This window comes from Mesorhizobium sp. M0772 (assembly GCF_040320135.1).
GTDB lineage: Bacteria > Pseudomonadota > Alphaproteobacteria > Rhizobiales > Rhizobiaceae > Mesorhizobium.
Genome location: NZ_JAMYPB010000045.1, coordinates 1 through 53,682, shown reverse-complemented (window position 1 = coordinate 53,682; position 53,682 = coordinate 1). Strand labels below are relative to the sequence as shown.

Genomic DNA, 53,682 nt, shown 5'->3' with positions numbered 1-53,682 from the left:
CCCCTCCTGTGGGGGGGGGGCGTGTCGCCCGCCGGCGGGGGGGGGGGGGCCTCGGTTGGGGCGGCCCCCCGCCCCGGCGCGGCGCGCCGACCCTCCCCATCGAGGGGAGGGTATGGGGCTCAAGCCAGCAGATGCGCCAGCAACGCCCTTAGTTGCGCTGGTTTCAGCGGCTTGCGCATCAGCTCGATGCCGGCGGCGCGGGCTGCTTTGGCGACGGCCTCCGATCCGTCGGCGGTGACAATCAACGCCGGCACGGCGCGGCCGAGATAATCGCGGACTTCGGCGATGGTGGCGGTGCCGAGGTCGCCGTCATCGAGATGCTGGTCGGCAATGACGATGTCGGGCACCCAGTCGGTGTCGCCAAGCAGGCTGACCGCAGCCTCGGTCGAGGTCGCGGCGCGCACCAGGCACTGCCAGCGCTCGAGCAGGAAGGTCATCGCCTGCAACACGTCGGCGTCGTTTTCGACCAGCAGCACCTTGGTGCCGAACAGACCGTAGCCGCGCGGACGCTCCATCTCGGCAAGGCTGGCGATGGCGTCGGCGCTGGCGCCGATGCCGACCGGCACGTCGATGTGGAAGATGGTGCCGCGCCCTACCTTCGAGGAGAACGTCACGGGATGGCCGAGCGCGGCGGCCATGCGCCGCACGATGGCAAGGCCCAGCCCCAGCCCGCCGCCGGAAATTCCGGTATCGGCCGGAATGGCGGAGCCGCGATGGAATTCCTCGAACACCGCCTCGCGCTGGTCGTCGGGAATGCCGCAGCCGGTGTCGGCGACATCGATGCGGATGGTGTCGCCGCGATGCCTGGTGCCGACCAGCACGCCGCCCGAGCGGGTATAGCGCAGCGCATTGGACAGGATGTTCTGCAGGATGCGGCGCAAAAGCGTGCGGTCCGAACGCACCACGGCGCTGACCGGGCGGAATTTCAGTGTCAGCCCCTTCAGCTTGGCAACCGGCTTGAAATCCGAGCGCAGCGACGAAAACAGCGTCTCCAGATTGACGTCGCCAATGTCGGGCTGGACCACGCCGGCGTCGAGCTTGGAAATGTCGAGCAGCGTGCGCAACAGGTCTTCCATCGTCTCCAGCGAGCGCTCGACCTGACGGACGAGTTTCTTGCCCTCGTCGCTGGTCTGCACTTCGGCCAGTGCCGAGACCGAGAGGTGGGCGGCGTTCAGCGGCTGCAGCACGTCATGGCTGGCGGCGGCCAGGAACCTGGTCTTGGACAGGTTTGCCAGCTCGGCGTTTTCCTTGGCGGCGCTGAGGTCGATGTTCGACTGTTCGAGCCGGCGCAAGGTCGAGTGCAGTTCCTCGGTGCGGATGCGCACCCGGTTTTCAAGTGAAATCGCGGTCTGGAACAGCGAGAAGGCATTGCCTTGCTGGTCCATCGAGCGCTCGACGCGGCTGACCAGAGCGGCGTTGATCTTCTTCAGCCTGTCGACGTCGTCGATGTCCCTGAGCGGCATGGGCTATTCCGCCGCCTGGCGTTCGCCGAAGGCGATGCCGGTGAAGGTTTGGTTCAGATGCATCGAGCGGTACTGTTCGCCATAGGTGCCGAAGCCGATGACATTGTTGACCCGGTAGAGCTCCGAAATGTCGCGGAACACCTGGCGGTTGCGCGCATCGAGCCGGCGCAGCACGCAATCGAAGCCGAGGATCATGTCGATGCCGCCGAGCCGTTGCTCGACGTCGCGCAGTGCGGCGCGCGTGGATTCCACCATGTCCTTGGGCTGGGCGATGGACAGCACGACGCCGTCGTCTATGGCGCAGAAGAATGACAGCGAGCCGTCGGGATGCATCTTCTGGATCGAGCGGCAGTAAAATTCGCCACCCACTTTCACCACCACCGGGTGCGAAGCGAAGCTCATCGGCGTCAGGTTCTGCGCAACGATGCCGACCGAGGCTGCATATTCCTCAGCCGCGTTGGTGGCGTTGAATTCGCGCACGGTGCGGTGGTCCGGATCGGATGACGTCACCACCAGCTTCTCGTCGGTTGGGATGAAATTGTCGGTCTTGAAGACATGGAACGGGATCTCGGTTGATATCAGCACAATGATGGCGCTGTCGGACGCAACCTTGCCGTTCGAAATCAGCCTGGTGGTTTCGAATTTCAAATCGTCGCCCGCCGAACCGCCGATCAGCGGGATGTCGTCCAGCCCCCAATGGATGGCCGAGGTTACAGCTTCCTCGGCAAAGGACAGGCCGTCGATGAAGCAGAGCGCGAAGGTGCTTTTGGCATGGCAACTGCCGGTGCGTCCGCGCAGCAACCGCCGCAAGCCCTCGACTTCATCAGTGATCCTGTCCATTCCCGACGAGGAGAGATTGTCGACCATGGTGCTGACCGCCGAAAACGACGCGGAGGGAAAGAGCAGCGCCAGCACATGGCCTTCCTCCAGGCCCTGGGGGGTGATCTCGCCGGCGGTCGAGCAAGCGGCGTAGGCCAGCGTCGGCGCGTGGGTCTTCAGCCCTTGCGAAAGGACGCTCGCGTCAAACAAGCTCTGGGAGAAGAACAGCAGGGCAAAGCCGGCATCGATGGCTGCGGCCTCGACGGCGACCGCCAGGGCGAATGCATCGGCGTCGGGCTCGTCGGTGGTGAGCGCCGACAAACCGGATGCATAGCTCGTCCGTGAACTGGCCAGAGGCTTCCTCCCGATATCCTCCGACGCTTCCTGCGCGCGCCCGTTTTATGTCTCTCGGCGCGCTGGCGTCGAGGGCATTGTTGCCCCCTATTCGCTCTTTGGCAATGGGGCGGACAGGCCCGTGATTTTCGTTTCTCCATGACCGAAAGTACAATGAGCGCCGTGTGTTTTTTGCGCTTTGTGCAGTGTACCAATAGCGCATGGCCGAGCGCCAAAGCCGCATCGGCAGCATGACTACCAAGGTCATACCCAGGGAGGATGCATGTCGGACGTTTCGTTTGTCGTGAACGGAAAACGGATCAGCGGCGCTGCCGAGGACCGAACGCTTCTGGTTCATTTCCTGCGCGAAAATCTTGGTCTCACCGGAACGCATGTCGGTTGTGACACCTCTCAATGCGGCGCCTGCGTCGTGCATGTCGACGGCAGGGCAGTGAAGTCCTGTTCGATGCTGGCCGTGCAGGCCTCCGGGTCGACCGTGGTGACGATCGAGGGGCTTGCCAATGGCGGCGACCTGCATCCGATGCAGGCCGCGTTCAAGGAACATCATGGGCTGCAATGCGGCTTCTGCACGCCGGGCATGATCATGACCGCGACCGACATGGTCGCGCGCCATCCCGAAGGCCTCGACGAGGCGACGGTGCGCGCCGAGCTCGAAGGCAACATCTGCCGCTGCACCGGCTACCACAACATCGTCAAGGCGATCCTCGCCGCATCGCAGACGATGGCGAAGGTGCCGAAGGGCAGGGCGAAACAGGCAGCTTAGGGGATAGGTGGTAGGTAATAGGGAGTAGGGCAAAACGGCGATACGACACCGCGTGCTCTTTCCCTACTGCCTAACTCCCTACTGCTATTCCCTTAAATTCCGGAGGAATTCCTATGGGCATTGAAGGTATCGGCGCTCGGGTCGTGCGCAAGGAAGACAAACGCTTCATCACCGGCGCCGGCCGCTTTGTCGAGGACATGGTGGTTCCCGGCATGAAGCATGCCGCTTTCGTGCGCAGCCCGCACGCGCATGCTCAGATCAAGAAGATCGACGTCAGACGAGCGCAGGCGATGCCCGGCGTCATCGGCGTCTTGACCGGCAAGGAGCTCAAGGCCGACGGCATCGGCAACCTGATCTGCGGCTGGATGATCCATTCCAAGGACGGCTCGCCGATGAAGATGGGCGCGTGGTCGCCGCTGGCGGTCGACAAGGTGCGCTATGTCGGCGATGCGGTCGTCATCGTGGTGGCGGAAACCAAGGGCCAGGCCCGCGACGCGGCCGAAGCGGTCGAGATCACCTACAAGGAATTGAAGGCGGTGGTCGATGCCACCAAGGCGCTGCAAAAAGGTGCGCCGCAGGTCCATGCCGAAGCCGAGGACAATCTTATCTTCGACTGGGAGATCGGCGATGCCAAGGCGACCGACGCGGCGATCCAGGCGGCGGCCCATGTCACCCGCATGAAGATCGTCAACAACCGGCTGGTTCCCAACGCCATGGAGCCGCGCGCGGCCCTTGGCCATTACGACAAGGCCGAGGACCATTTTACCTGCTGGACGACGTCGCAGAACCCGCATGTCGCGCGGCTGGTGATGAGCGCCTTCTACAATGTCGCACCGGAAAACAAACTGCGCGTCATTGCGCCCGATGTCGGCGGCGGCTTCGGCTCGAAGATCTACATCTATCCCGAAGAGATCGTCTGCCTTTGGGCGTCGAAGAAGACCGGCGTGCCGGTCAAATGGGTCGCCGACCGCACCGAAAGCTTCCTCACCGACGCACATGGCCGCGACCATGTCTCGACGGTCGAAATGGCGTTCGACAAGAACAACAAGATCACCGGCTTCAAAGTCGACACCATCGCCAATCTCGGCGCCTACATGTCGCTGTTCTCGTCTTGCGTGCCGACCTATCTCTACGCGACGCTGCTGTCGGGCCAGTACAACATCCCGACGATCCACGCCAATGTGCGCACCGTCTACACCAACACGGCACCCGTCGATGCCTATCGCGGGGCAGGGCGGCCGGAAGCCACGTATCTGCTCGAACGGACAATGGAGACCGCCGCGCGTGAACTTGGGGTCTCTCCGGCGGAGTTGCGGCGCATCAATTTCATCACCGAGTTTCCGCACCAGACGCCGGTCATCATGAACTATGACGCCGGCGACTATGGAGCTTCACTCGATGCGGCGACACAGGCGTCCGACTATGCCGGCTTTGCCAAGCGCAAAGCGGCGGCCGCCAGCCAGGGCAGACTGCGCGGCATCGGCATGAGCTGCTATATCGAGGCCTGCGGCATCGCGCCGTCGGCGGCGGTCGGTTCGCTCGGCGCCGGCGTCGGTCTGTGGGAATCGGCCGAGGTGCGGGTCAATGCCGTCGGCACGATCGAGGTGCTGACCGGCTCGCACAGCCATGGCCAGGGCCATGAGACGACCTTCGCGCAACTCGTCAACCAGCGTTTTGGCGTGCCACTGGACTCGGTCTCGATCGTCCATGGAGATACCGACAAGGTGCAGATGGGTATGGGCACCTACGGCTCGCGCTCGGGCGCGGTCGGCATGTCGGCAATTGCCAAGGCGCTCGACAAGGTCGAGGCCAAGGCCAAGAAAATCGCCGCCCATCTGCTCGAGGCCGACGAGGGCGACATCGTCATCGAGAATGGCGAGGTCAAGGTTGCCGGCACCGACAAGAGCCTGCCCTGGTTCCAGGTGGCGCTTGCCGCCTACACCGCTCACAATCTGCCGGCAGGCATGGAGCCGGGACTGAAGGAAACCGCCTTCTACGATCCGGCGAACTTTACTTTCCCGGCGGGCTGCTACATCTGCGAGGTCGAGATCGATCCGGAAACCGGCACGACCGAGATCGTCCAGTTCGTTGCGGCGGACGATTTCGGCAACATCATCAACCCGATGATCGTCGAGGGCCAGGTGCATGGCGGCATCGCCCAGGGCATCGGCCAGGCGCTGCTGGAAGGCGCTCACTATGACGATAGCGGGCAGCTTTTGACGGCGAGCTACATGGACTACACCATGCCCCGCGCGGACGACCTGCCGTCATTCAAGGTGTCGACCTCGAACACGCCGTGTCCGAGCAATCCGCTTGGCATCAAGGGCTGTGGCGAGGCCGGCGCCATCGGCTCGCCGCCGGCGGTCATCAACGCCATCACCGACGCTTTGGGGATTGTGGACATCGCCATGCCGGCCTCGCCGTCGACGGTGTGGGCGGCGATTAGGGCGAAGAAATGAGTGAGTAGGGAGTAGTGAGTAGGGAATGGGCATTACCGGAGATGACAGCGTCCCTATTCCCTACTCCCTACTCACTACTGCCTAACCACTTCAGGGGAGGATCCCATGTACGCAGTCAACTACCACCGCGCCGCCTCGGTCGCCGACGCCGCCAAGCTGGTGAAGAGCGGCGACGCCAGGCTTTTGTCAGGCGGCATGACGCTGATCCCGGCGATGAAGACGCGGCTCGCCGCACCCTCCGACCTGATCGACCTGTCGCGGATCAAGGAACTGCAAGGCGTCAAGGTGTCGGGCAAGACCGTCACCATCGGCGCCGCCACAACCCATTACGACGTCGCCAATGACGAGAAGCTGCGGAAGGCCTGTCCGGCGCTTGCGCACCTTGCGTCGCTGATTGGCGATCCGGCGGTGCGCCACAAGGGCACGATCGGCGGCTCGGTCGCCAACAACGACCCAGCCGCCGATTATCCGGCGGCGCTCTTGGCGCTGGGCGCCACCATCGTCACCAACAAGCGCGAGATTTCAGCCGCGAAATTCTTCACCGGCCTGTTCGAAACGGCGCTGAAAGAAGGCGAGATCATCACCGCGGTGAGTTTTACCGCGCCGGCCAAGGCTGCTTACGAAAAATTCCGCAACCCGGCCTCGCGCTATGCGATCGTCGGCGTGTTCGTGGCCAAGGGCAAGGACGGGGTCAGCGTTGCCGTTACCGGTGCCGGCGATGACGGCGTGTTCCGCTCGAAGGAGATCGAAGCCGCACTGGCGAAAAATTTTGCCGCATCGGCGCTCGACGGCGTGAAAGTGCCGGCGAAGAATTTGATGACCGACCTCCACGCTTCGGCCGAATACCGTGCCAATTTGATCGCCGTGATGGCCAAGCGCGCGGTGGCGGCAGCCAACGCCTGACATCATAAAGCTACTGACAAGGAAAGGGGCCATCGCGGCCCCTTTGTTCGTCTGCGGCGGGCTGTAACTGCCCAGTCCTTGCGGGTTCGCTGCCACGCGCAAATCCGTTGTTTCAGGTAATTCCCGTGCAAGAACAGGCGCATACTTCCCAAGGGACTGCCCAGCCCCATTCTCGCACTTGCACAATCTGATATTGCACTGCAATATGTATAGCTTGGCGGAACACGGGGTGGATTCTGCGCGCGGCGGTGTGAGCTGCGCCAAGATCTTGCGTCGTAGAGGATCGGCATGGCCGACATCTCCGCAGCGTCTGTTGCCCTGCCGCGGGCCACAGCCGACAAAGCAGCCAGAGCAAGACTGGCCTATCTCGATGGCTGGCGCGGGCTTTCGATCGCACTGGTGCTGATCGGCCATTTCTTCCCCGTTCCCGGGATCAATCTCGGCGTGCTCGGCGTCGAGTTCTTCTTCGTGCTCTCAGGCCGGCTGATGGGCGAGATACTGTTCATCGAACGCTTTCCGCTGAAAAAATTCTTCAAGCGCCGCTTTTCGCGCATCTATCCCGCGCTGCTGGTGTTCGTGACATCAGCCATGATCGGGCTCTCCGGCACCTTTATCGGCTTCAAATGGAAGGCGGCGCTGACGGCGCTGACATTCACCTACAACTATGCCGGAATTCTCATCACCCGCGCCGGCGCGCTCGACCACATCTGGTCGCTATGCGTGGAAGAGCATGCCTACATCATCCTGGCGCTGATCAGCGTGGTGGTGACCGGGCGGGGTAATGTCGTTCGGCTGCTGGTGACGCTGTCGCTGCTGGCGATGGCCAATGGCGCCATTTCGTACTGGGCACTCGGCATGGATTACGAGCACAGCTATTGGCGCACCGATGTGCATATCGCCTCGATCCTGCTGTCGGCATCGATCTGCCTGCTCAAGCACGATGACCGGCTGCCGGCATTCCTGAAGAGCCCCTATGTCAGCCTCGTGTCGGCGGCGGCGGCTATATTGCTGTTCCTCGATCCGGTCCCGACGCCGATCCATTACCTACTGGCGGTGCCGTTGCTGGCGCTTGCCGTCAATACGCTGGACACCAGCAGCCGGCACCTGACCGGCCTGCTATCGTCCAGGCCGATGGTGATGATCGGGCTGTGGTCATACTCGCTCTATCTCTGGCAACAGCCCTTCTACAAATTCGTCGCCGAGCAGGGCAGTGCGCCGATCCCGATGCTGGCGGCTGTCTTCGCCTGTGCACTATGCAGCTACTATCTGGTCGAGAAGCCCGCGCGGGCCTGGCTGAACCGGAATTGGTGAGGGCTACGGACTCCTAATCTTATGCCGCCGTGGCGATCTGCTTGCCGATCATCAGCCAGCGACCCATCAGCCGGCGATCTCCTTGAGGTAGTAGCGCACCGCCTTCTTGCCGCCATGGATCACCGCGTCACCGACCTCGGCAAAGCCAAGCGCCGCATGGAAGGCGTCCGAAGCGGGATTGGGCGGTTCGGCATTCACCTCGCAGGTGACGATGCTGTGGCCCGCGCGGGCGACTTCCCCGAACAGATCCTCGTAGAGCCGGCGGGCATGGCCGCGGCCGCGTGCTTGCGCCGCGACGACGACACGGTCGACATAGACGAAACGTGGATAGCGCTCGCGGAACCAGAGGAAATTCGGGCTGTCGTAGGCCGCATTCTGGTCGAAGGTCATGATGAAGGCTTCGAGCGCGCCGATGCGCCTGACGTAAAACGCTTCGCCAAGCAGGAAAGACAGCCGTTCGGGCTCGAGCCATGACAGTTCGGCGGCGTGCTCATTGTTGAGTGCGAGGATGGCCGCTTCGTCCTGAGGCGAGACACGGCTGATCGGCGACGGCCCAGTCACGGCTTCGCTCATCATGCTCTGGCCGCCGCAATCGTCGCGGCAACCAGCGCCCCATCGGTGACTGTGGTGCGGTATTCGCGGTCCAGATCGCCGCCGCCCATGCCGACTTGCGGGTTGCGGTAGGCCATGGCGCTCGGTACGTCCTTGAGCGCGGCGAAATGCAGTTCCGTCAGCCCGGTTGATGCCAGCACCCCGGCGATGTTTTCGGGGTCCAGCGCGCCGCAGCCGAGGATGATGATGCGGCCGTCGGCCTGGCGGACGAGATCCGCCAACAGGCCGGCGCCTTCCACCGCGGTTTCCCTCTGGCCGCTGGTCAGCACGCGGCCGACCTTGCAGCGGATCAGCGCTTCCAGCGCCTCGGCCGGGTCGCGCGTCATGTCGAAGGCGCGGTGGCAGGTGACGGCGAGCGGACCGGCGGCATCGACCAGTGCGCCCATGCGGGTTTCATCGATGGTGCCGTCGGCATTGAGGCAACCGACGACGACACCGGCGACGCCGAGGTCACGAAGCGCTGCGACATCGGCGAGCATCGAGCTGTATTCGGCCTCGCTGTAGAGGAAATCGCCGCCGCGCGGCCGCACGATGACATGGAAGGGAATTGTCGCGCTCTCGAGTGCGGCGCGCACCGTGCCGAGGCTGGGCGTGATGCCGCCTTCGACCAGGCTGGCGCAGAGCTCGACCCGGTCGGCGCCGGCGGCCTGCGCAGCCAGCAGTCCATCGATGCCTTCGACGCAGATTTCGATCAGAGGGCGAGCATTTCCGGCCAAGGGGCGATCCTTCATGATTGCATGACGGCCAGCCCTAGCATCGGCTCGGTTGGTGGGGAAGCCGGAACAGCCAGTCGCTGCTTGGGCCAGCCCGGCAACCCGGCCGATCCGCAATTACTGGCGCAGCACCGTGTTCTTGGCGCCTTGTTCGACCTGGTCGATGACCAGCAGCTTGACCGGGCCGTCGCCGATGTTGGTGGCCTGGTGCCACTGGCCGATCATCTCGATGATGAAATCGCCCGTCTTGTAGGTGTTGCTGTTGCCGGTCTCGACATTCGTCACTTTGAGTGTCCCGGCCTCGACATAGGCGTAGCGGGCAAACGGGTGCTTGTGCACCGGCAGAGTGGCACCGACCGCAATGTCATAGGTTGAAACCAGGACCTGGACATTTTTCTGCGGCAGCACGATCGGCTGGCCGGACGCCGTCTGGCTGCGATCGGCAAGCGGTGTGACGACAACCGGCGGGATGGTACTGTCCAGCGCCCGAGCGGGGTTTGCAGATAGCGCTGCCGCGAACAGCAGCATCGATGCCAGGATCTTTCGCATGGTTCCTCCAGGTTTTACCGCCACCGCGCGGCGCGACGCCAAAGTTCTAACTCTCGTCAGTTACTGGAGACACAACGTCATCCGCCGGTGCCGTCGTCCATCATCGTATTCGTGAGCGCTTCATAGATGTTGCTGCATACCTGAGACCGCGGACAGTGTTTTACGATGAATGCCGGCACGACAGTCAGTGCGGCGGCGATCAGGATTTGCAGGAAGAGAGGAGCAGGCTCGAAGCGTTTGCCAAGCAAGGCTCGGCAAGCGAAGTAGAGACTTTGAGCCAGGCACGCCCAGACAAGGACATGCAACAGCGTGCTCGTTGCTCTCGCATAGGGCGTTATGTATCCGTCGGGAAAGCCGACCATGCCAAGGTCGACGAGCCACTGCAGAGCCAGCAGGCAGGACAGGCATGCCCACAGAAAGGGCGCTACGCGGGTAACTAAAATTCTGCTGCGGTCAACGCTCATGTGCAATCGAAGCACAACAGCGCTCGGCCTTCCAGAGCGGCTGCTGCGTGGCTTGGAGTATCGCCTATTTAAGAGTGCGCAGCGTGATGGAATAGCGGTGACCGGCGACCGGCGGAATGCTGTGCTCCCACTCGTGGCGCGCCGGACCGTCCATGAGATAGAGGGACCTCGGTTCGACCTCGATCGTCTCGCGATCCCATTTCGAGCCGTTTTTGCGGCGCAGCCGAAAGCTGCAGGGCGCCAGCAGCGAGACGCCGGCGACGAGATCGAAATGCGGCTTGTCGCGATGCCAACCTATGCCCGCGCCCGGCGGATACTCGTTGATCAGCACCTGCGCGAACTCTGTGGCGGACCGGCCGGCAAAGTCCGCGACCTTGTCGCGGAGCGGCAGCAGGAATTGAGGTATGGGCGGCGCTTCGACGACCTGGCGCCGGTCGTAGTCGTAGCGCAGGCCGAAACCGGCCACTTGCCGGTTGGCAAGATGGCCGTGGAAATCGAAGGGCTTGAAGGACAGTTCATTGAGGTGACGGACCAGTTCCGCCTCTTCATCCGTTGTGATCAGGCCCGGCCGGTAGGAAAATCCTTCCGGCAGCGTGTCGGCCGCGCCGAAGAGATCGCCCTGGCTGGCATACGCTGTTGTGCTGGATTTCGTCTGTGACATCTGACGGAGAGATAGGAAGCCTCGCCGCCCGGGCAAGATTTCGGTGGTGTGGTGCGCCTCCCTCTCGGAACCTCCGCATCGTTGCGGCATTACGCATGTTCGAAGCAGGATTTGGGGCGAAAGATTTGGGGACGAAGCAGGATTTCGACATGCCGTCCACCGCCATCCGCAACACCCATTACGACCCGTCGACGAAAATCCTCTCGGTCTGGTTCGTCCCGAGCGGAGCCCGCTACGACTATGAAGAGGTCGAGCCCGAGACCTATGCGGCGTTCCGGGCCGCCTTCTCGAAAGGGCAATTTTTCAACGAGTTCGTGCGCGACCGCTACCGGTTTCACCTGGTTGAAGAAGGGCGTCCGCGAGCAACCGGGTTCTGAAGGTGCGGTGATCCGTATAAGGTCGCGAACTCCAATTGCTTTTCGAATTGACTTGTTTCAACCTGCTTTGTGGGGACGGACAATGCCGTGGTCGAGATGGCCATAACATTGGGGGAGGCAGCTTTTGAAATGCATATTGATTATACTCGGCGTGGTAGGTGTCCTGTCTTCCGCTGCGTCTGCAAAAGATAATCGACGACACATCGACCCTGCCTATCAAAAAAACATCAACTATCTGGCCGGGCTGTCCGACGCCCAGTTGAAATTGGTCGTAACATGGTCAGCTAACGTCATCGCCGTTACGACGCGATGCCCGGCGCTGCAGCTGACTCCAGACGGAAAATCCAAAATAACGGCGATATACATCTTGTACGATGTGCAAGATAAACACCCGATGCCCAATCCCCCCAAATTCAAGAGAGCCATCAGGTTTTATGAAGGCGCTTTCCGCACGGCGGCGCAACGCACGGACAGCTGTCGGGCGGAGAAAGCCAAGGACCCGGGAAGCTACAAATAATTGTCGGCATGATCGACTAGAAGTGATTTGGCTCGCCGGAACCCCGGCGAAGCGCTCTCTATAGCCCTTCGCCAAATCGCCGCGAGAACTCACGGCCCGAAAACGCGACCGGACCGCGCGGACGCGCTTCGCCTTGCTGGTGGCCCCCCACCGTCACCTCGCGACCGAGCCCCCGCAAAAATGGACCTGGAGGCTTCTAACGCGGGCATCGAACGTCTGGAAAGGCAACGGCGCTCTGGCTTGGTTGAATTCTCGACCGCCACCGCGGAAATCGTGCGGACGGAATCCAAACGGGCGCCCGTATAGCCGCTCATCAAAGCCCTGTTCAACTCCTCAATTCGTGGTAAGGTGATTATACCAGTTAATAACATGACGATCGGCGCGGCCGTCGTTTAATGCGGGAGTAGGGATAGATGACGACGATTGCGCTGTTCGGTGCCGGCGGCAAAATGGGTTACCGCCTGTCGACCAATTTTCGCGGATCGCCCTACACGGTACGCCATGTCGAGGTCAGCGAGGCCGGCCGCGAGCGGCTGAAGACCGGACTGGGCTTCGACGCGGTCAGTGCCGATGCGGCGCTCGACGGGGCGGATATCGTCATCCTGGCCGTTCCCGACACGCATATCGGCAAGGTGGCGGCTGATATCGAGAGCAAGCTCGCGCCTGGCACGATGGTGATAGTGCTCGACGCGGCCGCACCCTTCGCCGGCCATCTGCCCAACCGGCCGGACCTGACCTATTTCGTCACCCATCCCTGTCATCCGCCGATCTTCAACGACGAGACCGACATGGCGGCCAAGAAGGATTATTTTGGCGGCGTCAAGGCCAAGCAGCATATGGTCAGCGCGCTGATGCAGGGGCCGGAAGCGGACTACGCCAAGGGCGAGGCGGTCGCGAAAATCATCTGGGCGCCGGTCATGCGCTCGCACCGTGTCACCGTCGAGCAGATGGCGCTGCTGGAGCCCGGTTTATCGGAGACGGTGTGCGCGTCACTGCTTGTCGTCATGAAGGAAGCCGTCGACGAGGTCGTCGCGCGTGGCGTCGACCAACAGGCGGCGCTCGACTTCCTGCTCGGCCACATGAACGTGCTCGGCGCCGTGATTTTCGGCGAGACCAAGGGCGTATTCTCGGATGCCTGCAACAAGGCGATCGAATTCGGCAAGCCGGTGCTGATGCGCGACGACTGGAAGCGGGTGTTCGAGCCGGAAGAGATCGCCGCGAGCATTCGGCGCATTACCTGAGACAGGCCGAGTCGGGCGCTGGCCGGAGTGCCTCGATGGGGGATGTCACCTCAATTAGTGATTGACTCATCATACCAGTTGGCTTAGCTGTTGTTGACTCGGATTCACAAGGTTTCGCTGGAAGTTCGAGCCTGGACGGGTGGAGGGGCGGGGAGCAACGAAAGTTTGGGAAGCCGGCAACGGCATTCAGCCTGAACCGATCGGCGGCCCGCGTTGCGCGACGAATTCGAATGCAGAGGCCTTGATTGATCAAGGCAATTTTTCAAACGGGAGGACATCATGAAACTCACACGCAGAATGACACTTGCGGCGTTCGCCGGCATGCTGGCGCTTGGCACGGCGGTACCCGCCTATGCAGCCGACCTCATTGCCATCATCACGCCGTCGCACGACAATCCGTTCTTCAAGGCGGAAGCCGTCGGCGCCGAAGCCAAGGCCAAGGAACTCGGCTACGAAGCGCTTGTGCTCGTCCATGACGACGATGCCAACAAGCAGTCCGAATTGATCGACACCGCGATCGGCCGTGGCGCCAAGGCGATCATCCTCGACAATGCCGGCGCCGACGCCACTGTCGCTGCCGTGCAGAAGGCCAAGGACGCGGGCGTGCCGTCGTTTCTGATCGATCGCGAGATCAATGCCACCGGCGTCGCCGTGGCGCAGATCGTCTCCAACAACTACCAGGGCGCCCAGCTCGGTGCGCAGGAATTCGTCAAGCTGATGGGCGAGAAGGGCAATTTCGTCGAGCTGGTCGGCAAGGAATCCGATACCAATGCCGGCATTCGCTCGAAGGGCTATCACGACGTCATCGACGATTATCCGGATCTGAAGATGGTCGCCCAGCAGTCGGCAAACTGGAGCCAGACGGAAGCGTATTCCAAGATGGAATCGATCCTCCAGGCCAACCCGGATATCAAGGGCGTCATTTCCGGCAATGACACCATGGCGATGGGCGCCTATGCGGCGCTGGTCGCGGCAAACCGCAAGGACGTCATCGTCGTCGGCTTCGACGGATCGAACGACGTGCGCGACTCCATCACCGCGGGCGGCATCAAGGCAACCGTCCTGCAGCCGGCCTATGCGCAGGCGCAGATGGCGGTCGAGCAGGCCAACGACTTCATCAAGAACAAGAAGTCGCCGGCCAAGGAAAAGCAGCTGATGGACTGCGTTCTGGTCAATGGTGACAATGCTGCCAAGCTGGAAACGTTTGCGCTGACCAACTGAGCCGGCGTGACATGAACAGCGAGGGGCGACCCAAGGGTCGTCCCTCGTCGGCATTTTCCGTGGGTATTGATCACATGCTCAACAAGCCATCATGCTGAACAACAAGCCGACCTGGCCGATCCTTGCCGTGATACTCGGCATCAGCTTGACCGCCTGCAAGATCCTCCCGACCCCTTCGGGGGGCAGCGGCAATGCCGCCGTCTTCAATCCGGACAAGATGGTCGAGGAGATCTGGGCCGCGAAGGTCGTGCCTTACCTCCAGCAGAAGGCCGGGCCGTTTGCCGAGGTCCACGCTCTGGCGAAAACCGATCCTTCTTCCGCTGGCGCCAAATATGGCAATCCGAACAAGCAGGCGAATTCGCCATGGACCTTCGCGGTTCGCGTCGAGGGCAAGATCATCGCAGCCAACACGGCGTCACGCGCGGCAACGATGGATATCGATGTCGACGGCGACGGCAAGGCCGATGCGCGTGTGCAAATCGGACCGGCGATGCGGGGAACCGCGCTGCGCGACAGTCTCGATTTCATCCAGTTCAACGATTTTACCAACCAGATCGACTTCGCCCAGTTCGGCAAGGCGTTCAACGCCTATGCCGTCAAGGCCGTGCTTGCCAAACTGCCGCGTGACGCACTGGAAGGCCGGACCGCCAAGGTCCTCGGCGCCTATACGCTCGAAAACGGCCAGGACCTGCCGCTGGTGACGCCGGCGGAGGCAGAGATCGGGCCGAAGCCATGAGCGCTGCGGTTGCTCACGATGTCGTCTTGAAGCTGGAGGACGTCTCCAAGGTCTATTCCGGCACCGTCGCGGTCAAGCGCGCGAATTTCGAGGTGCGCAAGGGCGCCGTCAATGTGCTGGTCGGCGAAAACGGCGCCGGCAAATCGACGCTGATGAAGATTATCGCCGGCGTCGAACAGCCGACGCTCGGCCGGATCCTCCTGGAAGGGGAGGAGGTCTCCTTCTCGTCATCGGGCGACGCGGTGAACCGCGGCATCGGCATGGTGTTCCAAGAGCTGAACCTGTTTGGCAATATGACCGTCGCCGAGAACATCTTCGCCACGCGCGAGATCACCAACCGGTTTCGCAAGATCGACCGCAAGGAGCAGGAGCGCCGTGCGGCCCAATTTCTCGAACGCCTGCAGGCCGGGATAAGGCCCGACATGCTGGTCGAGGATCTGCGCATCGGCCAGCAGCAGCTGGTCGAGATCGCCAAGGCGGTTTCGCTCGATGCACGCATCCTGATCATGGACGAGCCGACCTCGGCGCTGAGTGCGGCGGAAGTCGAGATCCTGTTCAAGGTGATCGCCGACCTCAAGGCGCGCGGCGTGGCCATCGTCTACATCTCGCACCGGCTGGAGGAACTGATCCGCATCGGCGACTACATCACCGTGCTGCGCGATGGACACATCACCGGCCAGGAAGAGATGAAAAACGTCGACACGCGGTGGATCGTGCGGCAGATGATCGGCTCCGACGCCAAGGATTTCGCCAAGGCCGACGGCCATGTTCCCGGCGAAGAGATATTCCGCGCCGAGGACATCTGCCTGCCGCGGGCTACCGGGGGGCTGGCGGTCGATCACGTCTCGCTGTCGCTGCGCGCCGGCGAGATACTCGGCATATACGGCCTGATGGGCGCCGGGCGAAGCGAGCTGTTCGACTGCATCATGGGCCGCCATGGCCAGGCGACCGGCGCGATCTTCATCGCCGGCAAGAAGGTCAAGGAGCGGGACACGACGCGGCGCATCCGGCGCGGGCTGGCGCTGATCCCCGAAGACCGCCAACGCGAAGGGCTGGTGTCGATCCTCTCCGTCGCCAGCAATCTGACGCTGGCCAGCCTGTCGCGCTTTGTCCGCCTGTTCCACATCAGTGGCGGCCAGGAGAAGCAGGCGGTGACGCAGATGGTGCGGGAACTGGCGATCAAGGTTGCCGACCCGGCGCAGGAGGTCTCGTCGCTGTCGGGCGGCAACCAGCAAAAGGTGGTGATCGGCAAGGCGCTGCTCACCGGGCCGAAGGTGCTGCTGATGGACGAGCCGAGCCGTGGCATCGATGTCGGCGCCAAGGCCGACGTCTTCCGCACCATGCGCAAACTGTCGCGTGATGGGCTCGGTATTCTGTTCGCCACCTCCGATCTCGATGAGGTGATGGCGCTGTCCGACCGGATCGCGGTGATGAGCAATGGAAAACTGACCGGCATGTTCGATCGCGCCGAGGCGACGGAGGCAGCCCTTGTCGCCGCCTCGGCACTTGGCCACGGACCGGCCCCGCACACGGAGAACCCATGACTGACATCCCGGCCAAGGCGGCTGTCTCCTCCGTTTCGAGCGGCTCGCTGCTGCTGACGCTGATGAAGGCGAGGACCTTCATCGCGCTGATCGCCGTCTTGATCTTCTTCTCGATCGCGGCGCCGAATTTCCTGTCGACCGCCAACCTGATCCTGATGTCGAAACATGTGGCGCTGAACGCCTTCCTCGCTATGGGCATGACCTTCGTCATCATCACCGGCGGCATCGACCTGTCGGTCGGCTCGATCGTCGGCCTGTGCGGCATGGTCGCCGGCTACCTCGTGCTGAACGGAATCGACCTGCAATTCGGCTACACAATCTATTTCAATGTCGTCGAGATCGCCCTGATCACGCTGGCGGTCGGCATATTGATCGGCGCCGTCAACGGATTGCTGATCACCAGGTTGAATGTCGCGCCGTTCATCGCCACGCTCGGCGTGCTCTATGTCGCGCGGGGCCTGGCGTTGCTGTCGTCGGACGGCCGCACCTTCCCCAACCTCGTCGGCAAGCCGGAGCTTGGCACCACCGGGTTTGGTTTCCTCGGCGCCGGGCGGCTGCTCGGCCTGCCGGTGGCGATCTGGATCCTGATCGTCGTTGCGCTGGCGGCGGCATATCTCGCCAAATACACGCCGCTCGGCCGCCACATCTTCGCCGTCGGCGGCAATGAACGGGCGTCGCGAATTTCGGGCGTTCGTGTCAACGTGGTGAAAATGTTCGTCTACATGTTCTCCGGCTTTTGCGCGGCGATCGTCGGTTTGATCATCTCGTCCGAACTGATGGCCTCGCACCCGGCAACGGGCGAAAGTTTCGAGCTCAACGCCATCGCGGCGGCAGTGCTCGGCGGCACCTCGATGTCAGGTGGGCGCGGCACGATCGGCGGCACCATTGTCGGCGCCTTCGTCATCGGCATTCTTTCGGACGGGTTGGTGATGATGGGCGTGAGTTCCTTCTGGCAGATGGTGATCAAGGGCCTTGTCATCATCGTTGCCGTCGTCGTCGACCAGGCGCAGCGCCGGCTGCAGAGCCGGGTGACGTTGATGCAGATGGCAAAGGCAGGCTGAGCATGGCGGAGTTGCGGGGAGGGCTCATCGGCTGCGGCTTCTTTGCCATCAACCAGATGCATGCCTGGCGCGACATTGAAGGCGCCGCGATGGTCGCCATTTGCGACCGCGACCCGGAGCGGCTGCGCATCATCGGCGACCAGTTCGGCATTGCGAAGCGCTACACCGACGCGGCAGAGATGTTTGCAAGCGAAAGCCTCGACTTCGTCGATATCGCCACTACCGTTCCCAGCCATCGTCCGCTGGTCGAGATGGCGGCGCTGCACCGTGTGCCGGTGATTTGCCAAAAGCCGTTCGCGCCGACGCTTGCCGACGCCAAGGCGATGGTGAGGGCCTGCGTGGAAGCCGGCGTGCCGCTGATGGTGCATGAGAATTTTCGCTGGCAGTCGGCGATCCAGGCGGTGCGTGCCGTGCTCGACAGCGGCGAGATCGGCACGCCGTTCTTCGGGCGCATCTCCTTCCGCTCTGCCTATGACGTGTTTTCCGGCCAGCCCTATCTCGCCAAGGGAAAGCGCTTCATCATCGAGGACCTCGGTATCCACAGTCTCGACATCGCCCGTTTTCTACTGGGCGACGTGTCGACGATCACGACGCGAACCGCGCGCATCAACCCCGGCATCGCGGGCGAAGATGTCGCGACGATGCTGATGGACCACAAGAGCGGGGCGACGTCAGTGGTCGACTGTAGCTACGCGACGAAGCTCGCCACCGAACCGTTTCCCGAAACGCTGATCGAGATCGACGGCAGCGACGGCACGATCCGCTTGGCGCAGGGATATCGGCTCACCGTCACCGGCAGGAGCGGCACGAAGATCACCGACGTTTCGCCGCCCGTACTCGCCTGGGCATCGCGCCCATGGCACAACATCCAGGAGAGCGTCGTCGCCATCCAGCAGCACTGGGTCGACTGCCTGGCAAAGGGAACCGAGCCGGCGACCTCGGGCGCCGACAATCTCAAGACATTCGCGCTGGTCGAGGCGGCCTATCTGGGCGCCGCGAGCCACGAACCTGTCCACCTGGATGGCTTGCTGACATGACAGCCGACGCCTTCCTCCTATACGGCACACGCGTGGTCGAGGCCGAGCCGGTTAGGCTGAGTGCGGGCTTGCTCAGCGCCGACTTTGTCAACGGCAGCCTGCGCACCATCCGTTACCGCGGCATCGAAGTGCTGCGCGCCATCGCCTACATCGTGCGCGACCGCGACTGGGGCACCTATGAACCGGCGCTGACGGACCTTGCCGTCGATCAGGACGCCGACAGCTTCTCCGTCAGCTACTCCGCAACTTGCTTAGCACCGGGCGGAAGCCGGCTCGACTTTCGCGCTACGATCAAGGGCTCCGCCAACGGTCACCTAGTGTTCGACGTCAGCGCGGTCCCTGAAAGCGATTTCGAGACCAATCGCTGCGGTTTTTGCGTCCTGCATCCGATCGCCGGCCTCGCCGGCAGCCCGGTCACGGTCGAGCATACCGACGGCAGCGTGGTGGCGACGAAACTGCCGCTGTTGATCGATCCCTGGCAGCCTTTCAAGGATTTGCTCGCGATCACCCATGAAGTCCGGCCGGGCATTACTGCCGAATGCCGGATGGAGGGCGACACTTTCGAGATGGAGGACCAGCGTAACTGGTCGGACGCGTCCTACAAGACCTATGTGCGGCCACTGGCGCTGCCTTGGCCCTATGTACTGCCGGCCGGCCAAACTGTAAGCCAGACGGTCAGCCTGCGCATCACCGGCGAGGGGGGAATGCCGGCCGCAGCATCTGCCGCCGAACCGGTCAGCGTCGAACTCGGCGAGACCGGGCAGAGGCTGCCGGATCTCGGCGTGATCATCTACCCGGATGAGGTCGAAGCAGCGCTCGCAAATCTTTCGACCTTGACCGAGCTCGGCCCGCAGCAACTTGTCTTCCACTACGATCCGAGGCGCGGCCACGGTCTCGAAGCATTGCAGTCTTATGCAAGGCTCACCGCCGCCTATCCGGTGCAGACGACGCTGGAATGCGTCGTTGCCTGCGCGGGCGACCTCGATGCCGAGCTGTCAGGCGTTGCCGACATGGTGCGTCAAGCCGGGTTGAAGCTTTCGGCCATTGCCGTCTCGCCTTCGGTCGACCGGCAGTCGACACCGCCGGGCAGTGCGTGGCCGGACTGTCCGCCGCTCGAAGACGTCTATGACGCGGCGCGGCGCGCCTTTCCCGATATCCGGCTTGGCGGCGGCATGTTCAGCTATTTCACCGAGCTCAACCGCAAGCGCGTGCCGGGGGGCCTGCTCGATTTCGTCACTCACTGCACGTGCCCGATCGTGCACGCCGCCGACGATCTCAGCGTCATGCAGTCGCTGGAGGCGCTGCCCTCCATAACCGCGTCGGCGCGGGCGATCTTTGGGGAAAAGCCTTACCGCATCGGTCCATCGACGATCGCCATGCGCCAGAACCCCTATGGCGGCGCGACCAAGGGCAATCCCGGGGGACAGCGCATCGCCATGGCCGATCGCGACCCTCGCCATGCCGGCCTGTTCGCAGCCGCATGGGCGATCGGCTATGCCGCGCGTGTCGCGCCGGCCGGGCTGGAACTGCTCACGCTGTCCGGCTTCGCCGGGCCCTTCGGCGTGCTGGCAGCATCCGGCGAACCCGTCGCGGAAGGATCGCCTCGGCCGATCTTCGATGCCATCAAGGGGCTTTGCGAACTGGCCGGCCTTGCCCATGTTGCGGCAAGGACGAGCGACGAGACCAAGGTGCTGGCGCTGGCCGGCCGCTCCGCTTCGGGCAAGACCTTCGCGTGGCTGGCGAACCTGACAGCGAACGACGTGCCGGTCGACATCTCAGCGTTTGGCCGAGGCCAACTGGTGATGGCGCCCTATGCGATTGCCCGGTTCGGCTGAACTATTTTTCGGTATTCATCACATAGAGCGCGCGCGAGCGCTCGAGGTGCTTGATCATCGCCTTCTCGGCGCCGTCGGCATCCTTCTTCTCAATGCGGCCGATGATCTCTTCATGCTCGGTCAGCGTGAACTGTTCCTTGCCGGTCCAGATCAGCATTTCGGTGTGATATTCCTTCAGCCAACCGAGCATCGCCTCGCTGACGGCGATATAGATCGGGTTGCCCGAGATCGCCGCGATCTGGGTGTGAAACTTCATGTCGGCGGAGATGAAGGCTTCGGAATCGCCGCGAAAGCCACGCTGTTCGGCAATTGTGGCCCGCAGCTGCTCAACGTCCTCGGCAGTGGCGTTTTCGGCGGCTTCCCTGACCATACCGCGCTCGAAGAAGATGCGCGCCGTTTTCAGGTGTTCCAACGTGTCCTTCGACGACGACAGGATGATCTTGGCTGCGCCATCGACCTGCTTGATGATCGACTTGGCGGTCAGCTGGAGCACCTTGGCGCGTTCCCCATGCGAGATCGCGACGAGGCCCATATTGCTCAGCGCCTGCATCGCCTCGCGGATCGCGGGACGGCCGACCTCGAAGCGCTCCATCAACTCGCGCTCCGACGGCATGTCGTCGCCCGGCGTCAATTCTCCGCTGGTGATCAGGCGCTTCAGCCGTAAAAACACTTCGTCGGAAAGTTTGCGCCGGACGATCGGCTCCGAACGGTTCATCGTCGCGAATCACTCCCTTGACCTGTCTCTATCTAGCATTGCCACAGCCATTCCCGGAATGGCCGTCGCCCCGATCGGCCATAGCCGCAAGACAGGATATTGCTTGCAAAGCTTATGTACTCATTATACCAGATTCTGACGATCAAGGAACTCATTTCGAACCTCCGCGGCCTCAGACAACGAACCATGATCACGCTCACCTACCGCATCGAAACGTCAGGTAGCATCGAGGCGCGGGCGACCAAGATCGCCAGCGACCAGTCGACTGGAACCTTCGTCGCGCTGCCCGGTGAGACCGAGGAACTGAAAGCCCGGGTGGCCGCGCGTGTCCTGACCATTCGGCATTTGCCTGAGGCTGACAGGCCATGGCTTCCCGAGGCCGGTGACGGGCCGTTCAAGCGCGCGGATGTCGACATCGCCTTTCCATTCGATGCCATCGGGACCGACCTGTCGGCGCTGATGACGATTGCCATCGGCGGCGCCTATTCGATCAAGGGCCTGTCCGGCATTCGCGTCGTCGACATGAAATTGCCGGGGGAATTCAGTGGCGCCCATCCGGGTCCGCAGTTCGGCGTCGCCGGCAGCCGCAGGCTGACAGGTGTTGCGGACCGACCGATTATCGGCACCATCGTCAAGCCGGCGCTGGGGCTTCGGCCACACGAGACCGCCGCAATGGTGGGGGAGCTGATCGCCGCCGGCGTCGATTTCATCAAGGACGACGAGAAGCTGATGAGCCCGGCCTATTCGCCGCTGGCGGAGCGGGTGAAGGCAATCATGCCGCTGATCCTCGACCACGAGCAGAGGACCGGCAAGAAGGTGATGTATGCCTTCGGCATCTCGCATGCCGACCCGGACGAGATGATGCGCAACCACGATCTGGTGGCCAAGGCGGGCGGCAATTGCGCGGTGGTCAACATCAATTCGATAGGCTTCGGCGGCATGGCGTTTCTTAGAAAACGCTCCAGCCTGGTGCTGCATGCCCATCGCAACGGCTGGGACATTCTTACTCGCCATCCCGGCCTCGGCATGGACTTCAAGGTCTGGCAACAGTTCTGGCGGCTGCTCGGCGTCGACCAGTTCCAGATCAACGGCATCCAATCGAAATACTGGGAGCCGGACGCGTCTTTCGTCGAGTCCTTCAAGGCGGTAACGACCCCGATCTTTGCGCCTGAGGATTGCGCTCTGCCGGTCGCCGGTTCCGGCCAATGGGGCGGGCAGGCGCCCGAGACCTATGAACGGACCGGCCGGACGGTCGATCTGCTCTATCTGTGCGGCGGCGGCATCGTCAGCCATCCGGACGGGCCGGGCGCCGGGGTGCGTGCCGTGCAGCAGGCCTGGCAAGCTGCGGTCGACGGCATTCCGCTGGCGGATTTCGCCTTGAGCCATCCCGAACTGGCGCGGTCGATCGAAAAATTCGGCGACGGCAAAGCGGCCTGAAGCGATGCAAGATCTGCTTCTCAGCTATTATGGCGATGACCTCACCGGTTCGACCGACGTCATGGAAGCGCTCGAACTCGGCGGCGTGCCGACCGTGCTGTTCATGCGCCAGCCGGACGCGGCCATGCTTGCGCAGTTCGCACATTGCCGAGCCGTTGGCCTGGCCGGCACCAGCCGCAGCGAAACCCCGCAATGGATGGACACCCATCTCAAGAGTGCCTTCGTCTGGCTGAAGACGCTCAACGCAGCTCTCTGTCACTACAAGGTCTGCTCGACCTTCGATTCCAGTCCGACGATCGGCAGCATCGGTCGCGCCATCGAGATCGGCCGCTCGGTCTTCGCTCAGGACAGCGTGCCGCTGCTGGTTGGGGCGCCGCAGCTCAAGCGTTACACCGCCTTTGGACATCTGTTCGCCGCCTATCGTGACAAGTATTTCCGCGTCGACCGCCATCCGGTGATGAGCCGCCACCCGACGACGCCGATGGATGAATCCGACCTGCTGATCCATCTGTCGCGGCAGACGGAGCTCACGTCGGGGCTGGTCGATCTCGCGACGTTGCAGTCGGCGTCGCGCTCGAAAGCGTTCGACCGCTTGCTCGCCGAGGGCACCGACATCGTACTTGTCGATGTCGACAGCCTGGAGACGCAGGCGCTCGCCGGCAAGGAGATATGGCGCGCCCGCAAGCCGGGCGGTTCGTTCGTCGTCGGTTCGTCCGGAATCGAATATGCGCTGCTGGCCGAATGGGTGTCGAATGGGACGGTCAGAGCTGAACCAAAATTTTCACCGCCGGGTGCTGCCGACCGGATCGCGGTCGTCTCGGGCAGTTGTTCGCCGACGACCGAACGACAGATCCGGCACGCTTTGACCGACGGCTTCGATGGCATCGAGGTCGATCCCGTCGAACTGATCTCCGCAGCTTCCGGAGATGCGATCGCACGCGCGACGGCAGCCGGTCGCGCCAGTCTGGAAGCCGGGCGCAGCGTCGTTCTCTACACGGCCCTTGGACCCGCGGCCGATAGGGGGGGCGAAATCGACCGCCAGGAAGGCGCCCGCCACAAGCTCGGGCGGGGCCTCGGCGAACTGCTTCGCGCGCTGACCATCGAGCAGAAGTTGCAGCGCGTGGTCATTGCCGGCGGCGATACGTCGAGCCACGCGCTCGGCGAGATGGGTGTCGATGCGCTGACGGTGCGAATGCCGCTGCCGGCATCGCCGGGCTCGCCGCTTTGCGTAGCTCACTCGCGCGTCAAGGCGATCGATGGGCTGGAGGTTGCGCTCAAGGGCGGGCAGGTCGGAACCGACCGCTATTTCAGCGCCATCCGCGACGGCCTTAGCAGCTGACAACGCGTCACCCCAGCACCGCGAGATCCATCCGTGCCTCCACTGGCGCCGAAGCCTTTTGTCGCGTATGTTGACGTTAAATTCACATAAAGATATGAGTTCTTTGTTGCGGCAAGGTGGTTTTGCCGTTTGTCCCCGTTGCTCAATCGGGGTTGTCGCCATGTGTTTCGCCCTTGCATCAGACTACAGGATCGCCCTGTAGCAATCGCCAATTGCTGAAGAGGCGGTGATCATGCCCAGCCTGCTCGGAATCGATAACGGCCTCACGGTCACCAAGGCGGTCATTTTCGATACGAACGGCACGCAATTGTCCGTGGCGCGCCGCCGGGTGCCGCAATCGATGCTCCACGCGCGCTGGGTGGAGCGCGACATGGCAGGCCTGTGGCAAGCAACCGCCGACGCCATCAAGGAGGCGATCGCGCTCTCCGGCAGGCCGGCGGAAGACATCAAGGCGGTGGCGGCGACCGCGCATGGCGATGGTCTCTATCTGCTCGATCATGATCGTCAGCCTTTGGGACCAGGCATCCTGTCGCTCGACAGCCGCGCCGGCGACATTGTCGACAGGTGGTTCGCCGGTACCGTTTTCACCGATGCGCTGGCGACGACAGGCCAGACGCCGCATGTTTCGGCGCCGTCGGCGCTGCTGGCATGGCTCAAGCAGAGCGATCCTGATAGCTATGGCCGCATCGGCCATGTGCTGGCCTGCAAGGACTGGCTGCGCTTTTGCCTGAGCGGCACGATCGGGACCGACCGCACGGAGGCCAGCACCTCATTCACGGATTTTCGCACGCAAGCCTATGCGCCTGAAGCGCTGCGCATCTTCGGGTTGGAGGATCTGTTCAACGCGCTGCCGCCGGTGGGGCATTCGGCTGACGTCGCCGGTCAAGTCACAGCCGATGCCGCCGAAAGGACCGGCCTTCGCAAGGGAACACCGGTCGCCTGCGGCCTGCACGACGTGGCCGCCTCGGCGCTTGGCATGGGCGGCCATGAAGACGGCGTGCTCGCCATCGTCGCCGGCACCTATTCCATCAATGAAGTCGTCTCTTCGCAACCGCGCGTCGACCGGCGTTGGTTCTGCCGCAACGCCATCGACGCGGGCCGTTGGAACAACATGTCGATCTCGCCGGCCTCGACCGCGAACTACGACTGGTTTCTCGACACGTTTTGCCGCGCGGAGCAGGACAGGACGGATGGCGGCTCCCTCCACGAATTGCTGGCGGGAGAGATCGACGCGGCGTTGAAGAAGCCTTCGACCATCCTGTTTCATCCCTATCTGTTCGGCTCTCCCTATGGCGATTTGGCCAGCGGCAGCTTTGTCGGCCTGCATGGCTGGCACAATCGCGGCGACATGCTGAAGGCGGTTCTGGAAGGCATCGCCTTCAATCACCGCACCCATGTCGAGGCTTTGCGCGACGGCTTTGCCGTCAGCGAGATCCGCCTGACCGGCGGCGGTTCGCGCAATCCTGCCTTAGTCCAGATGTTTGCCGACGTGCTGAACGCCCCGGTCACCGTCACCTCGACGGATGAGACCGCGGCCCTCGGTGCCGCGCTTTGCGCAGGTGCTGCGGTCGGCTTGTTCAAGACGCCGCAAGAGGGCGCCAGGCAGGTCGGCATGACGGAGCGGACGTACCAAACCGTGCCCGCCTCCAGTGCTGTGTTCAATGAGCGGTTTTCGCTCTACTGCCGCATAGCCGAGCAGCTGAAGTCGCATTGGCCGGACATCGAAAGACTGGCGCGGCCAAGGGGAGACGCATGATCAAGGCCGACGAACGACGCGAAGAGATCGCCGATTATGTGATCAAGCTCGGCCAGGTGCGCATCGATGATCTGGTCGAGCATTTCGGCGTGTCGCGCATGACCATCCACCGGCATATCGACCGGCTGGCGCAGCAGGGCGTGCTGCGCAAGCTGCACGGTGCGGTGACGGTTCAGCCGTCCGGTCTCTACGAGAGCGCTTTCCGCTACCGGGTGACCGTCAATCGAGCCGAGAAGGATGCACTGGCGCGGGCGGCACTGGATTATATCGAGGCCGGCCAGGTGGTGATGTTGGATGATTCATCGACGGCAAACGCCGTCGCGACGCTGCTGCTCGACGTCAAGCCGCTGACCGTCATTTCCAACAGCGTCTCGACGGCGGGCCAATTGATCAATGTGGACGATATCGATTTCATCTGCCTCGGCGGCCAGTATCATCCCACTTACAATGCCTATATCGGCATCGTCTGCGAGAACGCCGTGGCGCAGTTGCGCGCCAATGTGCTGATCTGTTCGGCTTCGGCCGTCACCGGAACCACGGCCTTCATCCAGGATCCGAATGTCGTGCGGGTCAAGCAGGCGATGATGACCGCCTCCGTGAAGCGCGTCCTTTTGGTCGACCACGCAAAGTTCGACCGGATCGCGCTGCATGTCTTCGACGATTTGACCAGTTTCGACGCCGTGCTGGTGACCGAGGGCCTCGGCGATGCGCAGGCGCAGAGCCTCGAGCGAGCCGGGGTGAAACTGCGCATCGTCAAGACGAAGGCGCCATGAACCCAACAGATGGAGCAGCGGCGGACAATCCCGCCGGGCGTCTCGCCGCGATGGCCGGCACCGGCGAGGTCGACGTCGTCATTCTTGGCGCCGGCATCAACGGGGCTGGGCTGTTTCGCGATCTGTGCGCGCAAGGTGTCAGCTGCCTGATCGTCGACAAGGCGGATTTCGGCTCGGGCACCAGTGCCGCGCCGTCGAGGCTCATCCACGGCGGCCTGAAATATCTCGAGACCGGCGAGTTCGGGCTGGTGGCGCAGTCGACGCTCGAACGCAATCTGCTTCTTCAAAACGCGCCGCACTATGTCAGCCCGCTGCCGACCGTCATCCCGATCTTCTCGTGGAGCAAGGGCATGCTCGCGGCGTTGCGAACGCTGTTCGGCTCGACCAGCGCGCCGCGCAGCCGCGGCGCCATACTGATCAAGATCGGCTTGATGATCTACGATTTCTACGGTTCACGAAACCAGGTCATGCCGCGCCACCGCATGGTCGGGCGGCGGCAGGCGCTTAGCGACATGCCGGCGCTCAATCCGGCGATCGTCGCCACCGGCACCTACTACGACGCCAAGATAAGTCACCCGGAAAGGCTGGTGCTGGAACTGATCCTCGACGGCTTGCAGGCCCACGCGGCGTCTGCCGGTGCCAACTACACGACACTGGCGGCTTCAGCCAATGGCGTGCTCACCTTCCAGCCGGAAAACGGCGCGGCCTTTTCGGTGCGGCCGAAGCTGGTGGTGAACGCCGCCGGCCCGTGGATCGACAACGTCAATGCGTTGCTTGGCGCGCCGTCGAAGATGATCGGCGGCACCAAGGGCTCGCATATCCTGTTGAAGCATGACGAACTGGTCAAAAGCCTCGCCGGGCGGATGCTCTATTTCGAGGCCGATGACGGCCGCATCTGCCTGGTCTACGACTATCTCGGCCTGGCGCTGGTCGGTTCGACCGACATCAAGGCCGACAATCCCGACGCGGTGCGCTGCGAACCCGAAGAAGTCGACTATCTGCTCGACAGCGTGCGAACGCTTTTGCCGGGGATGGCGTTCGAGCACGACCAGATCGCCTACGCCTATAGCGGCATCCGGCCGCTGCCGACGTCTGAAGCAGCGACGCCCGGACTGATCAGCCGCGATCATTCGGCGCCCGTTGCCGAGCCGGACGGCAACAGGCCCTTTGCAGTCATTTCGCTGGTCGGCGGCAAATGGACGACGTTCCGCGGCTTTGCCGAGGAAGTCACTGATACCGTACTCAAGCGCTTGCAGCGCAGCCGCAAGGTGTCGACACGATCGATGCCGATGGGGGGTGGGAGGAATTTTCCGGCCAATGCCGCGGCGCGCGCGGACTGGCTGGCCGAGGCACAGCAGGCAACAGGCGCCGGGGAAGGGCGCCTTGATCAATTGCTGTCGCGCTACGGGACCAGAGCCGTTGAGATCGCCAGGCATGCGTCGGATGATGAGGGTCGTCTGCCGGACTCGGACGGCTACGGCAAGGCGGAAATCGACTACATCGTGCGCAACGAATTCGTCGAACATCTGGCCGATGTCGTTATGCGCCGCAGCACGTTGGCGATAGGCGGCTCGTTGACGAGCCGCGACCTGACGGAGATTGCCGCGATCGCCGGGCGGGCGTTGGGGTGGAGCACCGAGCGCCTCGCGCGGGAGGTCGAAGCCGCTGTTGTCGAGCTCGAGGGCAGGAACCTGATGCGGCTGGACTGATCGCTTGATCGCTGACGCCGATAGCTTTCCTGAGGCAACCCATCGGTTTGCCCTCGTTGGGCCGTGTTGCTCCAAACTTCCCATCTTACACCAGGATTTTGCCCGCGCCTACGGGTGCCACCACCGGGATGGATAACACAAATTGACGTTAATATAACGCTGCCATATGGTCATATTATATGCTTACCTTCTAATAGGCGCGTTGGCTACCGAACGTCGGCTGGAGGCTACCATCTGCGGAGGGATTGACAGCGATGCAAAGGTATGAAAATTTTTGCACACAAAGATAATATTATCACCCTGGGGAGGGAATGGCTTGAATTCCGGCGGATCCGCGAACCGCGGCCATGAGTCCAGCCTCGCCACGCGCGCGGCCTGGCTGCACTATGCCGGTGGTCTGACCCAGGCCCAGGTGGCCAAGCGGCTTGGCCTGACCAGTCTCAAGGCGCATAGGCTGATCACCAAGGCCAACCAGGAAGGTCTGGTCAGGGTCTTCATCGACGGCGACGTCGCCGAATGCGTCGACCTGGAACAGCGCCTGATCGCCGCCTATGGGCTCCACTATTGCGAGGTGGTTCCCGATCTCGATCAGGACGAACTGCCGCTCAAGGGGCTGGGCATTGCCGGCGCCCAGTTCCTGAAGCGCGAAATCGATCGCGGCGAAGACATGCTGATCGGCGTCGGCCATGGCCGCACGCTTGCCGCCAGCGTCGAATATCTGACGCGCGCAACTGCTGCTCACATCCGTTTCGTCTCGCTGCTTGGCGGCGTGACGCGCAAATTCGCCGCCAACCCGCACGACGTCATGCATCGCCTGGCAGAGCGGACCGGCGCGCAGGCTTTCGTCATGCCGGTGCCTTTTGTCGCCAATACCGCCGAGGACCGCGAAGTGCTGCTTGGCCAGCGCGGCATCAGCGATGTGTTCGCTCTCGCCAGCCGGTCCGACCTGATGTTCGTCGGAATAGGCACGGCCGAGCGGGAGGCGTCGCTGGTCGCCACCGGCATGATCGAGCCTTCCGAAATCGACGAGGTCAAGCGTGACGGCGGCGTTGGTGAATTGCTGGCGCATTTCTTCGACGACAAGGGGCGTCCGGTCGAAACGGCGCTGTCGGAAAGAATACTGGCGCTTCCGCGCGATCAGTTGAAGGGCCGCAGGATCGTTGCCGTTGCCGGCGGCAAGGTGAAGGTACGCGCCATCAAGGCAGTACTCGAAAGCCGTTATCTCAGCGGCCTGATCACCGACGAATGCACGGCCCGCGCGCTGGTCGAGCTCGACGATGCAGCCGGGGCCGCGAAGCGCCGCGTGAACGGAGGAACTTCGAATGCGTGACAACGAACAATCCGCACCGCTGGTGGTTGCATCATGAGCGCGAAGGCTGCCACCGCCCGGCAAGCTTCGCCCGGCCTGCGCCGGGTGCTTGCCGGCGCCGCGGTTGTGGTTCTGCTCGGCGCTATGGCGCTCGACACCAAGGTGATCAAGATCGGCTCGGCCGGCGATGTTCGCAACGCCGTGTTTTCGGCCGCCGACTATGGCAAGTCTGAATTTCCCAAGGTGCAGGCCGATGTCGAAGCGCGTGCCGCCGACGCCGCAACGGTGGCGACGGCGATCGCCAAGGACAGGGCGACGGCCGAAAAGGAATATGGCGTGCCGGCGGGTGTCGGACCGGTCATCTCGGTCAAGTTCACCGGCGTCGTCGTCGAGGGAAAATCGGGCATCTACAAGGTCGCCGTCGACGGTTTGCCAGACACTTTGACGGTCCGCGTGCAGACTGGGCCGGCGATCAACGGAACCGAGCTTCGCGACGCCACTGGCAAGATCACCTTCGGTCAGTTCACCAACCAGATCGAGTATCAGGACGCCGGCTCGGCGCTGAACAACGAGATGAAGAAGGAGGTGCTGGCGAAAGTCGATACCAGTGCCTTGACCGGCAAGACAATAACGGTGGTCGGCGTCTTCAAGCTGGTCAATCCGAAGAGCTGGCTGGTCACACCGGTGAGGCTGGACGTCAAATGACAATGGCTGCCGGCACAGAACCCGCGACTGGCGATGCCGTGCTTTCGGCGCGCAATGTCGTCATGTCGTATGGCGGCGTCCACGCGCTCAAGGGCGTCAACTTCGACATCCATCGCGGCAAGGTCACCACCCTGTTCGGAGAGAATGGCGCCGGCAAATCGACGCTGATGAAGATCCTGTCCGGCGTGGTGACGCCGACATCCGGCGACATCGTGCTCGACGGCAATCTCGTCAGCTTTGCCTCGTCTTCGGACGCGCGCGATCGCGGCATTTCGATCATCCACCAGGAGCTCAGCCTGGCGCCGAATCTGAGCGTCCGCGACAACATCTTCATGGGCCGCGAACTGCGCACCAGAACCGGCCTCGACTTCGCCGAGGAGTCGCGCCAGGCGCGGGCGCTGATGGCCGAGCTCGAAGAAGACATCGATCCGATGACCCTGGTCGAGGACCTGCGCCTGGGGCAGCAACAGATCGTCGAAATCGCACGCGCGCTGTCGGTCGATTCCCGCATCCTGATCATGGACGAGCCGACCTCCGCGCTGAGCGCCACGGAGGTCGAAGTGCTGTTCAAGGTGATCCGCGACCTGACCAGCCGCGGCGTCTCGATCGTCTACATCTCGCATCACCTCGAAGAGGCGCTGCAGATCACCGACTACGCCGTTGTGCTGCGTGACGGGGCGATCACGGCGACGGCCGAAGCCAAGGACATCGATCTCGAATGGATCGTCCGCAACATGGTGGGCGAGAATTTCGACCTCGGCTCGCCGCCGACCGGCCACGAGTTCGGCGCGGTGGCGCTGTCGATCGAGGATGTCAGCGTCACCGACGCTTCGGGTTCAGGATATGTGGTCGATCATCTGTCGCTGGATGTCAAAGCGGGCGAGATCGTCTGCATCTATGGGCTGATGGGCGCGGGCCGCACGGAATTGCTGGAGGCCGTCGCCGGCCGTGTGCCCATGGCGGGCGGGCGGGCGCTGCTCGAAGGCGAGGACGTCTCGGGGCTGACCATTGCGCAGCGTATCGCCAGAGGTCTGGTGCTGGTGCCCGAGGATCGCCAGCGCGACGGCCTGGTTCAGACCATGACCGTCGGCCGCAATCTGTCGCTTGCCAGCATCGAGGCGTTCGCGAAAGGCCTGTTCCTCTCCCGGCCGAGGGAACGCGCACTGATCGACGATTCGATCCGCAAGGTGACCATCAAGACCGCGGGCGGCAACGCCATGATCGGATCGCTGTCGGGCGGCAACCAGCAGAAGGTCGTCATCGGCAAGATGCTGACGACAGATCCCAAGGTCATCCTTCTCGACGAGCCGAGCCGCGGCATCGATGTCGGCGCCAAGGCCGAAGTCTTTCGCTTGCTCAGCGAGCGCGCCGCGCAAGGCTTGGCGGTCGTCTTCTCGACTTCGGAGGTCAATGAGTGCCTCAGCATCGCCCATCGCATCGTCGTAATGCGGCGCGGCAAGATTTCAGCCGAATTCGGCGCCAACGCCACCAAAGAGCAGATCATGGCCGCCTCCGGCGAAGCCGTGGTCGCCTGACCATAGAAAAAACTTCGGAGCCCCGACCCATGAGCGATGTCAGCCAGGCCAGCAAACAGTCCAGCCCCAATGCGGGCGGCGAGGGCTTCGACGTGGCCAAGCTGCTGCTCGAAGGCCGGGCCTTCTTTGCCCTGATCGTTATCATCGTCGTCTTCTCGATCCTGTCGCCCTACTACCTCTCGGTGGCGAATTTCCTGACCATGGCCTCGCATGTCGCCATCTTCGGGATTCTCGCCGTCGGCATGCTGCTCGTCATTCTCAATGGCGGCATCGACCTGTCGGTCGGCTCGACGCTCGGGCTTGCCGGCGTCGTCGCCGGGTTTCTGATGCAGGGCGTGACGCTGACCTGGCTGGGCGTCGTTCTCTATCCGCCCGTCTGGGTGGTCGCGGTGCTGGCCTGCATGCTGGGCGCCGCCGTCGGGCTGATCAACGGCGTGCTGATCGCGCGGTTCAAGGTTCCGGCCTTCGTCGCCACGCTCGGCGTCATGTACATGGCGCGCGGCTTGGCGCTGCTGATGACCAGCGGCCTGACCTACAACAATCTCGGCGGCAAGCCGGAGCTGGGCAACACCGGTTTCGACGCGCTTGGCTTCAACCGTCTGTTCGGCGTGCCGACCGGCGTGGTGGTGCTGGCGGTCATCGCGCTGATCGGCAGCATCGTCTTGAACCGCACCGCGTTCGGGCGCTGGCTCTACGCCTCGGGCGGTAATGAGCGCGCCGCCGAACTCTCCGGCGTTCCGGTCAAGACCGTGCAGATTTCGGTATATGTGCTTTCAGGCATCTGTGCCGCCATTGCCGGCCTGATCCTGTCCTCGCAGTTGACCTCGGCCGGGCCGACCGCGGGCACCACCTACGAATTGACGGCCATCGCCGCCGTCGTCATCGGCGGCGCCGCACTGACCGGCGGCCGCGGCAATATTCGCGGCACCCTGCTCGGGGCCTTCGTCATTGGCTTCCTGTCCGACGGTCTGGTGATCATCGGCATCTCATCCTACTGGCAGACAGTGTTCACCGGCGCGGTCATCGTGCTCGCCGTGCTCCTCAACGCCGTTCAGTATCGCCGCCGTAGCAAGCTTCCAACTTCGACGGGCGGCCAACCGACTTCTCAGAAACGGGGGAAGGCCGAACCGGCCAATCCTGCCCAAGGGAAGACTGCCAGCTGACTGGCAGGAATACCGCGTAAATCATTGGAGGAATGTACATGAAAATCGTGCTTAGAAGTTTGCTTGCCGCCGCGATGATGGTCGGGTTTAGCGCAGCCGCATCGGCCGCAGGCCTGATCTCGATCATCGTCAACGATCCGGCCAACCCCTACTGGCTGACCGAAGGCAACGTCGCCAAGGCCGAAGCCGAAAAGCTTGGCTATACAGCCAACGTCGCCGCCCACAAGGGCGACACCAATACCGAAAGCAATCTGATCGACACCGCCATCACCAACAAGTCGGTGGCGATCATCCTCGACCCGGCCAATGCCGATGGTTCGGTCGGCGCGGTGAAGAAGGCGATTGCCGCCAACATCCCGGTTTTCCTCGTCAATGCCGAGATCAACCAGGAAGGTCTTGCCAAGGGACAGCTCGTCTCCAACAACGCCCAGGGTGCGGCTCTCGGTGCCCAGCAGTGGGTGCAGGCGGTCGGTGAAAAGGGCAAGTATGTCGAACTGCTCGGCGCCCCGTCGGACAACAACGCGGCCACGCGCTCGAACGGCTACGCGACCGTGCTGAGCCAGTATCCGGATCTCGAAAAGGCCGCTTCGCAGGTCGCCAACTGGGATCGTACCCAGGGACACGACAAGATGCAGAGCATGCTGCAAGCCAATCCCGACATCATCGCCGTAATTAGCGGCAACGATGAAATGGCGCTTGGCGCGGTTGCGGCGCTGAAGGAAGCTGGCAAGCTCGCCGGCATCAAGGTCGGCGGCTTTGACGGTTCCCCGGATGCGGTTGCAGCCATCAAGTCCGGCGAACTGCAGTACACCGTGCTTCAGCCGGTGGCCATCTTCTCGGCCAAGGCCGTGCAGCAGGCCGACTCGTTCATCAAGACGGGCGCTACCGGCGCCACCAGCGAGAAGCAGCTGTTCGATTGCCTGCTCATCACCAAGGACAATGTGGACAAGTACACCGAACCCTTCGTGCTGTCGGAATAAAACGTGCTCAGGGGGTGTCCTTTGCGGACACTCCCTGGCTCTTCCACGGCTCCAGACAACAAAGACTGCTCCTTGTGAATTGCCTTCATAACCATCCGGAACGTGCGGCATGAAAGACCTGCTGATCGGGATCGACGCGGGAACTTCCGTGATCAAATCGGTCGCTTTCGATCTGTCGGGGCGGCAGCTTGCCATGGCGTCGATGACCAACAGTTTTGTCACGCTGGAAGGCGGCGGCGCCGAGCAGGACCTCGATCAGACATGGCGCGACATGGCGCTGACCGTTCGCGAGCTGGCGACGAAAGTTCCCGACCTCGCGCGGCGAACCGCGGCGATCGCGATCACCGGGCAGGGCGACGGCACCTGGCTGATCGATGGTGACGGCTTGCCGGTCGGTCGCGCCTGGCTCTGGCTCGACGCCCGCGCCGGACATCTGGTGGACGAGATGCGCGGCGATCCCCGGGATCGCACGCGGTTCGAGATCACCGGCACCGGGCTCAACGCCTGCCAGCAGGGCGCTCAGCTCAGCTGGCTGAAGAGGAACAGCCCTGAAATTCTGGAGCGCGCCGCCACTGCCTTTCACTGCAAGGACTGGCTCTATTTCAAGATGACCGGCGAGCGCGCCACCGATCCATCGGAAGGCACCTTCACCTTTGGCGATTTCCGCTCGCGCAGCTATTCCGACGAGGTGCTCGACATTCTGGATCTGACGTCGCACCGCCGCCTGTTGCCGCCCATGCTCGAAGGCACGACCGATCATCATCCGCTTTCTGCGTCGGCAGCAGGCGAGACCGGCCTGCTTGCGGGCACGCCGGTGGTGCTGGGCTACGTCGACATGGTCAGCACCGCGCTCGGCGCCGGCCTCTATGATCCAAGCGGCAATGTCGGCTGCACGGTCATCGGCTCGACCGGCATCCACACGCGCCTGGCGCGCACAGCCGACGATGTCATCCTCAACGACAACGCGTCCGGCTACACGATCGCCATGCCGGTTCCCGGCGCCTATGCGCAACTGCAATCCAATATGGCGGCGACGCTCAACATCGACTGGCTGCTCGGCCTGGCGCGCGACGTGCTGACCGCCAGCGGCGCAAAACCTTCGGGCGACGAATTGCTGAAAGCGCTCGATGTCTGGGTCGAAGGATCGGAGCCGGGATCGCTGATCTATCAGCCCTACATCTCGCTTGCCGGCGAACGCGGACCGTTCGTCGACCCCGACGCACGAGCGGGCTTCATCGGCCTCTCGGTCAAGCACGGCTTTGGCGATCTGGCACGCGCGGTTCTTGAAGGATTGGCCTTCGCGGCCCGCGATTGCTACCAGGCAATGGGCAGCGTGCCCGGCGAAATCCGTCTGTCTGGCGGCGCCGCGCGCAGCCCGTCGCTGCGCCGCATCATCGCCCCGGCGACCCGCGCGCAGGTCAGGACCAGCAGCCGCCAGGAAGCCGGCGCCGCGGGTGCGGCGATGATGGCCGCAGTCGGGCTTGGCGTCTATCGCTCGATGGATGATTGCTGCGCCGAGTGGGTGACGCCGCTGCTGGGCGAATGCGACGCCTATGACGAGGCGCTTTCGCAAACCTACGATGCGCTGTTTCCATCCTTCGTCGCGGCGCGCCAGGCGCTGCATCCGGTGTGGAAATCGATGGCGCACCGCACAGGAGCTAAGTCTTGAGCGATACAACGGATATTGTCGATCTCTTCGTGATCGGCGGCGGCGTGAATGGAGCGGGCATAGCGCGCGATGCCGCCGGCCGTGGGCTGTCGGTCATCCTGTGCGAGAAGGACGATCTGGCGCAAGGCACCAGCTCGCGTTCCGGCAAGCTGGTGCATGGCGGTCTGCGCTACCTCGAATATTACGAGTTCCGGCTGGTGCGCGAAGCGCTGATCGAACGCGAGGTGCTGCTTGAGGCGGCGCCGCACATCATCTGGCCGATGCGCTTCGTGCTGCCGCACAGCCCCGAGGACAGGCCGGCATGGCTGGTCCGGCTCGGGCTGTTTCTCTACGACCATCTTGGCGGCCGCAAGCGGCTGCCGGGAACGAGGACGCTGAACTTGAGAACAGCGCCGGAAGGGGCGCCGATCAAGGACGAATTCAAGCGCGGCTTCGAATATTCCGACTGCTGGGTCGACGACGCCAGGCTGGTGCTGCTCAATGCGCTCGATGCCAGTCAGCGCGGCGCAAAAGTCTTCACTCGCACCGCCTGTATTGCTGCCCGGCGCGAAGGCGGGATGTGGTCCATCGACATGCAGCATGGCCGCACCGGTGCGGTGACGAAGGTCCGCGCACGCGGGCTGGTCAATGCGGCTGGGCCGTGGGTGAATGACATCGTCAGCCGCGTCGCCGGGCAGAATTCCACCCGCAACGTTCGCCTGGTGAAGGGCAGCCATATCGTCGTGCCGAAATTCTGGGAGGGGCGGCAGGCCTATCTGATCCAGAACAACGACAAGCGGGTGATCTTCGTCAACCCGTATGAGAACGATCTGGCGCTGATCGGCACGACGGACATTCCCTACGAGGGCCGGCCCGAAGAAGTGGCGGCCGGGGCCAGCGAAATCGATTATCTGATCAAGGTGGTCAATCGCTACTTCAAGCGACAGCTCACCGCGCAAGACGTGGTCTACAGCTTCTCGGGCGTGCGTCCGCTCTATGACGACAATGCCGACAATCCAAGCGCGGTGACGCGCGACTACATCTTCGAACTCGACGCCCCCAACGGTGGCGCGCCGCTGCTTTCGGTGTTCGGCGGCAAGATCACCACCTTCCGCAAACTGTCCGAACATGCGCTGGAAAAGATCCAGCCCTTCTTTCCGACCATGAAGAAGGCCTGGACAGCCAAGATTCCCCTGCCGGGAGGCGACCTGCCCAACGCGGATTTCGAGCAGTTCCTGGGCGATCTGCACGCCGAGTTTTCGTGGCTTAGCCCGTCGCTGGTGAAGCACTATGCCCGCAGCTACGGCACGCGCACGCGCGCCTTGCTGAAAGGCGTAAAAGGCGAAGCCGATCTTGGCCGTCGTTTCGGCCCGGATTTCTATGAGCTCGAAGCTGTCTTCCTGTTCGAGACCGAATGGGCGATGACCGCCGCCGACGTTCTCGAACGCCGGACCAAACACGGGCTGCATATCAATGCGGAAGAGCGGAAAACATTCGAAGACTGGTGCACAAAGACAATGGCGGCGGTGAACTGATGGCCTTCACGCTTTCGCTGAACACCAACCCGCTGGTCAATCGCTTCGCCGATCCCGACGATCTGATCGAGGCCATTGCCTATGGCATCGGCATCCGCGACGTGCAGCTGACGCATGAATTCGTCAATCCGGGCTGGCCGGCGGCAACGAGCGCCAAGTTCGTTCGCCTGTTCAACAGCGCCCTGGCGCGGACCGGCGTGCGGATCACTTCGGGTATGACCGGTCCCTATGGCCGGCTCAATCATTTCGGCCATCCGGACGCGGATGTGCGCCGCTATTATGTCGATTGGTTCAAGACCTTCGCCGACATCTCCGCCGAACTCGGCGCGTCGGGCATGGGCACGCAGTACGCCATATTCACCTACAAGGATTTTGACGATCCGCAGCGGCGCGCGGCGCTTCTCGACATCGCGCTCGAATGCTGGCGCGAAGTGGCCGAGCACGCCAAGGCGGCGGGCCTGACCTACCTTTTCTGGGAACCGATGTCGGTCGGCCGCGAGTTTGGCCACACGATCGAAAGCTGCGTCGAATTGCAGGGCGCCATCGATGCGGCCAAGCTGCCGATCCCGATGCAGATGATGGTCGACATCGACCATGGCGACGTGACCTCGCCCAATCCTGACGACACTGATCCCTATGCCTGGGCGAAAGCGTTCCCGTTGCAATCGCCGATCATCCACATCAAGCAATCGTCGATGAACAAGGGCGGGCACTGGCCGTTCACCGCCGCCTACAACAAGGATGGCCGCATCATCCCGCAGAAGCTGCTCGATGCCGTGCGGGCGGGTGGCGGAACCGACAATGAGATCTGCCTTGAACTTTCCTTCCGGGAGAGGGAACCGGTCGATCATCAAGTTATTGCCATGATCCGCGAGTCGGTGGATTTCTGGGCGCCTTACATCGACAGCGGCCGCGACAGTCTCAAGCCTCGCGCTTGAGGGAAAGCGCCGGCCCGTAGGCCGGCGCGCTGGCCGGAAACACGCATCATCCGAATTTCGGATCGAAGGAGAGAAGAATGGCCCCATATTGGGTCGGCACGAGCTGGAAAATGAACAAGACGCTGGCGGAGGCGCTGCAGTTCGCCGAGGCATTGGCGGCCTTCGTGCCCGGCTTCGATCCGGCGATACAGCCTTTCGTCATTCCGCCCTTCACCGCGGTGCGGCAGGTCAAGGCGGCGCTCGCCAACACCCGCGTCGAGGTTGGCGCCCAGAACATGCATTGGGCCGATGCCGGTGCCTGGACGGGCGAGATTTCGCCGGTGATGCTGAGGGATTGCGGGCTCGACCTGATCGAACTAGGCCATAGCGAACGCCGCGAGCATTTTGGTGAGACGGACAGGACCGTAGGACTGAAAACGGCGGCGGCGGTCAGGCACGGCTTTGTGCCGCTGATCTGTGTCGGCGAGACGCTGGCCGAGCGCGAGGGCGGCCGCGCTGATGAAATCCTGACCGCGCAGGTTCTGGGCGCGCTGCAGGGTCTCACAAACAATGAGTTGTCGGCGGAAATTCTGTTTGCCTATGAACCGGTGTGGGCGATCGGCGAAAACGGCATCCCGGCCAGCGCCGACTATGCCGACAAGCAGCAGGCGCTGATCAAACAGGTGGCCGCAAGCCGGTTGCCGACCGCCCCGCTTGTGCTCTACGGCGGCAGCGTAAATCCCGGTAACGCAGCCGAACTGATCGGCCAGCCGCATATCGATGGGCTGTTCATCGGCCGCTCGGCATGGCAAGCGGAAGGCTATATCGACATTCTCAAAAAGGCGTCGGCCGCCATCGCGCGCTGACCACGAAAACGAAGGAGTTCATTGCCATGAAGATCGCACTCGGAGCCGACAGCGCCGGCAAGCCGCTGCTCGATGTCATCGCCAAGCATCTCGCCACCAAGCCAGAACTGCAGGTCGTCGATCTCAGCCAGGCCGGATTCTACGCCGATATTGCCGCTGCGGTCGGCCACGAAATTGTCGACGGCAATTACGACCGCGCCATCCTGTTTTGCGGCACCGGCATCGGCGTCAGCATCTCGGCCAACAAGGTGCCCGGAATCCGTGCCGCGCTAACCCACGACACCTATTCGGCGGAACGCGCTGCGAAATCCAACAATGCCCAGATCATCACCATGGGTGCGCGCGTCATCGGCCCCGAACTGGCCAAATCGATCGCCGACGCCTGGCTGGCCTCGGAGTTCGATCCGAACGGTCCCTCTGCCGCCAATGTGCAGGCTGTCGACAAGCTCGACGCGAAGCGCTGAGGATTCGCTCCCGACCTAGCCGGTCAAGGCGATCCGCATCGCCTCGATGACGGTTACGGCGGACGCCGCGCCTGGATCCATATGGCCAAGCGAGCGTTCGCCGAGGCGGGAGGCCCGGCCCTTGGTGGCGATCATCGCCTTGGTCGCCTCCGCGCCGGCCTTTGCCGCCTCGGCTGCAGCCGCGAGGCTGCCGGCCAGCCCCTTGCCGGCGGCCAGTGCCTCGCCCGCAGCCGTCGCGGCCGGCGCCCACGCATCGATCATCGTCTTTTCGCCAGGCTCGGCCTTGCCGCGATCCTGAATGCCTCTGGCCATCGCTTGGAACATACCGACCGCGTCGGCGTCGTCGAGCGTGGCCTTGCCCTTGACGGCGGCCGCGCCGCGCATGAATGCCGTGGCATAGAGCGGGCCCGAAGAGGCGCCGACGGCGTTGAGGAACGACTTCGCCGCCGTGTTCAGCAAGATGGTCGGATCGGTGGTGCCGGTATCCAATGCGGCCACCGCACCGCGTGCCGCGGAAAATCCAAGCTCCATCGCAATGCCGTGGTCGGCATCGCCGATCACCCCGTCAAGCGCGCACAACCGATCCCGGTCGGCTGACATGGCGTCGGCGATGGCCGCGAACATCGCGGCAAGGCGGGTGGTGTCGATTGTCGTCATCTCTTGTTCCTTGCCTTCCCCAGTTTACCCGGCGCGAAACATGGCGCAGTCGCAAGGGTGGTCGAGCATCGTTTGCAACTCGTCGTCGAGGTGGTGCAGCGTAATCGAAGCGCCGGCCATTTCGAGCGAGGTGCAGTAATTGCCGACCCAGCTTGCGTGAATGGATACACCGATATCGTCAAGCCTCTGCTTCACGCGCCGGTTCATGATGTAGAGTTCCATCAGCGGCGTCGAACCCAGCGAATTGACCAGCACGGCGACCTTCTCGCCGCGTGCCGGCGCCATCTCGGCGAGAATCCTGTCCAGCATTTCGTCAGTGATCTCGTCGGCCGTTTTGAGTTTTCCGCGTGCGATGCCGGGTTCGCCATGGATGCCCATGCCGATCTCCATCTCGTCGGGTCCGATTTCGAGATTCGGCCGGCGGGTTTGCGGCAACGAACAGGGCGCCAATGCGACGCCCATGGTAAAGGTGTGGTCGTTGGCCTTCCCGGCAATGCGTTCGCATTCATCGAAAGACAACATGCGGTCGCAGGCGGCGCCTGCCGCCTTGAAGATGAAGAAGTTCCCTGCGACACCGCGCCGCTTGTGCCTGTCGCCAACGGGCGCGGAAGCGACGTCGTCGGTGCTCAGCACCGTGCGCACCTCGATGTCGTCCATTGCTGCCATTTCGGCCGCCATGTCGAAATTCATGACGTCGCCGGCATAGTTGCCGTACATGAACAGCACACCGGCGCCGCCGCTCGCCGCCTTGGCGCATTCGAGGATCGGGTCGGGCGGCGGAGAGGCGAAGACATTGCCGATCGCCGCCGCGTCGGCCAGCCCCTTGCCGACGAAGCCGAGAAAACTCGGCTCGTGGCCCGAGCCGCCACCAATGACGAGGCCTACCTTGCCTTGGCGCGGTCCATCGCGGGCGATGATCGAGCGCGGGCTTCCGTCAACGGCTTTGAGATGGCGGGGATGCGCAGCCAGGATGCCTTCCAGCATCTCGTCGACGGCCCGATTGCCGTCATTGATGATCTTCTTGGTTTGCACCAACGTCCTCCCGATTTGGTATTTTCATAGATGATACCGGGCGTTATCAGGCTGCCTTCGGGCGAGGGCAGGGGCGCGATGCCCACCAAACTGCCTCGATCGGCTTCGTAGCTGTTACCAGCCGTTCTGGCAGAAGCTAAGCGGACCGAAGTCCACGGACAATGGCGCTGTAGTGTACAAGATCGCACCACGGCTTAGAAAAGGCGGTGGCTCCCCGGGCCGGATTCGAACCAGCGACCAACCGGTTAACAGCCGGTTGCTCTACCACTGAGCTACCGGGGAATAGAGGCTCTCATGTGAGTGGCGCAGCCTATAGCAAACCCTTTTCGGCTTTGCAAAGAAGCATTTCGCATTTTTTAGCGCATTTTCACCCAATGGTTTCTGGCAATCGCCGGATGACACCACATATGAGCCGTCTTGGGCGCCGTCGGACCTTGGTCGGCGGAACCTGAACGGCGATTGCAGCCTTTAGCGCATATGGCTTTATCGAAGGCAACCGGATCGACTTTCGACATGACTGCAGCAGACGAAAACCAGGCACCGGCGCGGAAAATCTCGGTGTTCGGGCGCGAGTTCACCATGCCGCGCTCGCGCGGGCTGAGGATCGCCATCGGTATCGTTCTGGTGTTTTTCGGCCTTCTCGGCTTCCTGCCGATTCTCGGCTTCTGGATGATTCCGCTCGGCCTTTTGGTGCTTTCCTACGAATTTGCCGCGGTGCGCCGCCTGCGGCGCCGGTTCGTCGTCTGGTGGGAACGGCGTCGCCGGCCAAGTTGAAAGCGATGGCGCGCGATCCCGGAGCGGCCGCTTCGCTTTTCCAGCCCGTCGCAGATTTCCCCCTCAAGATCTCCTTGAGAACGGCAACTGCTGGTGCCAGCCGCGCGCGATATGCGGTGAAAGCCGGTTTGCACCCGCTGCGTAAAGCTGCGGGTTCGAGTTTCGCCGGTCGCGCAGCCATGCTTGACGAGCGGCCAATATGCCGGCGCCAGCCGCTGAAACCGCTCGGGAACCACGTTGCGGAGGCTGATGAGGAAAGCACGCCGGAATGCCGCGCGCACGCTTGACGACCTTTCGCTGCCACCATATTGAGTTCGCTCGCCGGGAGCGATGAGGCCTCGTGGCGGAGTGGTTACGCAGAGGACTGCAAATCCTTGCACCCCGGTTCGATTCCGGGCGAGGCCTCCAGTCGCTTCAGCTCCCGCATGTCGGGGGCTTGAGTTCCGGGCGAATGCGCCGCAGTGTCGGTGCGACAAGCGCATTTCAGCGCATTGGCTTTTTGACGGATTGGTTGGGACATGAGCGCTGATTTTTCCGAACTTCGCGTCAAGATGGTCGACGGCCAGGTCCGCACCACGGATGTGACCGACGCAGCATTGCTCGATGCCATGCTTGCCGTGCCGCGCGAGGCCTTTGTCGGGGCCGGCCAACAGGCTCTCGCCTATATTGACGAGGATATCCGCATCTCCGACGGCACCAATGGCAGCGGTGCGCGCTACCTCATGGAGCCGTCGCCACTGGCCAAGCTTTTGCAGTTGGCCGAGATCGACGCTGGCGATTCGGTGCTCGATGTCGGCTGCGGCACCGGGTATTCCGCGGCGCTGCTGTCCAGGCTGGCCAAATCCGTCGTGGCGCTGGAAAGCGATACAGCACTGGCGGAAGCAGCCAAAGCGGCGCTTTCGGCGCAGGGCTGCGATAACGTCACCGTGGTCACCGGCCCACTGCCGCAAGGTCATGCCGCCAAGGCGCCCTACAATGTGATTCTCATCGGCGGCAGCGTCGAGAAAGTGCCTGCGGCGCTGCTTGACCAGCTTGCCGAAGGCGGCCGGCTGGTGGCTGTGGAAGGGCAGGGCAATGCGGGCGTAGCCCGGCTCTTTTTCAACGCAGGGGGGGTTGTAACCGGAAGACGGGCATTTAATGCGGCAATTAAGCCACTACCCGGATTTGAACGCATTCATGCCTTCGAGTTCTAAGTGATTTTGCCTTGCAGCAAAGACTCTGTCATGTTGGCTTACGATTGAACAATCGTTGCTGATTGGTTAACCGGGGTTTCGGGAGCTGTCAGCGGGGGAACGATAGATCGACGCGGCGCTGGCCGATCCCTAGGGATGGGCTGGCGTGGCGTGGTTCCCGTGCAAAACGAATGAGGGATATAAAGTGCCGTCCTTAGCCAAGAGTCTGTTTGTTACCGTCCTCATTTCCGCGACAGCGCTTTCGCCGATAGCCGCCTCGGCGGAAACCATTCTCGGCGCGCTTTCCAAGGCCTACCAGAACAATTCCTCGCTGAATTCGGCCCGTGCCGGCGTGCGCGTCACCGATGAGGGCGTGGCGATCGCCAAGTCGGGCTATCGCCCGGTGATCACTGGTTCGGCTGACATCGATTACACCTCCAGGCACCTAAACGGCAGGAACGCGAGCCTGGCATTGACCACCGGCAGCTTCGGCGTTCGGATTGACCAGACGCTGTTCGACGGCTTCCAGACCAAGAACAGGGTCGCGTCGGCCGCTGCACAGGTGAGGGCCTCGGTCGAGGGCCTGCGCAACACCGAAGAGAACACGCTGTTCAACGCGGCGAGCGCCTATATGGACGTGATTCGCGACCGCCAGGTGGCGGTGCTGACCGAACAGAATCTGCAGTTCCTGACCGAGCAGGCGCGCGCGGCACGCTCGCGCTTCGAGGTCGGCGAGGGCACGCGCACCGATGTGGCGCAGGCCGACGCGTCTCGTTCGGCCGCGGTGGCGCAATTGAGTGCTGCCCGTGCGCAGGCTCTGGCCAGTGCAGCAACCTATCATCAGATCGTCGGTGACGAGCCGGGCAAGCTCAAGGCCGCGTCGCCGTTGGCGAAGCTGTTGCCGAGGAGTCTCGAGGCGGCGATCGGCATTGCATCGAACGAGCATCCGGCCATCCTGGCCGCCCTACATTCCGTCGATGCAGCGGGATTTGATGTAAAGACGCAGGAAGGTGCGTTGCTGCCGCAGTTGACTGCCAGTGCCGGCCTTTCCCATGCCTATCAAAATACTGTACCTGGCGCGGGGAATTCGGACGGCGACTCCAATGCCGCCACGGTCGGCGCGACGCTGACCGTTCCGATCTATTCGGGCGGCCGTACCTCCGCACTCGTTCGTCAGTCGAAGGAATCGCTCAGCCAGGCTCGCATCGAGGTGGATGTCAGCCGTGACTCGGTGCGCCAGGCCGTGACCTCGGCATGGACGCAATACATCGCAGCGCGGGAAAGCGTCGACGCTAATCGGCAGGTGATCGCGGCCGCACAGTTGGCGCTCAACGGCGTCATCGAGGAGCGCAATGTCGGACAGCGCACCACGCTCGACGTGTTGAATGCCCAGAACGCCGTCATCTCGGCAAAGATCGACCTCGCCAGCTCCGAGCGCGATGTGGTTGTAGCCAGCTACGCCATCCTGTCGGCCATGGGCCGCCTGTCGGCCGATCGCCTGGCGTTGAATGTGGTGAAGTACAAGCCTGAAGAGCACTACAGAGCCGTCAAGGACAAATGGATCGGGCTGCGTACGCCGGACGGTCGTTGAGCCCACCTGGGCGGCTCAAATCCCGCCAGGGTTGAAGCATTTCACGCCGCGCTTCCCATGGATGCGCGGCGTTTGTCTTTTGTAGCCTAAATTGTTGAAATCCGGCGTCTTCCGAGATTGGGGATTCTCGGATGGCGATCCGTCGGCTACGCTGTCGCCATGATTCGTATCCGGCTTTGCCGGACAGGAATCCAGGAACGGGTCACTACAGCGCCACGCGTCCGATGGATGCGCAAAGGACACTGTAGAACTTTGATTTGCGCCTGATCCTCTTCGAAAATCGAAAATCGATTTTCGGGATCATGCGCGGGGGCGGCGGATGTGACGATGGCGACGGCAAGCAGCGCACAGCGCGAACCTTCCATGGAAGAAATACTGGCTTCCATCAGGAGGATCATCGAAGACAGCGACACCGGCCGCAAGCTGCCGGGCGACGCCGATGAGTTGCGCCAGGACCTTGTGCCGGCCGCCGGGCCTGTTTCGAATGTCGAGGCATTCCGCAGCGAATTGCACAGCTCGACCGAAAGCAAGAAGCCGGTGACGCTGGCCGAGGTGCAGGCCCAACTGGCCGAGCCGGTGGTTGCGCGGCCGGAGCCGCGCTCCGAGCCGTCGCCAGTGAAGCCTGCCATTGCGGCAAATGCCACGACCGCCGCGCCACCCGCGCATGCTCCGATGACATTGGCGGAAGTAAGCGCCAGGATAGCCAGTGAGCCAGCTCCCGCCGTCAGGGCAGAAGCTGCAGTGCGGGCAAAGGCGGAAACCACCGACTCGATCGTCACGGATTGGCGCCGCGAAATCGCGGCCGTTGGCAATCAGGCAAAACCGGCTGACACAGTACGGCGGCCCGAGATCAGGCAGCCGGAGATCAGGCAGCCGGAGACTGAAAATCGGCAGGCAGCAATCGCGGAGGTCGAGGCTTTCGAGGACGATCTCGCTGCCGAGCCGGCTTTCGAGCCTCGTCCTTCGAGCGGCGAGCGCGCGCGCCCGGCCGATACAACTCCGGTTCGGTCGGCGATCGTTTCGGAACATACGGGACGGCAGGTCGCAGCCGCCTTCGGCGAGCTCTCCGACGCCTTCGCCAGCCGCAGCAAGAAGACCTTCGACGAGATGGCCGAGGAGATGCTGCGGCCGATGTTGCAGGACTGGCTGGACAACAATCTGCCGACGCTGGTCGAGCGCCTGGTACGCGAAGAAATCGAGCGCGTCGCGCGCGGCGCGCAGTAGACATCACCATAGCCCGATCCGGATTAAGGCGCCGCCTTCGGGCGACGCTTTCGCTGCAGGTCAGCTTCCGGCCGATGTCGCGAACACGATCAGGTTACCGTCGGGATCGCTGACGATGAAGGTGCAGGCGTGGCCTTCCCGTTGAAATGACCAGGGCCCCGCCTATTTGCGTTGAAGGACTGAGGCCGCCCTCCCGGTTGACTTGGCCAAAACCTTCCGATTTACACCGGGTCAGCAAAACTCCCGACCGCGCGGACCATTTTCCCATGCTTGAAAAGACCTACGACGCCAAGACCGTCGAGCCCAGGATCGCCAAAATCTGGGAAGAGGCGGACGCATTTCGCGCCGGCGCCGGCGCCGAGGAGGGGGCGGAGGCCTTCACCATCGTCATCCCGCCGCCCAACGTCACCGGCTCGCTGCATATGGGCCATGCACTCAACAACACGCTGCAGGACATACTCGTGCGCTTCGAGCGCATGCGCGGCAAAAACGTGCTGTGGCAGCCCGGCATGGATCATGCCGGCATCGCCACGCAGATGGTGGTCGAACGCCAGCTGATGGAAAAGCAGATACATCGCCGCGATCTCACCCGCGAACAGTTCATCGACAAGGTCTGGGAGTGGAAGGCCGAGTCCGGCGGCGCCATTTTCAACCAGCTGAAGCGGCTCGGCGCCTCGGCGGACTGGTCGCGCGAACGCTTCACCATGGATGAAGGCCTGTCCAAGGCCGTGCTCGAAGTTTTTGTCAGCCTCTACAAGGAAGGGCTGATCTACAAGGACAAGCGCCTTGTGAACTGGGACCCGAAGCTGTTGACGGCGATCTCCGACCTGGAGGTCGAGCCGCAGGAGGTCAATGGCAATCTCTGGCACTTCCGCTATCCGATCGAGGGCGAGATTTTCGATCCGGAAAATCCTGGGACATTCATCACCGTGGCGACGACACGGCCCGAGACGATGCTGGGCGATACGGCAGTCGCCGTGCACCCGGACGACGAGCGCTACCGGCATCTGGTCGGCAAGAATGTCGTGTTGCCGATCGTCGGCCGGAAAATTCCGGTTGTGGCTGACGAGTATTCCGACCCGGAAAAGGGTTCCGGCGCCGTCAAGATCACGCCGGCGCACGACTTCAACGATTTCGAGGTTGGCAAGCGCCACAAGCTGCCGGCGATCAACATCCTGACCATCGAGGCGGCAATAACGCTCAGGGATAACGAGGATTTTCTCGCCGGGCTCGACGTGACGCCGGAGCGCCAGGCCGTCTGGGACGAGCTCGACGGTCTCGACCGTTTCGTCGCGCGCAAGAAAATCGTCGAGCTGATGGAGGCCGGCGGCTTCCTCGACAAGATCGAGCCGCATCGCCACGCCGTGCCGCATGGCGACCGCGGCGGCGTGCCGATCGAGCCGTTTCTGACCGAGCAGTGGTATGCAAACGCCGCCGAGCTGGCCAAGCCGGCGATCGCATCGGTGCGCGAAGGCCGTACCAACTTCGTGCCGAAGAACTGGGAAAAGACCTATTTCGACTGGATGGAGAACATCCAGCCCTGGTGTATTTCACGCCAGCTATGGTGGGGTCACCAGATCCCGGCCTGGTACGGGCCGGACGGCCGGGTCTTCGTCGAGAAGACCGAGGAAGAGGCGCTGGGCGCCGCGATCGAATATTATCTGGCGCTGGAAGGTCCATGGAAGGCCTGGGTCGAGGACAAGCTCGAGACCTTCAAGCCGGGCGAGATCCTGACTCGCGACGAGGACGTGCTCGACACCTGGTTCTCGTCGGCGCTTTGGCCGTTCTCGACACTGGGCTGGCCGGATCACACGCCGGAGCTGAAGACCTATTACCAGACCGACGTGCTGGTGACCGGTTTCGACATCATCTTCTTCTGGGTCGCCCGGATGATGATGATGGGCCTGCATTTCATGCACGAGGAGCCGTTCCACACCATCTATGTGCATGCGCTGGTGCGCGACAAGAACGGGCAGAAGATGTCGAAGTCGAAAGGCAACGTCATCGATCCGCTCGACCTCATCGACGAGTTTGGTGCTGACGCACTGCGCTTCACGCTGACGGTGATGGCGGCGCAGGGGCGCGACGTAAAGCTCGATCCGGCGCGCATCGCCGGCTACCGCAATTTCGGCACCAAGCTGTGGAACGCGACACGCTTTGCCGAGATGAACGAGGTCGCGCGCAATGACGACTTCTGGCTGAACGACGCCAAGCTGCCGGTCAATCGCTGGATCCTGACCGAATTGACCAGGGCGTCGCACGCGATCACCGAAGGGATCACCGGCTACCGCTTCAACGAAGCGGCGGGCGCCGCCTACCGCTTCGTCTGGAACCTGTTCTGCGACTGGTATCTGGAACTGCTGAAGCCGGTGTTCATGGGCACCGACGAGGCGGCCAAGGCCGAAAGCCGCGCCTGCGTCGCCTTCGTGCTCGACGAGATCTACAAGCTGCTTCACCCCATGATGCCGTTCATGACCGAGGAGCTGTGGGCGCAGACGGCAGGTGAGGGCAGGACGCGCGCAACGCTGCTTTGCCACGCCGCCTGGCCATCACCGGACTTCGAGGACGCCGATGCAGCCGCCGACATCAACTGGCTGGTCGATCTGGTCTCCGGCATCCGCTCGGTGCGCTCTGAAATGAACGTGCCGCCGGCGGCGATCGCGCCGTTGGTGGTGGTTGGCGCCAGCGTCGAGACCCAGCAGAGGCTGGATCGCCATGCGTCCGCCATCCAGCGGCTGGCGCGGGTCGGCGACATCTCGCTGCAGGACGCCGCGCCCAAGGGCTCGGCCCAGATCGTGCTCAACGAGGCTACGATCTGCCTGCCGCTCGGCAGCCTGATCGATCTCTCCGCCGAGGCGGCGCGGCTGCAGAAGGAACTGGCCAAGGTGACCGAGGAAATCGCGCGGCTGCACAAGAAGCTGTCGAACGAACGGTTCGTCGCCAGCGCGCCGGAAGAGATCGTCGCAGCCGAGCGTGAAAAGCTCGCGGAATACCGCGATCAGCAGGAGAAGCTTTCGGTGGCGTTGACCAGGGTGCGCGACGCTGGTTGAGCGCTGGATTCGCAAGGCGCCGGCAAGTGCTTGGCGGCGGTTCTTTTGCTCGAAAAATAGGCGTTCCGTAACGTTAATATTGACGTAAACGGAAAGTTTCGACCTCATTGTTGCCATAATGTAACAATGGGGCCGAATGCCGGCAAAATAGCTGGTTTTGGGTGCTGTTTTGAGCGGTTTTACCTGATTTGCTCCCTAGTCTGCCGCCCAAATGGTCATTTTCGAACCTACCGGCCAGGCCGCCACTGTGTTCGAAATGCGGTCCGCAAGAGTGTACATGTACGCTATTCGAATTCATTGTTGCGCCGTTAACCCGAATTGGTTCTAGCTTGATGCACTAGTATTTCGGGGAGGACATCCATGAGCAATTTGCGTTTGAAAGCACTGCTGGGGGCAGGGTGTTTTTCGCTGGGTCTGATCGGTTCCGTGCATGCCGGCGGCATCGAGCGCGGTGGCTACGACGTCGACCTTCTTTTCGATCCGGCGCCCTTCGCCACCGAAGCCGAAGCGACGTATGTCATGCCGGAGCGCAAGCTCAAGAATGCGGTGGACACAGATAATTCAGATGGCAACGTGTCGGCATTGGGCAGCACGGCGAAAGACAGCGAGAGCTACTGGGTGCCACGCATCGGCGTCAGGGCCGAGGTGGTCAAGGGTGTCGACTGTATGGTCGACTATTCACAGCCTTGGGGTGCGCATACGGCTCCCGGCCTTTGGGCCGGCGCGCAGTCCAACATGGAAACCGACATCAAGAGTAATAACTACGCCGGCACCTGCTCCTACAAGATGGATGCCGGCAAGGGGCAGCTTCGCTTCATCGGCGGTGTGTTCTACCAGGAAGTCTACGGTTTCAAGGAAAGCCTTGTGTCGCCACTGGTGCCCAATTTCGGCGGCACGGGTCGCGTTGACCTCAAAGGCACTGGCTGGGGCTGGCGTGCTGGCCTTGCTTACGAAATTCCTGAGATAGCGCTGCGCGCAAGCCTTGTTTATAATTCGCAAGTAAAGCTCGACAATCTCTCTGGCACGCTTGATTTGACGAAGGTCGGCATAGGGGCCGAGCCGATAGACATATATGGCAATGCCTCCATGCCAGATTCGTTGGAATTCAAGCTCCAATCCGGTATCGCACCCGGCTGGCTTGCCTTCGGGTCCGTCAAATGGGTCAACTGGAGCGTGTTGCAGAGCATTCCTATCTGCTCGCAAGCTTCTAAGGGGCTGGCAGCTTGTACGTCGATTTCTCCGGGGCTCGGCTCTCCGACTCCGGTGCGATTGACGTCGCTAGATCTGATGTACCGTGACGGTTGGACGGTTACCACAGGCATTGGCCACAAGTTCAACGAGCAGTGGAGCGGCGCAGCTCAGATTTCGTGGGATCGTGGTACCTCGCACGGCGTTGGCTCCCAGAGCGACACGTGGACACTCGGTGGCGGCGTCGCTTACACGCCAACCGCCAACATCGAAGTGCGGTTGGCCGGCGCGATCGGTGTGCTGACCAGCGGTCACTCAGGAACTTTGACAGACGAGAACGGCTACCAGGCCGGCACCGAGGTCAGCTACAATTTCGGAAACGACTTGGTCACGGCCATTTCGGGCGGCGTCAAGATCAAGTTCTAAGGCTCTGAAAATTATAATAAAAGGCCGGGCGTTGCCCGGCCTTTTGTTTTGTGGGTGAAAGTTAGCCTGCAAATCCGTCGCATCACTTTCGCCTCTGGTAATTGTGACGTTTTGGCAACAGTTCCCGACCAACCCCCGCACTACGGTCCCGCTCGACCAAATTGCCCATTTCCCGCCATAAACCCGGCGCACCTCGAATTTGTCTCGGGACACGCGCCAGAAGGCTCGGCGATGAGGCAGGCCGCACCGCCCGCGGCAAGGAAGAGTATGGACGCCAAAGTCATTTCCAAGGCCAAGCTGCCTAGCCGCCATGTGACCGTTGGTCCGGCGCGTGCGCCGCATCGTTCGTATCTCTATGCGATGGGGTTGTCGGCAGCCGAGATCGCGCAGCCGCTGGTCGGCGTTGCTTCCTGCTGGAATGAGGCGGCACCTTGCAACATCTCGCTGATGCGCCAGGCGCAAGTGGTCAAGAAAGGCGTCGCGGCCGCCAACGGCACGCCCCGCGAATTCTGCACCATCACCGTCACCGACGGTATCGCCATGGGCCACCAGGGCATGAAGTCGTCGCTGGTGTCGCGCGATGTCATTGCCGACTCGGTCGAACTCACCATGCGCGGCCATTGCTACGATGCGCTGGTCGGCCTTGCCGGCTGCGACAAGTCGCTGCCCGGCATGATGATGGCCATGGTGCGGCTCAACGTGCCGTCGATCTTCATCTATGGCGGCTCGATCCTGCCGGGCTCCTATCGCGGCCGCCAGATCAGTGTGCAGGACGTGTTCGAGGCGGTCGGCCAGCATTCGGTCGGCACGGTCAGCGATGCCGAACTGCTCGAGATCGAGCAGGCGGCGTGTCCGTCCGCCGGCTCCTGCGGGGCCCAGTTCACAGCCAACACCATGGCCACCGTCGCCGAGGCGATCGGCCTGGCGCTGCCCTATTCCTGCGGCGCGCCGGCGCCTTACGAGATGCGCGACCGCTTCAATTTCGCGTCCGGCGAAAAGATCATGGAGCTGATCGCCAAGAACATCCGGCCGCGCGACATCGTCACGCTGAAGGCGCTGGAGAATGCGGCGACCGTGGTCTCGGCCACCGGCGGCTCGACGAATGCGGCTTTGCACCTGCCGGCGATCGCGCATGAGGCAGGCATCAAGTTCGACCTGTTCGACGTTGCCGCGATTTTCGAGAAGACGCCTTACATCGCCGACCTCAAGCCGGGCGGCAAATATGTCGCCAAGGACATGTTCGAGGCCGGCGGCATTCCGCTGTTGATGAAGACGCTGCTCGACCATGGCTATCTGCATGGCGACTGCATGACCGTGACTGGCCGTACTTTGGCCGAAAACATGGAGCATGTTGCCTGGAATGATAGCCAGGATGTGGTCCGTCCCGCCAACCGACCAATCACCCAAACCGGCGGTGTCGTGGGCTTGAAGGGCAACCTTGCCCCCGAAGGCGCGATCGTGAAGGTCGCGGGCATGACGGAGCTGAAATTCTCAGGTCCGGCACGCTGTTTCGATTCGGAAGAGGAATGTTTCGAGGCGGTCACGCACCGCAACTACCGGGAAGGCGAGGTTCTCGTCATCCGTTACGAAGGTCCGCGCGGCGGCCCGGGCATGCGCGAGATGCTGTCGACGACGGCGGCGCTCTACGGCCAGGGCATGGGCGGCAAGGTCGCTCTCATCACCGACGGTCGTTTCTCGGGCGCGACGCGCGGTTTCTGCATCGGTCATGTCGGGCCCGAAGCTGCCGTGGGCGGCCCGATCGGGCTTTTGAAAGACGGCGATGTGATTTCGATCGATGCAACCAAAGGCACGATCGAGGTCGACCTGTCCGAGGCCGAACTGGCAACGCGGGCGAAGGCCTGGAAGGCGCGCACGACCGACTATCAGTCGGGCGCGATCTGGAAATACGCACAAACGGTAGGGCCTGCCCGCGACGGCGCGGTCACCCATCCGGGCGGTGCCAAAGAAACACATTGCTATGCGGATATCTGAGTTGTTGAGGTCGTCTGTCCTTCCGGCACTGGTCGCTGTTGCGATCTTTGGCGCCGTGGGCCAGGCCATGGCCTTCGACGACAAGGTGTTCGACGACAAGACCGGCGTGAAGCCGCAATCGAGCCCATGGGCCGTGTTCCAGTTCGGCTTCTCCGCTTACAAGAGCGGCCACAAGGAACAGGCGGTCGAGGCCTATAAATACGCCGCCGAGAACGGCCAGATCGGCGCCACCTGGAAGCTCGCGCGCATGTACGCCGAAGGCGACGGCGTGACGCGCGACGACTATGCGGCCTTCAAATTCTTCTCCGAGATCGTCGATCAGGATGTCGAGCCGGGATCGCCGGAGGAAAGCTATGTCTCCGACGCGCTGGTGGCGCTGGGCGACTATCTCCGGACAGGTATCCCCGGCAGCCCGGTCGAGGAAAACGAGGTCGCGGCGCAGGAATATTACATGCGCGCGGCCGCCAATTACCGCAACCCGAACGCCCAGTTCGAGATGGGCCAGATGTTTTTGAAGGGCGAGGGCGGCGTCAAGGCCAGCGTCAAGCAGGCCGGCCGCTGGTTCCAACTCGCCGCCGAAAAAGGCCATGCCGGCGCCCAGGCGACGCTTGGCAATCTTCTGTTCCAGAGCGGCAAGATCGTGCGCGGGCTGGCCATGATGACCGCCGCGCTCGAACGCGCCTCGCCGAGCGACCAGCCGTGGATCCGCGGCATGCAGGAAGAGGCATTTGCCGCCGCCGGCGAAGCCGACCGCCGCACGGCGATTTCGCTTGCCGACGATCTTCTCACCAAGGGTGGTGACGACCAGTGAAATTGCCAATCTCCCCCCTTGAGGGGGAGATGCCCGGCAGGGCAGAGGGGGGCGCTGTCCCGCTGGCATTTCAGTTGACTAAAGTTTGCCCGGGTTGGACTGAGAGGGTGAGCTTGTTTGACCGAAAGGTCGCGTTTCTTCGCGCCCCCCTCTGGCTTGCCGGCCATCTCCCCCTCAAAGGCATAGGCGCTAAGATAGCTTTGGCATGGACTGAAACTTGCGCTTTCGTGGTGGTTCGCGCCAGCGATATCGCAAGGCATGGAGATTTTGGCGC

General features: G+C 62.8%; 46 protein-coding genes and 2 tRNA genes. 37 read left to right on the top strand and 11 right to left on the bottom strand.

All coding sequences use genetic code 11. From position 1 onward, the window contains the following. Window positions 1-119 precede the first annotated feature (119 nt). Together NKI06_RS24350 and NKI06_RS24345 are read right to left on the bottom strand one after the other, a co-directional pair. Entirely contained in the window at window positions 120-1,463 is a 1,344-nt protein-coding gene (locus NKI06_RS24350; protein WP_352987459.1) for an ATP-binding response regulator, read from the bottom strand. A gap of 3 nt (window positions 1,464-1,466) precedes the next feature. Then, the gene (locus NKI06_RS24345) at window positions 1,467-2,603 is read right to left on the bottom strand and encodes an FIST N-terminal domain-containing protein (protein WP_352987458.1); all 1,137 of its coding nucleotides are present in this window, start codon (window positions 2,601-2,603) and stop codon (window positions 1,467-1,469) included. 295 nt (window positions 2,604-2,898) lie between these two features. On the opposite strand from NKI06_RS24345, the gene NKI06_RS24340 reads away from it, so the two are divergent. From NKI06_RS24340 to NKI06_RS24325, 4 genes are all read left to right on the top strand, one after another. Continuing rightward, the gene (locus tag NKI06_RS24340; protein WP_352536952.1) at window positions 2,899-3,399 is read left to right on the top strand and encodes a (2Fe-2S)-binding protein; all 501 of its coding nucleotides are present in this window, start codon (window positions 2,899-2,901) and stop codon (window positions 3,397-3,399) included. Between the two features lie 113 nt (window positions 3,400-3,512). Next, window positions 3,513-5,858, top strand: coding sequence for a xanthine dehydrogenase family protein molybdopterin-binding subunit (locus NKI06_RS24335; RefSeq protein WP_352987457.1), 2,346 nt, complete (start codon window positions 3,513-3,515; stop codon window positions 5,856-5,858). Window positions 5,859-5,963: 105 nt separating this feature from the next. Beyond that, a complete protein-coding gene (locus tag NKI06_RS24330) occupies window positions 5,964-6,761 on the top strand; it encodes an FAD binding domain-containing protein (protein WP_023672622.1) in 798 nt (265 codons plus the stop codon). 288 nt (window positions 6,762-7,049) lie between these two features. Continuing rightward, window positions 7,050-8,072 carry an acyltransferase family protein gene (locus NKI06_RS24325; RefSeq protein ID WP_023739055.1) on the top strand — a complete coding sequence of 341 codons (1,023 nt, stop codon included), beginning with the start codon at window positions 7,050-7,052 and terminating at the stop codon, window positions 8,070-8,072. A gap of 66 nt (window positions 8,073-8,138) precedes the next feature. On the opposite strand, the gene NKI06_RS24320 is transcribed toward NKI06_RS24325, so the two are convergent. The 5 genes from NKI06_RS24320 to NKI06_RS24300 all read right to left on the bottom strand — a co-directional run bounded on the left by NKI06_RS24320 (window position 8,139) and on the right by NKI06_RS24300 (window position 11,071). Next, complete coding sequence (locus NKI06_RS24320) at window positions 8,139-8,645, bottom strand: GNAT family N-acetyltransferase (RefSeq protein ID WP_352520568.1); 507 nt, start codon at window positions 8,643-8,645, stop codon at window positions 8,139-8,141. Continuing rightward, window positions 8,645-9,415 carry a copper homeostasis protein CutC gene (locus NKI06_RS24315; RefSeq protein ID WP_502900615.1) on the bottom strand — a complete coding sequence of 257 codons (771 nt, stop codon included), beginning with the start codon at window positions 9,413-9,415 and terminating at the stop codon, window positions 8,645-8,647. Before NKI06_RS24315 ends, NKI06_RS24320 begins: the two co-directional genes overlap by 1 nt. Window positions 9,416-9,514: 99 nt before the next feature. Beyond that, on the bottom strand, window positions 9,515-9,946 hold the full coding sequence (locus NKI06_RS24310; protein WP_023681708.1) for a cupin domain-containing protein: 432 nt from the start codon (window positions 9,944-9,946) through the stop codon (window positions 9,515-9,517). Between the two features lie 77 nt (window positions 9,947-10,023). Further along, window positions 10,024-10,410 carry a hypothetical protein gene (locus NKI06_RS24305; protein ID WP_023739051.1) on the bottom strand — a complete coding sequence of 129 codons (387 nt, stop codon included), beginning with the start codon at window positions 10,408-10,410 and terminating at the stop codon, window positions 10,024-10,026. Window positions 10,411-10,474: 64 nt separating this feature from the next. Further along, window positions 10,475-11,071 carry an alpha-ketoglutarate-dependent dioxygenase AlkB gene (locus NKI06_RS24300; protein ID WP_352889001.1) on the bottom strand — a complete coding sequence of 199 codons (597 nt, stop codon included), beginning with the start codon at window positions 11,069-11,071 and terminating at the stop codon, window positions 10,475-10,477. A gap of 95 nt (window positions 11,072-11,166) precedes the next feature. On the opposite strand from NKI06_RS24300, the gene NKI06_RS24295 reads away from it, so the two are divergent. The 9 genes from NKI06_RS24295 to apnL all read left to right on the top strand — a co-directional run bounded on the left by NKI06_RS24295 (window position 11,167) and on the right by apnL (window position 20,640). After that, entirely contained in the window at window positions 11,167-11,448 is a 282-nt protein-coding gene (locus NKI06_RS24295; RefSeq protein WP_352889003.1) for a KTSC domain-containing protein, read from the top strand. 136 nt (window positions 11,449-11,584) lie between these two features. Beyond that, window positions 11,585-11,965, top strand: coding sequence for a hypothetical protein (locus NKI06_RS24290; protein WP_352987455.1), 381 nt, complete (start codon window positions 11,585-11,587; stop codon window positions 11,963-11,965). A 413-nt stretch (window positions 11,966-12,378) separates the two neighbouring features. Next, on the top strand, window positions 12,379-13,206 hold the full coding sequence (locus NKI06_RS24285) for a phosphogluconate dehydrogenase C-terminal domain-containing protein (protein ID WP_023688186.1): 828 nt from the start codon (window positions 12,379-12,381) through the stop codon (window positions 13,204-13,206). Window positions 13,207-13,485: 279 nt separating this feature from the next. Continuing rightward, window positions 13,486-14,427, top strand: a complete 942-nt coding sequence (locus NKI06_RS24280) for a D-ribose ABC transporter substrate-binding protein (protein WP_023681704.1) — start codon at window positions 13,486-13,488, stop codon at window positions 14,425-14,427. 91 nt (window positions 14,428-14,518) lie between these two features. Beyond that, window positions 14,519-15,163, top strand: a complete 645-nt coding sequence (locus NKI06_RS24275) for a DUF2291 family protein (protein WP_352987454.1) — start codon at window positions 14,519-14,521, stop codon at window positions 15,161-15,163. Next, window positions 15,160-16,707 carry a sugar ABC transporter ATP-binding protein gene (locus NKI06_RS24270; protein ID WP_023730742.1) on the top strand — a complete coding sequence of 516 codons (1,548 nt, stop codon included), beginning with the start codon at window positions 15,160-15,162 and terminating at the stop codon, window positions 16,705-16,707. The genes NKI06_RS24275 and NKI06_RS24270 overlap by 4 nt, the downstream gene beginning before the upstream one ends. Further along, a complete protein-coding gene (locus NKI06_RS24265) occupies window positions 16,704-17,768 on the top strand; it encodes an ABC transporter permease (protein ID WP_023741526.1) in 1,065 nt (354 codons plus the stop codon). The genes NKI06_RS24270 and NKI06_RS24265 overlap by 4 nt, the downstream gene beginning before the upstream one ends. Before the next feature lie 2 nt (window positions 17,769-17,770). After that, window positions 17,771-18,805: a Gfo/Idh/MocA family protein gene (locus tag NKI06_RS24260; protein ID WP_023681700.1), complete on the top strand. Its 1,035-nt coding sequence runs from the start codon at window positions 17,771-17,773 to the stop codon at window positions 18,803-18,805. Continuing rightward, window positions 18,802-20,640, top strand: a complete 1,839-nt coding sequence (gene apnL, locus NKI06_RS24255; RefSeq protein ID WP_352987453.1) for a D-apionate lactonase — start codon at window positions 18,802-18,804, stop codon at window positions 20,638-20,640. Before NKI06_RS24260 ends, apnL begins: the two co-directional genes overlap by 4 nt. A gap of 1 nt (window position 20,641) precedes the next feature. On the opposite strand, the gene NKI06_RS24250 is transcribed toward apnL, so the two are convergent. Beyond that, window positions 20,642-21,355 carry a transcriptional regulator NanR gene (locus NKI06_RS24250; protein ID WP_352987452.1) on the bottom strand — a complete coding sequence of 238 codons (714 nt, stop codon included), beginning with the start codon at window positions 21,353-21,355 and terminating at the stop codon, window positions 20,642-20,644. Between the two features lie 186 nt (window positions 21,356-21,541). Between NKI06_RS24250 and oiaX the strand changes: the two genes are divergently transcribed. The 15 genes from oiaX (at window position 21,542) to derI (ending at window position 39,491) form a co-directional block, all read left to right on the top strand. Next, window positions 21,542-22,792, top strand: a complete 1,251-nt coding sequence (gene oiaX, locus NKI06_RS24245; protein WP_352987451.1) for a 3-oxo-isoapionate-4-phosphate decarboxylase OiaX — start codon at window positions 21,542-21,544, stop codon at window positions 22,790-22,792. 4 nt (window positions 22,793-22,796) lie between these two features. Continuing rightward, complete coding sequence (locus NKI06_RS24240) at window positions 22,797-24,131, top strand: four-carbon acid sugar kinase family protein (protein WP_352987450.1); 1,335 nt, start codon at window positions 22,797-22,799, stop codon at window positions 24,129-24,131. A gap of 232 nt (window positions 24,132-24,363) precedes the next feature. Continuing rightward, window positions 24,364-25,887 (top strand): FGGY-family carbohydrate kinase, encoded by a 1,524-nt coding sequence (locus NKI06_RS24235; RefSeq protein ID WP_352987449.1) that lies wholly within the window; start codon window positions 24,364-24,366, stop codon window positions 25,885-25,887. Next, entirely contained in the window at window positions 25,884-26,660 is a 777-nt protein-coding gene (locus tag NKI06_RS24230; protein ID WP_031249056.1) for a DeoR/GlpR family DNA-binding transcription regulator, read from the top strand. The genes NKI06_RS24235 and NKI06_RS24230 overlap by 4 nt, the downstream gene beginning before the upstream one ends. Beyond that, entirely contained in the window at window positions 26,657-28,369 is a 1,713-nt protein-coding gene (locus tag NKI06_RS24225) for a glycerol-3-phosphate dehydrogenase/oxidase (RefSeq protein ID WP_502900614.1), read from the top strand. The genes NKI06_RS24230 and NKI06_RS24225 overlap by 4 nt, the downstream gene beginning before the upstream one ends. A 316-nt stretch (window positions 28,370-28,685) precedes the next feature. Further along, entirely contained in the window at window positions 28,686-29,699 is a 1,014-nt protein-coding gene (locus NKI06_RS24220) for a sugar-binding transcriptional regulator (protein WP_023739042.1), read from the top strand. A gap of 33 nt (window positions 29,700-29,732) precedes the next feature. After that, window positions 29,733-30,383, top strand: a complete 651-nt coding sequence (locus NKI06_RS24215) for a DUF2291 family protein (RefSeq protein WP_502900613.1) — start codon at window positions 29,733-29,735, stop codon at window positions 30,381-30,383. After that, window positions 30,380-31,918, top strand: coding sequence for a sugar ABC transporter ATP-binding protein (locus tag NKI06_RS24210; protein ID WP_352987448.1), 1,539 nt, complete (start codon window positions 30,380-30,382; stop codon window positions 31,916-31,918). The genes NKI06_RS24215 and NKI06_RS24210 overlap by 4 nt, the downstream gene beginning before the upstream one ends. A 29-nt stretch (window positions 31,919-31,947) precedes the next feature. Then, window positions 31,948-33,081: an ABC transporter permease gene (locus tag NKI06_RS24205; protein WP_023697631.1), complete on the top strand. Its 1,134-nt coding sequence runs from the start codon at window positions 31,948-31,950 to the stop codon at window positions 33,079-33,081. 38 nt (window positions 33,082-33,119) lie between these two features. Continuing rightward, window positions 33,120-34,061, top strand: a complete 942-nt coding sequence (locus tag NKI06_RS24200; RefSeq protein ID WP_502900612.1) for a D-ribose ABC transporter substrate-binding protein — start codon at window positions 33,120-33,122, stop codon at window positions 34,059-34,061. 109 nt (window positions 34,062-34,170) lie between these two features. Continuing rightward, the gene (locus NKI06_RS24195; protein WP_352987446.1) at window positions 34,171-35,730 is read left to right on the top strand and encodes an FGGY-family carbohydrate kinase; all 1,560 of its coding nucleotides are present in this window, start codon (window positions 34,171-34,173) and stop codon (window positions 35,728-35,730) included. Then, window positions 35,727-37,244: a glycerol-3-phosphate dehydrogenase gene (locus NKI06_RS24190; protein WP_352987445.1), complete on the top strand. Its 1,518-nt coding sequence runs from the start codon at window positions 35,727-35,729 to the stop codon at window positions 37,242-37,244. The genes NKI06_RS24195 and NKI06_RS24190 overlap by 4 nt, the downstream gene beginning before the upstream one ends. Continuing rightward, window positions 37,244-38,182, top strand: coding sequence for a sugar phosphate isomerase/epimerase family protein (locus NKI06_RS24185; RefSeq protein WP_352987460.1), 939 nt, complete (start codon window positions 37,244-37,246; stop codon window positions 38,180-38,182). The genes NKI06_RS24190 and NKI06_RS24185 overlap by 1 nt, the downstream gene beginning before the upstream one ends. 77 nt (window positions 38,183-38,259) lie before the next feature. Next, window positions 38,260-39,027, top strand: a complete 768-nt coding sequence (locus NKI06_RS24180; protein ID WP_352987444.1) for a triose-phosphate isomerase — start codon at window positions 38,260-38,262, stop codon at window positions 39,025-39,027. A 26-nt stretch (window positions 39,028-39,053) separates the two neighbouring features. Then, complete coding sequence (gene derI, locus NKI06_RS24175; protein WP_023672592.1) at window positions 39,054-39,491, top strand: D-erythrulose-4-phosphate isomerase; 438 nt, start codon at window positions 39,054-39,056, stop codon at window positions 39,489-39,491. Between the two features lie 15 nt (window positions 39,492-39,506). Here derI and dhaL read toward each other — a convergent pair whose 3' ends face one another. From dhaL to NKI06_RS24160, 3 genes are all read right to left on the bottom strand, one after another. Then, window positions 39,507-40,148, bottom strand: coding sequence for a dihydroxyacetone kinase subunit DhaL (gene dhaL, locus NKI06_RS24170; protein WP_352987443.1), 642 nt, complete (start codon window positions 40,146-40,148; stop codon window positions 39,507-39,509). A 24-nt stretch (window positions 40,149-40,172) separates the two neighbouring features. Next, on the bottom strand, window positions 40,173-41,180 hold the full coding sequence (locus NKI06_RS24165; protein WP_352914640.1) for a dihydroxyacetone kinase subunit DhaK: 1,008 nt from the start codon (window positions 41,178-41,180) through the stop codon (window positions 40,173-40,175). Window positions 41,181-41,387: 207 nt separating this feature from the next. Continuing rightward, window positions 41,388-41,462, bottom strand: a tRNA-Asn gene (locus tag NKI06_RS24160). A 231-nt stretch (window positions 41,463-41,693) separates the two neighbouring features. On the opposite strand from NKI06_RS24160, the gene NKI06_RS24155 reads away from it, so the two are divergent. The 9 genes from NKI06_RS24155 to NKI06_RS24115 all read left to right on the top strand — a co-directional run bounded on the left by NKI06_RS24155 (window position 41,694) and on the right by NKI06_RS24115 (window position 53,408). Next, entirely contained in the window at window positions 41,694-41,954 is a 261-nt protein-coding gene (locus NKI06_RS24155; RefSeq protein ID WP_031203994.1) for a PGPGW domain-containing protein, read from the top strand. A 334-nt stretch (window positions 41,955-42,288) separates the two neighbouring features. After that, window positions 42,289-42,362: transfer RNA gene (locus NKI06_RS24150), tRNA-Cys, on the top strand. 110 nt (window positions 42,363-42,472) lie between these two features. Then, window positions 42,473-43,147, top strand: a complete 675-nt coding sequence (locus NKI06_RS24145; RefSeq protein WP_023744773.1) for a protein-L-isoaspartate O-methyltransferase family protein — start codon at window positions 42,473-42,475, stop codon at window positions 43,145-43,147. Between the two features lie 184 nt (window positions 43,148-43,331). Then, window positions 43,332-44,717, top strand: coding sequence for a TolC family outer membrane protein (locus NKI06_RS24140; RefSeq protein WP_023667706.1), 1,386 nt, complete (start codon window positions 43,332-43,334; stop codon window positions 44,715-44,717). Between the two features lie 327 nt (window positions 44,718-45,044). Further along, the gene (locus tag NKI06_RS24135) at window positions 45,045-45,941 is read left to right on the top strand and encodes a PopZ family protein (RefSeq protein ID WP_352987442.1); all 897 of its coding nucleotides are present in this window, start codon (window positions 45,045-45,047) and stop codon (window positions 45,939-45,941) included. Window positions 45,942-46,207: 266 nt separating this feature from the next. Beyond that, window positions 46,208-48,991 (top strand): valine--tRNA ligase, encoded by a 2,784-nt coding sequence (locus NKI06_RS24130; RefSeq protein WP_352859156.1) that lies wholly within the window; start codon window positions 46,208-46,210, stop codon window positions 48,989-48,991. 360 nt (window positions 48,992-49,351) lie between these two features. After that, complete coding sequence (locus tag NKI06_RS24125) at window positions 49,352-50,605, top strand: OmpP1/FadL family transporter (RefSeq protein WP_352987441.1); 1,254 nt, start codon at window positions 49,352-49,354, stop codon at window positions 50,603-50,605. Between the two features lie 267 nt (window positions 50,606-50,872). Beyond that, a complete protein-coding gene (gene ilvD / locus NKI06_RS24120; protein WP_352987440.1) occupies window positions 50,873-52,597 on the top strand; it encodes a dihydroxy-acid dehydratase in 1,725 nt (574 codons plus the stop codon). Then, the gene (locus NKI06_RS24115; protein WP_023714413.1) at window positions 52,584-53,408 is read left to right on the top strand and encodes a tetratricopeptide repeat protein; all 825 of its coding nucleotides are present in this window, start codon (window positions 52,584-52,586) and stop codon (window positions 53,406-53,408) included. Before ilvD ends, NKI06_RS24115 begins: the two co-directional genes overlap by 14 nt. Window positions 53,409-53,682: the final 274 nt, after the last annotated feature.

Coding starts and splice junctions, on each gene's coding strand:
- NKI06_RS24250 (WP_352987452.1), bottom strand. CDS start 21,355: ATGAACCGTTCGGAGCCGATCGTCCGGCGCAAACTTTCCGACGAAGTG.
- NKI06_RS24340 (WP_352536952.1), top strand. CDS start 2,899: ATGTCGGACGTTTCGTTTGTCGTGAACGGAAAACGGATCAGCGGCGCT.
- apnL (WP_352987453.1), top strand. CDS start 18,802: ATGACAGCCGACGCCTTCCTCCTATACGGCACACGCGTGGTCGAGGCC.
- NKI06_RS24270 (WP_023730742.1), top strand. CDS start 15,160: ATGAGCGCTGCGGTTGCTCACGATGTCGTCTTGAAGCTGGAGGACGTC.
- NKI06_RS24130 (WP_352859156.1), top strand. CDS start 46,208: ATGCTTGAAAAGACCTACGACGCCAAGACCGTCGAGCCCAGGATCGCC.
- NKI06_RS24125 (WP_352987441.1), top strand. CDS start 49,352: ATGAGCAATTTGCGTTTGAAAGCACTGCTGGGGGCAGGGTGTTTTTCG.
- NKI06_RS24260 (WP_023681700.1), top strand. CDS start 17,771: ATGGCGGAGTTGCGGGGAGGGCTCATCGGCTGCGGCTTCTTTGCCATC.
- NKI06_RS24195 (WP_352987446.1), top strand. CDS start 34,171: ATGAAAGACCTGCTGATCGGGATCGACGCGGGAACTTCCGTGATCAAA.
- NKI06_RS24300 (WP_352889001.1), bottom strand. CDS start 11,071: ATGTCACAGACGAAATCCAGCACAACAGCGTATGCCAGCCAGGGCGAT.
- NKI06_RS24180 (WP_352987444.1), top strand. CDS start 38,260: ATGGCCCCATATTGGGTCGGCACGAGCTGGAAAATGAACAAGACGCTG.
- NKI06_RS24265 (WP_023741526.1), top strand. CDS start 16,704: ATGACTGACATCCCGGCCAAGGCGGCTGTCTCCTCCGTTTCGAGCGGC.
- NKI06_RS24235 (WP_352987449.1), top strand. CDS start 24,364: ATGCCCAGCCTGCTCGGAATCGATAACGGCCTCACGGTCACCAAGGCG.
- NKI06_RS24145 (WP_023744773.1), top strand. CDS start 42,473: ATGAGCGCTGATTTTTCCGAACTTCGCGTCAAGATGGTCGACGGCCAG.
- NKI06_RS24330 (WP_023672622.1), top strand. CDS start 5,964: ATGTACGCAGTCAACTACCACCGCGCCGCCTCGGTCGCCGACGCCGCC.
- NKI06_RS24200 (WP_502900612.1), top strand. CDS start 33,120: ATGAAAATCGTGCTTAGAAGTTTGCTTGCCGCCGCGATGATGGTCGGG.
- ilvD (WP_352987440.1), top strand. CDS start 50,873: ATGGACGCCAAAGTCATTTCCAAGGCCAAGCTGCCTAGCCGCCATGTG.
- NKI06_RS24230 (WP_031249056.1), top strand. CDS start 25,884: ATGATCAAGGCCGACGAACGACGCGAAGAGATCGCCGATTATGTGATC.
- NKI06_RS24215 (WP_502900613.1), top strand. CDS start 29,733: ATGAGCGCGAAGGCTGCCACCGCCCGGCAAGCTTCGCCCGGCCTGCGC.
- NKI06_RS24335 (WP_352987457.1), top strand. CDS start 3,513: ATGGGCATTGAAGGTATCGGCGCTCGGGTCGTGCGCAAGGAAGACAAA.
- oiaX (WP_352987451.1), top strand. CDS start 21,542: ATGATCACGCTCACCTACCGCATCGAAACGTCAGGTAGCATCGAGGCG.
- NKI06_RS24155 (WP_031203994.1), top strand. CDS start 41,694: ATGACTGCAGCAGACGAAAACCAGGCACCGGCGCGGAAAATCTCGGTG.
- NKI06_RS24210 (WP_352987448.1), top strand. CDS start 30,380: ATGACAATGGCTGCCGGCACAGAACCCGCGACTGGCGATGCCGTGCTT.
- NKI06_RS24115 (WP_023714413.1), top strand. CDS start 52,584: ATGCGGATATCTGAGTTGTTGAGGTCGTCTGTCCTTCCGGCACTGGTC.
- NKI06_RS24280 (WP_023681704.1), top strand. CDS start 13,486: ATGAAACTCACACGCAGAATGACACTTGCGGCGTTCGCCGGCATGCTG.
- NKI06_RS24285 (WP_023688186.1), top strand. CDS start 12,379: ATGACGACGATTGCGCTGTTCGGTGCCGGCGGCAAAATGGGTTACCGC.
- NKI06_RS24305 (WP_023739051.1), bottom strand. CDS start 10,410: ATGAGCGTTGACCGCAGCAGAATTTTAGTTACCCGCGTAGCGCCCTTT.
- derI (WP_023672592.1), top strand. CDS start 39,054: ATGAAGATCGCACTCGGAGCCGACAGCGCCGGCAAGCCGCTGCTCGAT.
- NKI06_RS24320 (WP_352520568.1), bottom strand. CDS start 8,645: ATGAGCGAAGCCGTGACTGGGCCGTCGCCGATCAGCCGTGTCTCGCCT.
- NKI06_RS24310 (WP_023681708.1), bottom strand. CDS start 9,946: ATGCGAAAGATCCTGGCATCGATGCTGCTGTTCGCGGCAGCGCTATCT.
- NKI06_RS24350 (WP_352987459.1), bottom strand. CDS start 1,463: ATGCCGCTCAGGGACATCGACGACGTCGACAGGCTGAAGAAGATCAAC.
- NKI06_RS24325 (WP_023739055.1), top strand. CDS start 7,050: ATGGCCGACATCTCCGCAGCGTCTGTTGCCCTGCCGCGGGCCACAGCC.
- NKI06_RS24185 (WP_352987460.1), top strand. CDS start 37,244: ATGGCCTTCACGCTTTCGCTGAACACCAACCCGCTGGTCAATCGCTTC.
- NKI06_RS24295 (WP_352889003.1), top strand. CDS start 11,167: ATGTTCGAAGCAGGATTTGGGGCGAAAGATTTGGGGACGAAGCAGGAT.
- NKI06_RS24240 (WP_352987450.1), top strand. CDS start 22,797: ATGCAAGATCTGCTTCTCAGCTATTATGGCGATGACCTCACCGGTTCG.
- NKI06_RS24205 (WP_023697631.1), top strand. CDS start 31,948: ATGAGCGATGTCAGCCAGGCCAGCAAACAGTCCAGCCCCAATGCGGGC.
- NKI06_RS24315 (WP_502900615.1), bottom strand. CDS start 9,415: ATGAAGGATCGCCCCTTGGCCGGAAATGCTCGCCCTCTGATCGAAATC.
- NKI06_RS24275 (WP_352987454.1), top strand. CDS start 14,519: ATGCTGAACAACAAGCCGACCTGGCCGATCCTTGCCGTGATACTCGGC.
- NKI06_RS24135 (WP_352987442.1), top strand. CDS start 45,045: ATGGCGACGGCAAGCAGCGCACAGCGCGAACCTTCCATGGAAGAAATA.
- dhaL (WP_352987443.1), bottom strand. CDS start 40,148: ATGACGACAATCGACACCACCCGCCTTGCCGCGATGTTCGCGGCCATC.
- NKI06_RS24225 (WP_502900614.1), top strand. CDS start 26,657: ATGAACCCAACAGATGGAGCAGCGGCGGACAATCCCGCCGGGCGTCTC.